This is a genomic window from Parageobacillus caldoxylosilyticus (genome assembly GCF_019272935.1).
GTDB classification, from domain to species: domain Bacteria; phylum Bacillota; class Bacilli; order Bacillales; family Anoxybacillaceae; genus Saccharococcus; species Saccharococcus caldoxylosilyticus.
Genome location: NZ_CP040553.1, coordinates 3,554,678 through 3,612,348 on the forward strand (window position 1 = coordinate 3,554,678; position 57,671 = coordinate 3,612,348).

The 57,671-nt window shown below is 46.9% G+C and carries 55 protein-coding genes, 1 tRNA gene, 1 pseudogene and 1 riboswitch (2 of these 58 running past the window's edge); of the genes and pseudogenes, 42 read left to right on the forward strand and 15 right to left on the reverse strand.

Annotated elements, in window-relative coordinates; all coding sequences use genetic code 11:
- Positions 1-268, forward strand: the 3' portion of a protein-coding gene (locus BV455_RS18100; RefSeq protein ID WP_017434212.1) for a secondary thiamine-phosphate synthase enzyme YjbQ. Its footprint begins 134 nt before the window's first position; 268 of the gene's 402 nt are visible here — the last part of the coding sequence; the start codon falls outside the window, past its left edge; the stop codon is at positions 266-268.
- 164 nt (positions 269-432) lie between these two features.
- Here BV455_RS18100 and map read toward each other — a convergent pair whose 3' ends face one another.
- On the reverse strand, positions 433-1,182 hold the full coding sequence (map, locus tag BV455_RS18105; protein WP_218687522.1) for a type I methionyl aminopeptidase: 750 nt from the start codon (positions 1,180-1,182) through the stop codon (positions 433-435).
- Between the two features lie 75 nt (positions 1,183-1,257).
- On the opposite strand from map, the gene BV455_RS18110 reads away from it, so the two are divergent.
- Both BV455_RS18110 and BV455_RS20715 read left to right on the forward strand, forming a co-directional pair.
- On the forward strand, positions 1,258-1,440 hold the full coding sequence (locus BV455_RS18110; protein ID WP_061579231.1) for a hypothetical protein: 183 nt from the start codon (positions 1,258-1,260) through the stop codon (positions 1,438-1,440).
- 132 nt (positions 1,441-1,572) lie between these two features.
- The gene (locus BV455_RS20715) at positions 1,573-1,707 is read left to right on the forward strand and encodes a hypothetical protein (RefSeq protein WP_268801760.1); all 135 of its coding nucleotides are present in this window, start codon (positions 1,573-1,575) and stop codon (positions 1,705-1,707) included.
- Positions 1,708-1,789: 82 nt separating this feature from the next.
- Here BV455_RS20715 and BV455_RS18115 read toward each other — a convergent pair whose 3' ends face one another.
- Positions 1,790-3,091, reverse strand: coding sequence for an ATP-binding protein (locus BV455_RS18115; protein WP_017434208.1), 1,302 nt, complete (start codon positions 3,089-3,091; stop codon positions 1,790-1,792).
- A 270-nt stretch (positions 3,092-3,361) separates the two neighbouring features.
- Here BV455_RS18115 and BV455_RS18120 point away from each other — a divergent pair, with 270 nt between their 5' ends.
- From BV455_RS18120 to BV455_RS18145, 6 genes are all read left to right on the forward strand, one after another.
- Positions 3,362-5,734, forward strand: coding sequence for an immune inhibitor A domain-containing protein (locus tag BV455_RS18120; protein ID WP_218688070.1), 2,373 nt, complete (start codon positions 3,362-3,364; stop codon positions 5,732-5,734).
- Between the two features lie 160 nt (positions 5,735-5,894).
- Positions 5,895-6,140: a hypothetical protein gene (locus BV455_RS18125; protein WP_017434207.1), complete on the forward strand. Its 246-nt coding sequence runs from the start codon at positions 5,895-5,897 to the stop codon at positions 6,138-6,140.
- Between the two features lie 112 nt (positions 6,141-6,252).
- The gene (locus BV455_RS18130) at positions 6,253-7,059 is read left to right on the forward strand and encodes a uroporphyrinogen-III synthase (RefSeq protein ID WP_017434206.1); all 807 of its coding nucleotides are present in this window, start codon (positions 6,253-6,255) and stop codon (positions 7,057-7,059) included.
- Between the two features lie 295 nt (positions 7,060-7,354).
- Positions 7,355-8,380: a 2-oxoacid:acceptor oxidoreductase family protein gene (locus BV455_RS18135; RefSeq protein ID WP_201028881.1), complete on the forward strand. Its 1,026-nt coding sequence runs from the start codon at positions 7,355-7,357 to the stop codon at positions 8,378-8,380.
- A complete protein-coding gene (locus BV455_RS18140) occupies positions 8,368-10,662 on the forward strand; it encodes a thiamine pyrophosphate-dependent enzyme (protein WP_017434204.1) in 2,295 nt (764 codons plus the stop codon). The genes BV455_RS18135 and BV455_RS18140 overlap by 13 nt, the downstream gene beginning before the upstream one ends.
- Before the next feature lie 131 nt (positions 10,663-10,793).
- Entirely contained in the window at positions 10,794-11,327 is a 534-nt protein-coding gene (locus BV455_RS18145; RefSeq protein WP_042407851.1) for a hemerythrin domain-containing protein, read from the forward strand.
- Positions 11,328-11,459: 132 nt separating this feature from the next.
- Here the strand turns inward: BV455_RS18145 and narI are convergent, their stop codons facing one another.
- From narI to BV455_RS18165, 4 genes are read right to left on the reverse strand one after another with little or no spacing between them, the layout of a single operon-like run.
- Positions 11,460-12,164, reverse strand: coding sequence for a respiratory nitrate reductase subunit gamma (gene narI / locus BV455_RS18150; protein WP_042407854.1), 705 nt, complete (start codon positions 12,162-12,164; stop codon positions 11,460-11,462).
- Positions 12,165-12,166: 2 nt separating this feature from the next.
- Positions 12,167-12,715 (reverse strand): nitrate reductase molybdenum cofactor assembly chaperone, encoded by a 549-nt coding sequence (gene narJ / locus BV455_RS18155; RefSeq protein WP_042407856.1) that lies wholly within the window; start codon positions 12,713-12,715, stop codon positions 12,167-12,169.
- 15 nt (positions 12,716-12,730) lie between these two features.
- Positions 12,731-14,203, reverse strand: a complete 1,473-nt coding sequence (gene narH, locus BV455_RS18160; protein WP_042407858.1) for a nitrate reductase subunit beta — start codon at positions 14,201-14,203, stop codon at positions 12,731-12,733.
- Positions 14,193-17,876 (reverse strand): nitrate reductase subunit alpha, encoded by a 3,684-nt coding sequence (locus BV455_RS18165; protein WP_042407861.1) that lies wholly within the window; start codon positions 17,874-17,876, stop codon positions 14,193-14,195. Before BV455_RS18165 ends, narH begins: the two co-directional genes overlap by 11 nt.
- 182 nt (positions 17,877-18,058) lie before the next feature.
- On the opposite strand from BV455_RS18165, the gene BV455_RS18170 reads away from it, so the two are divergent.
- From BV455_RS18170 to BV455_RS18200, 7 genes are all read left to right on the forward strand, one after another.
- Entirely contained in the window at positions 18,059-18,565 is a 507-nt protein-coding gene (locus BV455_RS18170) for a metal-dependent hydrolase (RefSeq protein ID WP_017434198.1), read from the forward strand.
- A 78-nt stretch (positions 18,566-18,643) separates the two neighbouring features.
- Complete coding sequence (locus tag BV455_RS18175) at positions 18,644-19,399, forward strand: alpha/beta hydrolase (protein WP_042407865.1); 756 nt, start codon at positions 18,644-18,646, stop codon at positions 19,397-19,399.
- Positions 19,400-19,614: 215 nt separating this feature from the next.
- Entirely contained in the window at positions 19,615-23,808 is a 4,194-nt protein-coding gene (locus BV455_RS18180; RefSeq protein WP_218687523.1) for a bacteriocin-processing peptidase family protein, read from the forward strand.
- 97 nt (positions 23,809-23,905) lie between these two features.
- Complete coding sequence (locus BV455_RS18185; protein WP_042407871.1) at positions 23,906-24,181, forward strand: hypothetical protein; 276 nt, start codon at positions 23,906-23,908, stop codon at positions 24,179-24,181.
- 29 nt (positions 24,182-24,210) lie between these two features.
- Positions 24,211-24,966, forward strand: coding sequence for a membrane protein insertase YidC (gene yidC, locus BV455_RS18190; RefSeq protein WP_042407874.1), 756 nt, complete (start codon positions 24,211-24,213; stop codon positions 24,964-24,966).
- Positions 24,967-25,275: 309 nt separating this feature from the next.
- Positions 25,276-26,745, forward strand: coding sequence for a nicotinate phosphoribosyltransferase (locus BV455_RS18195; RefSeq protein WP_042407877.1), 1,470 nt, complete (start codon positions 25,276-25,278; stop codon positions 26,743-26,745).
- 227 nt (positions 26,746-26,972) lie between these two features.
- Positions 26,973-27,419, forward strand: a complete 447-nt coding sequence (locus BV455_RS18200) for a hypothetical protein (RefSeq protein ID WP_218687524.1) — start codon at positions 26,973-26,975, stop codon at positions 27,417-27,419.
- A gap of 87 nt (positions 27,420-27,506) precedes the next feature.
- Here the strand turns inward: BV455_RS18200 and pepF are convergent, their stop codons facing one another.
- Entirely contained in the window at positions 27,507-29,363 is a 1,857-nt protein-coding gene (pepF, locus tag BV455_RS18205) for an oligoendopeptidase F (protein WP_042408038.1), read from the reverse strand.
- A gap of 134 nt (positions 29,364-29,497) precedes the next feature.
- Between pepF and BV455_RS18210 the strand changes: the two genes are divergently transcribed.
- Positions 29,498-30,388: an aldo/keto reductase gene (locus BV455_RS18210; RefSeq protein ID WP_042407883.1), complete on the forward strand. Its 891-nt coding sequence runs from the start codon at positions 29,498-29,500 to the stop codon at positions 30,386-30,388.
- 30 nt (positions 30,389-30,418) lie between these two features.
- Complete coding sequence (locus BV455_RS18215) at positions 30,419-32,569, forward strand: DNA topoisomerase III (RefSeq protein WP_081160253.1); 2,151 nt, start codon at positions 30,419-30,421, stop codon at positions 32,567-32,569.
- A gap of 198 nt (positions 32,570-32,767) precedes the next feature.
- On the opposite strand, the gene BV455_RS18220 is transcribed toward BV455_RS18215, so the two are convergent.
- Positions 32,768-33,205: a GNAT family N-acetyltransferase gene (locus BV455_RS18220; protein ID WP_017434186.1), complete on the reverse strand. Its 438-nt coding sequence runs from the start codon at positions 33,203-33,205 to the stop codon at positions 32,768-32,770.
- 160 nt (positions 33,206-33,365) lie between these two features.
- On the opposite strand from BV455_RS18220, the gene BV455_RS18225 reads away from it, so the two are divergent.
- On the forward strand, positions 33,366-33,827 hold the full coding sequence (locus tag BV455_RS18225; RefSeq protein ID WP_017434185.1) for a helix-turn-helix transcriptional regulator: 462 nt from the start codon (positions 33,366-33,368) through the stop codon (positions 33,825-33,827).
- A 45-nt stretch (positions 33,828-33,872) separates the two neighbouring features.
- Positions 33,873-34,436 carry a hypothetical protein gene (locus tag BV455_RS18230; protein ID WP_061579224.1) on the forward strand — a complete coding sequence of 188 codons (564 nt, stop codon included), beginning with the start codon at positions 33,873-33,875 and terminating at the stop codon, positions 34,434-34,436.
- Here the strand turns inward: BV455_RS18230 and BV455_RS18235 are convergent.
- Positions 34,425-34,925, reverse strand: a complete 501-nt coding sequence (locus BV455_RS18235) for a GNAT family N-acetyltransferase (protein ID WP_061579223.1) — start codon at positions 34,923-34,925, stop codon at positions 34,425-34,427. The genes BV455_RS18230 and BV455_RS18235 overlap by 12 nt on opposite strands.
- 222 nt (positions 34,926-35,147) lie before the next feature.
- Between BV455_RS18235 and BV455_RS18240 the strand changes: the two genes are divergently transcribed.
- Both BV455_RS18240 and BV455_RS18245 read left to right on the forward strand, forming a co-directional pair.
- Positions 35,148-35,444 carry a transposase gene (locus tag BV455_RS18240; RefSeq protein WP_042409082.1) on the forward strand — a complete coding sequence of 99 codons (297 nt, stop codon included), beginning with the start codon at positions 35,148-35,150 and terminating at the stop codon, positions 35,442-35,444.
- An 8-nt stretch (positions 35,445-35,452) separates the two neighbouring features.
- Positions 35,453-36,334, forward strand: a complete 882-nt coding sequence (locus BV455_RS18245; protein WP_061580003.1) for an IS3 family transposase — start codon at positions 35,453-35,455, stop codon at positions 36,332-36,334.
- Between the two features lie 84 nt (positions 36,335-36,418).
- On the opposite strand, the gene BV455_RS18250 is transcribed toward BV455_RS18245, so the two are convergent.
- A complete protein-coding gene (locus BV455_RS18250; protein WP_081160248.1) occupies positions 36,419-37,378 on the reverse strand; it encodes a glycerophosphodiester phosphodiesterase in 960 nt (319 codons plus the stop codon).
- A 424-nt stretch (positions 37,379-37,802) separates the two neighbouring features.
- On the opposite strand from BV455_RS18250, the gene BV455_RS18255 reads away from it, so the two are divergent.
- The 17 genes from BV455_RS18255 (at position 37,803) to cobO (ending at position 53,515) form a co-directional block, all read left to right on the forward strand.
- Positions 37,803-37,874, forward strand: a tRNA-Gln gene (locus tag BV455_RS18255).
- Positions 37,875-37,975: 101 nt separating this feature from the next.
- Entirely contained in the window at positions 37,976-38,461 is a 486-nt protein-coding gene (gene rraA, locus BV455_RS18260) for a ribonuclease E activity regulator RraA (protein ID WP_026078367.1), read from the forward strand.
- Between the two features lie 59 nt (positions 38,462-38,520).
- Positions 38,521-38,712, forward strand: a riboswitch (cobalamin riboswitch).
- 153 nt (positions 38,713-38,865) lie between these two features.
- The gene (locus tag BV455_RS18265) at positions 38,866-39,564 is read left to right on the forward strand and encodes a HoxN/HupN/NixA family nickel/cobalt transporter (RefSeq protein WP_245005362.1); all 699 of its coding nucleotides are present in this window, start codon (positions 38,866-38,868) and stop codon (positions 39,562-39,564) included.
- 1 nt (position 39,565) lies between these two features.
- Positions 39,566-41,128 (forward strand): precorrin-3B C(17)-methyltransferase, encoded by a 1,563-nt coding sequence (gene cobJ, locus BV455_RS18270; RefSeq protein WP_218687526.1) that lies wholly within the window; start codon positions 39,566-39,568, stop codon positions 41,126-41,128.
- Between the two features lie 15 nt (positions 41,129-41,143).
- Complete coding sequence (locus BV455_RS18275) at positions 41,144-41,971, forward strand: sirohydrochlorin chelatase (RefSeq protein ID WP_218687527.1); 828 nt, start codon at positions 41,144-41,146, stop codon at positions 41,969-41,971.
- A 12-nt stretch (positions 41,972-41,983) separates the two neighbouring features.
- Positions 41,984-42,763 carry a precorrin-6A reductase gene (cobK, locus tag BV455_RS18280; protein ID WP_218687528.1) on the forward strand — a complete coding sequence of 260 codons (780 nt, stop codon included), beginning with the start codon at positions 41,984-41,986 and terminating at the stop codon, positions 42,761-42,763.
- Positions 42,764-42,784: 21 nt separating this feature from the next.
- Positions 42,785-43,432 carry a precorrin-8X methylmutase gene (locus BV455_RS18285; RefSeq protein WP_061579217.1) on the forward strand — a complete coding sequence of 216 codons (648 nt, stop codon included), beginning with the start codon at positions 42,785-42,787 and terminating at the stop codon, positions 43,430-43,432.
- Positions 43,433-43,437: 5 nt separating this feature from the next.
- Positions 43,438-44,535 (forward strand): cobalt-precorrin-5B (C(1))-methyltransferase, encoded by a 1,098-nt coding sequence (locus tag BV455_RS18290; protein ID WP_017434174.1) that lies wholly within the window; start codon positions 43,438-43,440, stop codon positions 44,533-44,535.
- A complete protein-coding gene (locus BV455_RS18295; protein WP_042407908.1) occupies positions 44,522-45,727 on the forward strand; it encodes a bifunctional cobalt-precorrin-7 (C(5))-methyltransferase/cobalt-precorrin-6B (C(15))-methyltransferase in 1,206 nt (401 codons plus the stop codon). Before BV455_RS18290 ends, BV455_RS18295 begins: the two co-directional genes overlap by 14 nt.
- Positions 45,724-46,425, forward strand: coding sequence for a precorrin-2 C(20)-methyltransferase (gene cobI / locus BV455_RS18300; RefSeq protein WP_042407910.1), 702 nt, complete (start codon positions 45,724-45,726; stop codon positions 46,423-46,425). The genes BV455_RS18295 and cobI overlap by 4 nt, the downstream gene beginning before the upstream one ends.
- Positions 46,422-47,192: a precorrin-4 C(11)-methyltransferase gene (gene cobM, locus BV455_RS18305; RefSeq protein WP_061579215.1), complete on the forward strand. Its 771-nt coding sequence runs from the start codon at positions 46,422-46,424 to the stop codon at positions 47,190-47,192. The genes cobI and cobM overlap by 4 nt, the downstream gene beginning before the upstream one ends.
- A 4-nt stretch (positions 47,193-47,196) precedes the next feature.
- On the forward strand, positions 47,197-48,270 hold the full coding sequence (locus tag BV455_RS18310; protein WP_081160229.1) for a cobalt-precorrin 5A hydrolase: 1,074 nt from the start codon (positions 47,197-47,199) through the stop codon (positions 48,268-48,270).
- Positions 48,271-48,283: 13 nt separating this feature from the next.
- A complete protein-coding gene (locus BV455_RS18315; RefSeq protein WP_042407917.1) occupies positions 48,284-49,648 on the forward strand; it encodes a cobyrinic acid a,c-diamide synthase CobB in 1,365 nt (454 codons plus the stop codon).
- Positions 49,641-51,152: a cobyric acid synthase gene (locus tag BV455_RS18320; RefSeq protein WP_218687529.1), complete on the forward strand. Its 1,512-nt coding sequence runs from the start codon at positions 49,641-49,643 to the stop codon at positions 51,150-51,152. Before BV455_RS18315 ends, BV455_RS18320 begins: the two co-directional genes overlap by 8 nt.
- Entirely contained in the window at positions 51,152-52,207 is a 1,056-nt protein-coding gene (gene cobT, locus BV455_RS18325) for a nicotinate-nucleotide--dimethylbenzimidazole phosphoribosyltransferase (RefSeq protein WP_218687530.1), read from the forward strand. The genes BV455_RS18320 and cobT overlap by 1 nt, the downstream gene beginning before the upstream one ends.
- Positions 52,204-52,983, forward strand: a complete 780-nt coding sequence (gene cobA / locus BV455_RS18330) for a uroporphyrinogen-III C-methyltransferase (protein ID WP_081160224.1) — start codon at positions 52,204-52,206, stop codon at positions 52,981-52,983. The genes cobT and cobA overlap by 4 nt, the downstream gene beginning before the upstream one ends.
- A complete protein-coding gene (gene cobO, locus BV455_RS18335) occupies positions 52,970-53,515 on the forward strand; it encodes a cob(I)yrinic acid a,c-diamide adenosyltransferase (RefSeq protein ID WP_042407932.1) in 546 nt (181 codons plus the stop codon). Before cobA ends, cobO begins: the two co-directional genes overlap by 14 nt.
- An 11-nt stretch (positions 53,516-53,526) precedes the next feature.
- Here cobO and BV455_RS18340 read toward each other — a convergent pair whose 3' ends face one another.
- Positions 53,527-53,679: a hypothetical protein gene (locus tag BV455_RS18340; protein ID WP_155835552.1), complete on the reverse strand. Its 153-nt coding sequence runs from the start codon at positions 53,677-53,679 to the stop codon at positions 53,527-53,529.
- A gap of 4 nt (positions 53,680-53,683) precedes the next feature.
- The gene (locus BV455_RS21020) at positions 53,684-53,815 is read right to left on the reverse strand and encodes a DUF3892 domain-containing protein (RefSeq protein ID WP_081160221.1); all 132 of its coding nucleotides are present in this window, start codon (positions 53,813-53,815) and stop codon (positions 53,684-53,686) included.
- A gap of 176 nt (positions 53,816-53,991) precedes the next feature.
- On the opposite strand from BV455_RS21020, the gene BV455_RS18350 reads away from it, so the two are divergent.
- Positions 53,992-54,672 carry a class I SAM-dependent methyltransferase gene (locus BV455_RS18350; protein WP_042407935.1) on the forward strand — a complete coding sequence of 227 codons (681 nt, stop codon included), beginning with the start codon at positions 53,992-53,994 and terminating at the stop codon, positions 54,670-54,672.
- A 103-nt stretch (positions 54,673-54,775) separates the two neighbouring features.
- On the opposite strand, the gene BV455_RS18355 is transcribed toward BV455_RS18350, so the two are convergent.
- Both BV455_RS18355 and BV455_RS20720 read right to left on the reverse strand, forming a co-directional pair.
- Complete coding sequence (locus BV455_RS18355; protein ID WP_071997936.1) at positions 54,776-54,841, reverse strand: YjcZ family sporulation protein; 66 nt, start codon at positions 54,839-54,841, stop codon at positions 54,776-54,778.
- A 174-nt stretch (positions 54,842-55,015) separates the two neighbouring features.
- The gene (locus BV455_RS20720) at positions 55,016-55,144 is read right to left on the reverse strand and encodes a hypothetical protein (RefSeq protein WP_017434161.1); all 129 of its coding nucleotides are present in this window, start codon (positions 55,142-55,144) and stop codon (positions 55,016-55,018) included.
- Between the two features lie 652 nt (positions 55,145-55,796).
- Here BV455_RS20720 and BV455_RS18360 point away from each other — a divergent pair.
- Positions 55,797-56,102 (forward strand): annotated as a pseudogene (locus BV455_RS18360) (hypothetical protein); the annotation flags it as partial.
- Between the two features lie 68 nt (positions 56,103-56,170).
- On the forward strand, positions 56,171-56,503 hold the full coding sequence (locus BV455_RS18365; protein ID WP_042407938.1) for a hypothetical protein: 333 nt from the start codon (positions 56,171-56,173) through the stop codon (positions 56,501-56,503).
- Between the two features lie 281 nt (positions 56,504-56,784).
- Here the strand turns inward: BV455_RS18365 and metA are convergent, their stop codons facing one another.
- On the reverse strand, positions 56,785-57,671 hold the 3' portion of the coding sequence (gene metA, locus BV455_RS18370; RefSeq protein WP_081160219.1) for a homoserine O-acetyltransferase MetA. The gene runs 22 nt beyond the window's last position; only the last 887 of its 909 coding nucleotides appear in the window; its start codon lies beyond the right edge, outside the window — the gene reads right to left on this strand; its stop codon occupies positions 56,785-56,787.

Below are 57,671 nucleotides of genomic sequence, written 5' to 3' on the forward strand. Positions count from 1 at the left end.
GGGAATCACGATTAACGAAAACGCCGATCCTGACGTGAAGCGGGATATGATGCGCCGCTTTGACGAAACGTATCCATGGGAGCACCCGCTTGACCGCCATCTGGAAGGAAATACGGCTGCGCATATGAAAGCGAGTACAGTCGGTGCGTCGCAGCATGTCATTATTACGGATGGCCGGCTTCTTTTAGGAACGTGGCAGGGAGTTTATTTTTGCGAGTACGACGGTCCGCGCCAACGCACATTTTATGTGAAAGTTGTGCAAGGGTAAAAAAGACCAGCCAATGGTGCAAGCGGACACATAAGTTATTTATATAACCGTAATATTATTATGTAAACTTTAAAAGGGCAAAGAACTAGCCAAAAGCGGCTAGTTTTTTGCTTTACCTTCCAACGTTTCTTTCCTAAAATGGCAGAGTGCAGGGGGCTGTTTAGTTAAGAAAGAGTCGTTAAAATGAGCGGACCGTTTTTGGTGATCGCGATCGTATGTTCATATTGTGCGGAATAGGAGCCATCGATTGTCCGCGCGGTCCAGCCGTTTTGGTCCATTTTGCTTTGCCACGCGCCGATGTTGACCATCGGCTCAATGGTGATCACCATTCCTTCTTTTAAGCGCATGCCCTTTCCCTTTTCCCCAAAGTGCGGAATATATGGTTCTTCGTGAATCGTCGGCCCGATTCCATGTCCGGTGAAATCGCGGACGACGGAGAAACCGTTTGCTTCCACATAGGTTTGAATGGCATGGCCGATGTCACCGATCCGGTTGCCGATGACCGCCTGCTCAATCCCTTTGTAGAGCGATTGCTCTGTCACATGAAGCAATTTTTGCACCTCTTCGCTCACTTTGCCGACGGCATAGGTCCATGCCGAATCGGCAAGGGCGCCATGCAGGTTGACGACAAAATCGATCGTGACAATGTCGCCTTCTTTTAACGGCTCGTTGCGCGGAAAGCCGTGGCAAATTTCGTCGTTAATCGAGGCGCATGTCGCATAGGGATATCCACGATATCCTTTTTGTTCCGGCGTTGCACCGTGCTTTGCCAAAAATATTTCCACAAAATGGTCGATTTCCATGGTGGTGATCCCAGGCTCAATGAGCTTGGCGATTTCTTGATGACAAGCCGCTAATAATTTTCCTGCTTCGTGCATTAGTTTTATTTCTCTTTCCGTTTTCACATGAATCATGCCAAATCCCCTTTTCATTCATATTTGCTGACTGTGATGTCGCAAGTCTATTGTGTATTGTAGCAGAAAAACGACATGGAAATAAATAAAAGGAATTGTCAATACGCAATTATTGACGGCATAGAGATCGACACCAAATCGTTATATGAAGCGGCAAGCCCAGCGCAGGAAAAAATGTTTGCCGCAGCTCGGCAAATGGTTCAACTGCTGAAAACGCTAATTGCCGAGAAGGATGAACAATTGAATGCTGTAAAATAGGGAACGATCGTTGTGATGATTATGGCATCGCTGGCGGTGCTATATTTGTTTGCGGCGTTTTATCGTTCCGTCCATCAACATATTACGCTGATTGAAGAAAGAACGTTATAAGCAGCAAAAGGCGACTTAACGGTGCAGTTACACATTCATACGAAAGATGAGTTTGCCAGCATCGCCATTTGCTCATTCATTCGTTTCGGACGATCATTCGGCCGGTTGAACAGTTTCAATGGTCATGAAAACGGCTATCCATTTTGCGATGGATAGCCGTATTTTTGTTGCTATGCATTTCAGCCGCTGTTCCATTCGCACGCTTCTTTTCTGGTAGACATATGTGCGACTTCCAAGTTTATAAAACGGCAAAAATCTTTTTTGCTTTCCGAACCTCTTGTGGCAAGTGAGAGGAAGAAAGCGGAAGATAGATGGATACTTCGGTTCCTTTATGTATCTCACTTTGAATATGAATTGTTCCATTCATTGATTCAATAATGCGGTATACGACCATCATTCCTAACCCGGTGCCTTTAATCTCTTTCGTCGTAAAATACGGTTCCCCGAGCCGCTCCATTTGTTCTTTTGTCATGCCGACGCCGGTATCGGAAATGCGGATTAGCACGCGCCGCTTTTCAATCGAAACGTAAATTTGCAGCACACCGCCGTTCGGCATCGCCTCAATTGCGTTTTTCATAATGTTGAGCAAACATTGACGGAATTTCTCGCGCTCTCCTATGATCGAAAACGGCGCTAATGTCGCTCGCACTTCCACGCTGTTCATATTGGCGAGCGGGCGTATAAAATCAATCACGCGTTCGATTTCCGTTTTGACATTCAACTTTTCCACTGTTTCAGGAGCCGGTTTGGCGAATGTCAAGTAATCGGTAATAATCGCTTCGGCGCGATCTAACTCTTCGATCGCGATTCGCGCATATTGCCTCCGTTTTTCCGGCGAAAGATGGTGTTGCTCCAGCAATTGCATAAACCCGCGCGCGGCTGTGAGCGGATTCCGGATTTCGTGGGAAATGGAGGCCGCCAGATGGCTTACCGCTTCCATTTTTTCCGCGCGGATCATCCGTTTTCGCAAGGCGATATTGTGGTAAACCATCTCTTTTAAAGAACAGGCGATGAACATACATATTGGCTGAACGAGCAAATAGGTCAAGGAAAGGAGAACAGACGGTGACGGAATGCCATGAAATAATTCGGCCAGTCCGATCGTTATAATCCCGGAAAATGCAGATAGCGCAGTTGCCAGCGATATACGGTGTTTGGACGGAAGCTGCAAAAACTTTTTTGACAATACGATACTGGTTCCCATAACGAGGACGGAAGTAACAGCGGTGACAAAAAATCCCGCCCCCTCAAATAAAGAACGATAACCAACCGTTACTAGACAGAGAAAGGCGCTTGTTGCTATTCCTCTATATAAACTTCCTAGCCAAAGCGGGATTTGACGCAAGTCGAAGATAGACACTTTATCAGCGCCGACAGGAATAGTAATACATAGGATAATGACAAAGGCATAAAAGATGGTAAGCAAATGTTGTTTAATATGTTTTGGCACTTTTCGTTGTTCGATCCAAATTGGAATAGTAAAAATAGGAAGAAGGATAAAAAACAAATTTAACAAAAAATCTTTTACAATATTAAGCATTACTTGCACCTTCTTTCGCGTAAATACGGTACTTTCAGGGCAAATTCAACAATTACTGCTAATATACAACATTGTAAACAGAAAAAGTGTCGGATGTTAAGGGCGAATTCATAGTGTTTTTTTGACATAAATCTTCGTTTTTCAACAAAAAATGGATAGGCCTTCCATACCGATTTTCATAGTATGAAAGACTCTGTTTATTTTTTAGACTATTATATATTATTTTAATAATATAAATTATCTTAAAATATGACTTTAGGAGGGATCATTCTGAAAAAGAAGTCTATTTTTTCAGCTGCACTGGCGTTGTCGCTGGGGATAGGGTTATGGAATGTGCCGAATGTGACGGCGCCGAACGTGCAGGCAAAAGAGCCAGCTGCACATACATTAAAGCAAGGTGGACCTGTTGATTTAGCGATTGCCAATGAAGAAAAGTTAATAGAAATGCTTAAAAAAGACGGAAAAATTTCCGCCAATGCGACACCGGCTGAAGCGGAAGAAGCGGTTCGAACTTATTTGAAAGAAAAAGCGTCAGACACTGTAAAAGAAAAGGGAGAATTGTATAAACAAGAAGCAAAACGTGAAAAAATGCTGCAAGAAAACTATCAGAAAAATAGAGTTTTAAATGGAAAAGGAAAAAAACTGGGACAATCAAAAAATACAACCGTTCCTTCTGTGCAAGAGGAAGCGTGGAACGGAGGAAAACGGGTCGACCGGGTACTGGTGCTGTTAATCGAATACCCAGATTTTCCACATAATTCGATTCGGCCGGGCGAAACGGACATGTATTACAAAGATTATTCGAAAGAACATTATTACGATATGATTTTTGGCGATAAAGACGGCTATTATGAAGGACCGAACGGCGAAAAATTCATTTCAGTGAAAAAATATTACGAACAGCAGTCTGGAGGAAGCTATGCGATTGAAGGCGCAGTGGCTGGCTGGTATAAGGCAAAATACCCGGCCAAATATTACGGGGGCAACGTGCCAGATCCGGACGGAAGCGATGCCAATGCCCGCGCGCTCGTAAAAGAGGCGCTTGCGGCCGCTGCCAAAGATCCGAGCATCGATTTGCGGCAGTTTGACCAAGAAGATCGTTACGATTTAGATGGAGACGGCAATTACCGCGAGCCGGACGGGCTAATTGATCATTTAATGATCGTCCATTCCAGCGTCGGAGAAGAAGCGGGCGGCGGTCAACTTGGCGGCGATGCGATTTGGTCGCACCGCTGGAATTTAGGAGGAGTGTTCCGCATTCCGGATACATCGGCCGATGTCCCGTATTGGAGCGGACAGCTTGCTGCGTACGACTACACGATTGAACCGGCCGACGGCGCAGCAGGGGTGTTTGCCCATGAATACGGTCATGACCTAGGCTTGCCGGACGAGTACGACACACAATATTCAGGATTAGGAGAGCCGATTGCTTACTGGTCGATTATGTCAAGCGGCAGCTGGGCAGGAAAAATTCCTGGTACAGAACCGACCGGCTTCAGCGCATGGGCGAAGGAATTTTTGCAAGCCACGATGCCGGGAAGCAACTGGCTGACAGGAACGATGGTTGATTTCAACGAAATTACGAAAGACGGCGTCGAAGTCTTGTTGGATCAGGCGAGCACGAAAGGAACGAACAACGATGCTGTTCGCATCAACCTGCCGGATAAAGAAACAGTCGTCACGACTCCGGCGAGCGGAACGTACGCTTACTTCTCGGGAAGAGGAAATAATTTGGACCAATCGATGTCGGCAACGTTAGATTTAACGAAAGCAAAACAAGCCAAATTAACGTTTAAAACATGGTATCAAATTGAAAAAGATTGGGATTATGCATCTATCGAAGTGAAAGAAAACGGTTCTAACCAATGGGTAACCATTCCAGGCACCATTACAACTACGGACAATCCGAACGGACAAAATCCAGGAAACGGCATTACCGGTTCTTCCAACGGCTGGGTGGATGCGCAGTTTGATTTATCCGCTTATGCGGGGAAAACGATTGAGCTTCGGTTCCACTATGTGACCGATGTTTATGTTGCCGAAGCAGGCTGGTATGTCGACGATGTGCAAGTGATGGCGGACGATGTGGCAGTGTTGAAGGACGACGTCGAGACAGAGCCGCTCTTTACTTTAGATGGTTTTGCCAAAAGCAATGGAAAATGGTATTCGAAACATTATTATTTGCTGGAATGGCGCAACCATCAAGGGGTCGATGAAGGATTAGCGCATATTCTCCGCGGTGATCAATTGTTGTCGTACGATCCAGGGCTTGTTGTGTGGTATGTCGACGAATTGTACGACAACAACTGGACGGGCATTCATCCAGGCGACGGATTCCTCGGCGTTGTCGATGCGGATCAAAAAACGTTGAAATGGTCAGGCAACACGCCGGCTTCGACACGATACCAAGTCCATGATGCCGCGTTCAGTCTGCAAAAAGGGGAGAAATTCCGCCTCGAGCTTAGCGATTCGAAATTACTCGATAATCATACATCGCCATTGCCGCTATTCGATGACAGCAGCTCCTACGAAAATAAAGGGGCTGTTGATGCAGGGCGAAACGTTCCAAATTATGGGTTGAAAATCCGTGTCATTGGCGAAAGCGACGATCGTTCGGCAGCGCGTATCTTGTTGTATCGTTAAGTTAGAAAAATATGGACGCAGGACAGTCTCCTGCGTCTCTTTTTATCGACAATATTTTCGAAAACGAGAATAATAATTTGTTGATTTTTCTTCATTCCTTCTTCCGCCATTTGTTTTTATAATTGTAAGCAAATGATATATCAAGGGGGATTTTTTGATCATGCGGGAGTTGTATAAGCAATTAATAGTGTGGATTGAAGAAAAGCAGCCGGTCAAAATTAAAACAAGGCAAGGAGAGGCAACGTTTTTACCTGTCAAACTTTACAAAGATGCTCGGAAATTATTTGCCTATAACCGCAACATGAACTTGATCAACATCTCGTTAGATCATGTGGTTTCCATTGAGCCGACGCGCATTTACGGGTCGTTTGATCGAAGAGAAAAATATATGGTACATACCCGCTAGACAAGAAGGGAAAAGAGCGTGCTCCTAAAGGACCGCTTTTTTTTGTATTGCGTGGCAGAAAAGCAGTATTTTACAATAGAAGTATTCGTATCTAGGGAAGGAGAGGGGAAAGATGCGTGGAAAACGCATTGCGTTATGTGCGTCACGAAAGCTGGAAGAGATGTCGACGCTGATTGAAAAACAAGGCGGAATTGCGGTTGTGCGGCCGGCGCAAGGAACGGTATTTTTGAAAGAGAAAGAGCTAGAAGAGGAAATGCGCGCGGTAATGGCCGTGTGTCCAGACTGGTTTATTTTTACAACTGGTATCGGAGTAGAAAAGTTGCTGGAGACGGCAGAGAGAGGAAACATAGAAGAAGAATGGATGACCACCATACAAAAGGCGCACGTAGCGGCGCGCGGCTATAAAACGGTCGCGGCGCTGAAAAAAATCGGCATTTCTCCTATTGCTGTCAGCGATGATGGTACGACGAAAGGGCTGATCCGCTCATTGGCAGAATATACATTGGCGGGGAAACAGGTCGTAGTGCAACTGCATGGTGATACCGCTCCGACGCTTAAGCAATATCTAACCGAAAACGGCGCATCCTACAGCGAATTGCTTCCATACCGCCATGTGGCGCCAGATTCGAAAACATTGGAAACGCTGTATGAGGAAATCGTGCGCCGCGAAGTCGATGCCGTTTGTTTTACAGCGGCGATGCAAGTCCGCTTTTTATTTTCTTTTGTAAAGGAGCAAAAAGATATCGAGCTGTTCCGCCGAACGCTGAATGAGCATGTCGTTGCCTGTGCAGTCGGAAAAGTCACGCAAGAAGCGCTTCAAGAAGAAGGAATTACTAGAGTGATCGCTCCTGAACTAGAGCGGATGGGGGCAATGATTGTCACGTTATCGCAATATTTTGAACGACAGCTGCAGAGATAAAACATTTTACTTCCGGTCTATGTATAAGATAACTGCTTTTATATAAACAACGCTTAAGGACACGGTTCCTTAAGCGTTTTTCTGTTTATTCTGTTATATTGCAAATAAATATCTGTTATATAATTGGTATGTTTGCTTAAACCGTGATAAATAAAAGTTTTTTAACAGATATTTTATATGTGTATCATTAATAAAAACTGAAATATTTGATTTTTGTCACACTTTTTTTATGATTTTTTAAGTAAAATGAAATTGGGGATGTAAGTTGCTTTTTATTCATATTGGGAGGGATTGTATGACTATTTTGCCAAAAACAAATGACTTAGGTTTTTTTGAAATACGCCTCGAGTCGATTGGGGGACTCGGCGCTAATCTGGCAGGGAAAATGCTTGCCGAGGCGGGAGTGCTAGGGCTTGGTTTAAATGGCTCCAACTTTTCCACATATGGTTCCGAAAAAAAAGGAACTCCGGTAAAAAGCTTTATTCGCTTCTGTGAGCCGGATGTAGAAATTCGGGCGCATAGTCCGATTGAACAACCGCATGTTATCGGGGTATTTCATGAAGCGCTTTATAAGACGGTGGATGTTGTAAGCGGTTTAGTTCCTGATGGAATCGTTGTGGTGAACTCCACAAGGGATTTTGCCGATATTCGCCGTGATTTGCGTTTGAAATACGGAACGCTTGCTGTTGTAGATGCTCTTGGGATTGCTGTGGAAGAAAAAACAAAGGTAAATACTGCAATGCTCGGAGCGTTATTCCGGGTTTGCGATTTTCTTGATCCGGAGGCGATGAAAGAGGTTATCCGAAAAACGTTTTCCAAGAAATATCCGCATTTAGTAGAATCGAATATTCGTACGTTTGAACGCGGATACCGTGAAGTCCGTTTTCAAACCTATGTGGCGCCGGAAGATGCCCGCGGAAAAACGTTCACCCGCCCTGAACCGCTTTTAGGATATGAAACGCAAGAAATAGGCGGGGTTATTGTTGCCAATGGGAATAGTGTTTTCAAAAATTTAAGCGGATCACGCCAAGGATTTTTGCCGAGATGGGAAGCAGAAAAATGCATTCATTGCGTTGCCTGTGATAATGTTTGTCCAGATTTTTGCTTTGTCTGGGAGGAAGGTGTAGATAAAAAAGGAAGAAAACAGATGTTTTTAACAGGGATCGACTATCAATATTGCAAAGGCTGTTTAAAATGTGTGGAAGCATGTCCGACGGATGCGCTCATTGCGGAGCGGGAAGTGCTCGGCTTTGCCGAGCAAAACTCGGTAAAACATAAATTCCCGTTCACGGCAGGGGGGATGAACGAATGGCGATGTTAGAAGAAAAAACGGGAATGGCATCAAAGGCAGAACAAGAGACGGCATTTGCCTCAGGAAACGAAATGGCGGCGCTGGCAGCTGCGCAAATTAACTATCATATTATGGGCTATTTTCCCATTACTCCGTCGACGGAAATTGCCCAGTTGTTAGATCAAATGAAATTGCGGGGGGAACATAGCATTCAACTCATTCCAGCCGATGGAGAGCACGGTTCCGCCGGTATTTGCTACGGCGCGTCCATTATGGGGGCACGCGTGCTAAATGCTACAAGTGCAAATGGATTGATGTATATGCTCGAACAGCTGCCGGTACAGTCCGGAACGCGTTTTCCGATGGTGCTCAATTTAGTTACCCGCTCGATCAGCGGCCCACTGGACATTCATGGTGATCATTCTGATCTTTATTTTGCTTTAAATACCGGATGGGTGATTTTGCTCGCCCGTACTCCGCAAGCAGTGTACGATATGAATATTATGGCGCTGAAAATCGCCGAACATGCGGATGTGCGTTTGCCTGTCATTGTCGCGTATGATGGCTTCTTCACATCGCATCAAAAACGCAAAGTGCGCCATTTTAAAGATCGAAGCGTTGTACAATCCTTTATTGGCGAGCGACCGACCAATTTTCCGAACGCTGCTGATCCGAAAAAGCCGATTACGATCGGCGCCCATATGAACGGAGACGATTTAATCAATAATAATTATCAGCAATCCGAAGCATTATACCGCGCCCAAGAGGTGTTTAAACAAGTAGCTCGTGAATACGCGGCGCTATCCGGCCGCGAATATCCGGTGCTCGATTTATATAGAATGGAAGATGCGGAAGTAGCATTATTTTTACTGAACTCAGCGGCGGAAACAGCAAAAGATGTGGTCGACAAACTGCGGGCAAAAGGAATTAAAGCCGGAGTGATCAGTCCAAATATGATTCGTCCATTCCCGGCGGAGGAAATCCGCAGCGCATTAAAACAAGTGAAAGCATTGCTGATTGGGGAACGGGCGGATTCATACGGAGCGCATGGGCCGAATATGACACATGAAGTGAAATCAGCGTTACAAGAGGATAAAGAGAATAAAACCATTGTATTAAGCCGCGTGTTTGGCGTCGGCGGCAAGGACTTTTATGCAGAGGACGCAGAAGCGTTTTTCCAAATGGCCATAGAGGCAATGGAAAAAGGATATGCAAAAAAACCGTTTGATTATTTTGGACATGTGCCGGGACGTCCGGAAAAGCGGCAGACTCCGGTAATGGAGCCAATGCATGGCGATGCGTTTAAAACGGGATTAATTCAAGTCACTCCAGATGGAAAGACGAAGCGGCTAAAAGTGAAAATTCCGCCGCTAAGGGCGCTCACTGCGAAGCCGAAGCGGCTTGCTCCAGGTCATGGAGCCTGCCCAGGGTGCGGAATTTTCCCGGGGTTAGAGCTGTTTTTTAAAGGAATTGAAGGCGATATTGCCGTCTTGTTCCAAACAGGATGCGCTTATGTTGTATCGGCTGCTTACCCGTATAGCTCGCATAAACAGACGATGGTCCATAATTTATTCCAAAATGGAGCAGCGACGTTGTCTGGAATGGTAGAAGCATTTTTCGAAATGAAACGCCGCGGGGAACTTCATGTTTCTGACGATGTGACATTTGTGATGGTTACAGGCGACGGCGGCATGGACATCGGAATGGGTTCCGCCATCGGAACCGCCCTGCGCAACCATAAATTAATTATTATCGAGTATGACAATGAAGGATATATGAACACCGGCTCGCAAATGTCCTATTCCACTCCGATGGGGCATATGACAAGCACGACGGGAGTCGGAAAAACGCAGCGCGGAAAGGCGTTCCATCATAAAGATACGCCGCAAATTATGGCGGCAACGAACATCCCTTACGTATTTACGGGAACAGAAGCGTTTCCGCAAGATTTAGTGAAAAAAGCGGCGAAAGCGCAATGGTATGCCCGGCATGAAGGAACGGTATACGGCAAGCTGCTGATTACATGTCCGCTGAACTGGAAATCAGAAGAACGATACGGCGAACAAATTTTGAAAGCAGCGGTAGAGTCTTGTTTCTTCCCGCTATATGAAGTAGAACGCGGAAAAACGACCATTACGTACGATCCGGAAGAGAAAAATCGCCGCATTCCGTTAAGCGAATGGTTGAAATACATGGGAAAAACGAAGCATTTACTAAAAGAAGAAAACCGCGATCTTTTACTAGAATTAGAGCAAGAGGTAGAGCGCAGATGGCGCATGCTGAAAGCAAAGCATGAACATCCTTATTTATAAAAATGCGGAACAATCACGCAGGAGGTTTTTCTTGCGTGATTGTTCTTTATCTTTGGGTGTGATATCGCTCACAACGTATTGTCGAAAAACAAGGTACAATCAGGACAAAGAAACAATAGGAGGGATGGATGATGCATTCATTTTGCCATATGAACGGACAAGGAGAAGTGAAGCTATGCGCAGGTCTAGAGCGTTTAAAAAAGGAACATGGGCCGTTGCGTGAACAAAAGCAGCGCCTGTTTGAACAGGCACAAGCAATCGTCGGTGACAAAGAAGGGCAAAACTGGAAGGAACGGTTGCTTGCGTTGCGGGAAAATGTACAGGCATTTGTGAATGAACTCGATCCGCACTCCCAGCGGGAAGAAGGCGTGCTGTTTCCGATGCTGGCGCAGTATATTGGAAGAACATCCGGCCCGATTGCCGTCATGGAGTATGAACATGATCAGGCGAATCAGCGGCTCGCTTCCTTTTTAACAAAAACCGCGGAGCTTCCGGAAACGGTCGATTGCGAAAGTGCGGTGGCGCTCGCCAATGAGGTGATCGACGCTTATCATATTTTAGCGGAACACTTTATGAAAGAAGAAAACGTGCTGTTTCCGATGGCCGAACGCCTGCTGTCCGACGAAGAAAAAGAAGAATTGTCGGAAAAAATAAGCCAAATATAAGAAAAAACGGGATGTCTCCTTCTCAACAGGTGCATCCCATTTTTTACATACGCACAAAGAAATCTCCCACCCCTGAAAGAAAGAGGTGGGAGAGATTATTATATGTGAAAGGGGGATTCGGATACGTTTCGATCAATGAATATTATATGGCTGTTCTGCCTGTTTTGGCATGCGTTTGCGGTAAACGACATAGCTTCGGCGTAAGTAGCGGAGCGGAAGGCTAAACACATGCACGAGCCGCGTAAATGGCCAGACAGCGAAAATGCTGAGAGCAGCCAAAATATGAATTTTAAACCAAACTGGCACGGTTTCCATGTAAGATGGATCGGGATGGAATAGAAGGACGCTCCGGAACCAAGGGCCGATCGTTGTTCGATAATCGAAACCACGCGAGTCGACGTTCAGCAGCGTCGACGACAGCCCCGATGCGATGACTATCGCCAGGAACAAGAGGGCGATCCAGTCACCGCGGCTGCTTGTAACCCGCACCCGTTTGACGGTCGCGCGCCGGCGGATCAGAATGAGAAGCCCAATAAGAGCGGCCAATCCTGCCGGAATACCGCCGGCAAGGGCGATGAGATGGTATGTTTCTTCTGTTATGCCGAGCGTTGCGTACACCGATTCCGGAATCAAAATGCCCATGACGTGGCCGACGAATACAAACAAAATTCCCCAATGGAACATCAGGCTGCCAAGCCGCAATTGCTTCTTTTCCAATACTTCGCTCGATTTCGATGTCCAGCCGAATTGGTCGTATTGATAACGCCAAATATGGCCGCCAATAAAAATCGTTAACACAATATAAGGGAAAATCACCCAAAGAAATTGCTCCAACACGGTTACACACTTCCTTTCGGAGTCGGCGTCACGCCGAGTTCTGCAAATGCGAGAAAAATTGCGTCAAACACAGCGGCATAAGGGCTGCCGCCCGCAGCAAGCTGTTTCCGTATTTCATCGATATTATCGGCGTATGCGGCAAAGAGCGGCACGATGTGCTCCTGTTCGGCGTAAGCGGCGAACTCAAGCATGAGCGGCAAATAATCCGGGAGTTCCTGCTCGGCCGTATCAAATCCAGCCGCTTTATAGCGCTGTTTCAACTGCAATAGCTCGAGTCCGCGTTCGCGCTGTTCGCCTGTATTCATGTAGGTCACATATAAATTTGTTTTTTTGCCGAAATCGAATGTTTCGACATATTGCTCCATCCGTTTGCGGGCAGGTATGGATTGGATGTCATGAATAAAAGCGCTCATTTTTTCGACGATGGCGTCGTTTGGGACGGCGCTGATTGCCTCGAGGCAATCAGCGAGAGAGTCCGCCCATTCTTCATCAGGATAGGACAATAAATGGGACGCGCATAAAAACACCGTTTGCATTTGTTCTTTATTCATGTTTCCTTACCTCCATTAAGAAAGCGTGCCGCAGGCGCCAGGACCGCCGGCAAACGCCAATCCGCAGCTTCCTTGTTCGGCGTATAGTTCCGCGACTTCTTCGCGGTGGGAGGCAGGAATGACAAAGCGGTCATTGTATTTTGCGATGGCGAGCAAACGATACATGTCTTCGATATCTTGCTCGCTTAGCCCAAGTTCTTCAATGATGCGGACATCCGGCTGTTTGTTCGTTTGTTTTGCGCGCATATAGGAGCGCATTGCCGCCATTTTTTTCAACGTAATACGGATGTGTGTTTCGTCGCCGGCTGTCAGTAAGTTCGCCAAATATTCGATCGGGATGCGCATTTCGTCAATCGCCGGGAAAATGTCTTCTGCATTCGCTTTGCTTCCTTTTCCTTCAAACATGTTCATAATCGGGCTTAATGGCGGAATGTACCATACCATTGGCAATGTCCGGTATTCCGGATGAAGCGGAAGCGCGATTTTCCAGTCGACAATCATTTTATAAATCGGCGAACGCTGCGCCGCTTCGATCCATTCATCCGGAATGCCTTCTTCTCTGGCTTTTGCGATTACTTCCGGATGGTGCGGGTCGAGGAAAATGCCAAGCTGGGCATGGTACAGCTCTTTTTCGTCTTCTACGCTCGCCGCTTCCTTCACTTTGTCGGCATCGTAAAGCATGACGCCGATGTAACGAATGCGGCCGACACACGTTTCCGCACAGATCGTCGGCATGCCTGCTTCAATGCGCGGGAAGCAGAGCGTGCATTTTTCCGCTTTATTTGTTTGCCAGTTGAAATATACTTTTTTATATGGACAGCTTGTTACGCAATAACGCCAGGCGCGGCAGGCGTTTTGGTCGACGAGGACGATGCCGTCCTCGTCGCGTTTATACATCGCTCCCGAAGGGCAGCTCGAGACGCACGATGGATTGATGCAATGCTCGCAAATGCGCGGCAAGTACATCATAAAGACGTTTTCGAACTCCGCTTGAATCGACTGCTCCATTTTGACAACGTTTGGATCTCTCAACCCGGTAATATGGGCGCCGGCAAGGTCGTCCTCCCAGTTTGGCCCCCATGACAGTTCCATGAATTCGCCGGTAATGGCCGATTTCGGGCGGGCGACCGGCTGATGGCGTTTTTCGGGGCTAGTGGTCAATGTTTCGTAATCGTAATTCCACGGTTCGTAATAATCATCAATCGTTGGCTGGTACGGGTTGTAAAACAAGTTAAGCAGACGGGTTGCTTTCGAGCCGGATTTGAGCTGGAGCTCGCCGTTTTTGAGCTCCCAGCCGCCTTTATATTTGTCTTGGTCTTCCCATTGTTTCGGATAACCGATTCCCGGTTTTGTCTCGACGTTATTGAAGTACATGTATTCCGCTCCGGGACGGTTTGTCCATGTGTTTTTACAAGTGACGCTGCACGTATGGCAGCCGATGCATTTATCCAAGTTCATCACCATGCCGACTTGCGCTTTAATCTTCAAGCCAATCGACCTCCTCTAATTTGCGGATAATGACGTACAAGTCGCGTTGATTTCCCGTTGGGCCGTAATAGTTAAAGCCGTAGCTTAACTGCGCATACCCGCCGATCATATGCGTCGGTTTCACATGAATGCGCGTCGGGCTGTTGTGTGTGCCGCCGCGGTTGTTCGTCAGCTTCGTGCCTGGCACGTTAATGTGGCGGTCTTGCGCGTGATGCATAAACGCCATTCCGCGCGGCAGACGGTAGGAAACAACGGCGCGGGCAACGACGACGCCGTTGCGGTTGAAGCATTCAATCCAATCGTTATCGCGAATGCCGGCTTCTTGGGCATCATCTTTGTTGATCCAGACGGTCGGGCCGCCGCGGAAAAGGGTGAGCATTGGCAACGAATCGAAATACATGCTGTGAATCGACCATTTGTTATGCGGCGTTAAATAATTCAAAATGATTTCTTTTCCTTTTGCTTCCGGACGCTTTTTCGAGAACGGGCGGTGCTGCAACATCGGCTTAAAGGTAGCCATCGTTTCGCCAAATTCGTGCATAAGCTCATGGTCGAGATAGAACGACTGCCGACCTGTCAAAGTGCGCCAAGGAATGAGCCGCTCGACGTTGGTTGTAAACGGCGAATAGCGACGGCCGCCTTTTTCCGAGCCGCTGAATGCCGGAGAGGTAATCACTGTTTTCGGCTGCGCCGTAATTTGTTCAAACGTAAAACATTCTTCCTCGCGTTCTTTCGCTAAATCGGCGAGCCGCAAATTCGTCTTTTTCTCGAGCGCTTCCCATGCTTTCACCGCCACTTTTCCGTTCGTTGTCGATGATAACGTGAGAATGGCTTCGGCCGCGTTTTTCGCACTGCTGATATCCGGGCAGCCGGCGGCGATCGACGCATGTTTGATCGTTCCTAGCGTCTTTTTCAATTTTTCGTATTCGTCTTTGGCTGACCAGGCGATGCCTTTTGTGCCCATTGGCTGCTTGGCCACGTTCGGTCCAAGGGAAATCATTTTGTCATAAATGAGCGTATAATCGCGCTCGACGACATGAATGTTCGGCATCGTTTTTCCTGGAATCGGTTCGCACTCGCCTTTGCTCCAGTCTTTCACTTTGCCAAACGGCTGCGTCAGTTCTTGTGCTGTATCGTGCAAGAGCGGGGTGGCGACGACTTCTTTGATCGGCTTCATGCCGATTTGTTTGGCGACATCGGAGACGGCTTTCGCTAACGATTTGAAAATATCCCAATCCGAGCGCGCTTCCCATGGCGCAGAAATCGCCGGATTGAACGGATGCACGAACGGATGCATATCCGTACTGCTTAAATCGTGTTTTTCGTACCATGTCGCCGCCGGAAGAACAACATCGGAGTAAAGCGCCGTTCCCGCCATGCGGAAATCAAGGTTCACTAACAAGTCGAGTTTGCCTTCCGGCGCCTCGTCGCGCCAAGTAATTTCTTGCGGCCGCAGGCTGTCCTCATCATCGTTTAACAAACCGTGCGTCGTACCGAGCAAGTGTTTTAAGAAATATTCATGGCCTTTACCGGAGCTTGAAATTAAGTTCGCGCGCCAGACGATTAAGTTTCGTGGAAAGTTTACTTCATTGTCCGGGTCTTCGATCGCAAATTGCAATTGCTTCGTTTTGAGCTGTTCGGCCACGTAATGTCCAATTTGTTCCGGAGTCGTTTTTCCATTGGCGATAGCTTCTTTGTAAAGGTCAATGCCGTTCTTGTTAAACGTCGGGTAAGACGGAAGCCAGCCAAGCCGGGCGGCGAGAACGTTATAATCCGCGTAATGGGAATAGCGCGCTTTTTTCACGAGCGGAGAAACAAGTTCATCGACTGGCATTTCTTCATATCGCCATTGATCGGTCGCAAAGTAGAAGAACGATGTGCCGTTTTGCAATTTCGGCGGCATCGTCCAATCGCGTGCCATCGCGATCGTTTGCCACCCTTCCACCGGCCGCAGTTTTTCTTGTCCGACGTAGTGCGCCCAGCCGCCACCGTTGACGCCTTGCGCGCCGACAAATAAGACGAGGTTTAATACGGCGCGGTAAATCGTATCAGAGTTAAACCAATGATTAATGCCAGCGCCGACAATAATCATCGAGCGTCCGTTTGTGTCGATCGCGTTTTGCGCAAACTCGCGCGCGATTTTAATGACAAGCTCCCGTTTCACACCCGTAATCGCTTCTTGCCATGCCGGCGTGAATGGAACGAGGTCGTCATATGTCCGGGCAACGTTTCCGCCAATGCCACGGTCAACACCGTAATTGGCAAGAACAAGGTCATAGACGGTTGTGACATATGTTTCGCCATCTTCGGTTTGCGCTTTTTTCGCTGGGACAACGCGTTCGATCGTTTTGCCCCCTTCATCAGAGAAGTAAGGAATATGAACCGTGACAAGCTCGTCTTCAATGCCTAAAAAAGATAGACGCGGTTCAATCGGCTGTTCTGTTTCCTCATCGACCATATGCAAATTCCATTTTCCTTGATCATCCCAGCGCGATCCGATCGTTCCATGCGGAATCGCAAATGTTTTTTTGTTTTCATCGTAAACGACCGGCTTCCATTCGGCGTTGATGACGTTGCGGCCGAGATCTTTTGCCTGCAAGAAGCGGCCGGCCACCCATTTGTCGCCATCTTTTTTCAAAGTGACGACGAACGGAAAATCGGTGTACATTTTCGCATATTGCTGGAAGTAAGGAACTTGCTGATCGACGTAATATTCTTTTAAAATGACATGTCCCATTGCCATCGCGAGTGCGCCGTCCGTTCCTTGTTTCACGCTGAGCCAGTCGTCGGCAAATTTCGTTGATTCGGCGTAATCCGGGCTGACGGAAACGACTTTTGTGCCGCGATAGCGGACTTCCGCTAAAAAGTGAGCGTCCGGCGTTCGGGTCAGCGGCACGTTCGAACCCCATGTAATGATGTAGCCGGAGTTATACCAATCGCTCGATTCGGGAACGTCGGTCTGGTCGCCCCAAATTTGCGGCGAGGCCGGCGGCAAATCAGCATACCAGTCGTAAAAGCTAAGCATCGGCCCGCCCATCAGCTGCATAAAGCGAGCCCCAGAGGCATAGCTGATCATCGACATCGCCGGAATCGGCGAAAAGCCGACATTGCGGTCCGGACCGTATTTGATGACGGTATATAATAAGGAAGCAGCGACAAGCGTTAATGCTTCATCCCAGCTGACGCGGACAAATCCGCCTTTTCCGCGCGCCTGTTTGTAGCGCTTTGCCTTTTCAGGATTTTCCACGATGCTTTTCCAAGCATCGAGCGGATTTTTGTGCGTTTGCAGCGCTTCTCTCCACATATCGATTAACACGCCGCGCACATATGGGTATTTAACACGCAGCGGGCTGTAAATGTACCAAGAGAAGCTCGCGCCGCGGGGACAGCCACGCGGTTCAAAATCCGGCATATCCGGCCCGGTCGATGGATAATCGAGCTGTTGTCCTTCCCAGGTAACGATGCCGTCTTTGACGTAGATGTTCCAGCTGCATGAACCTGTGCAGTTGACACCGTGGGTCGAACGAACGACTTTATCGTGCTGCCAGCGACGGCGGTACGCGTTTTCCCAAGCGCGGTCGCCGTAGGTTGCTTCACTATGCTCATTTGCATATCGCTCGATCGGTTTCATATATTTGAAACGGTTCCATAACGGTGATCGTTTTTGTTTCATTTTTTTCACTCCTTATCAATGTGTGTAATTTTACTATAGTCATAATGGAAATAAAGGGATGTTAACTTCGTCACAGTTGACGCGATTGTCACAAATTTGTCAAACGGTGGCGAAAAACGAACAAACATTCCTTTCTTGTGTTATAATATAGAGAAAAAAGTTTTACATAATGAGGAGGTTACATGCGATACCATAGCCATATTGTTACGTCATTATGCCTGGGGGCGGCGGCCGCCGCGCACACATCGCTTTCGTTTACAGCAAGCTATACGGCGGGAGTCGTCATCGGCAGCTTGCTTCCCGACATTGATGAACCGAAGTCATACGTCGGGCGCCGCTCAATGGGGATGTCCAATAAAGTAAAAGAAGCGTTTGGCCATCGCGGCATGACCCATTCGCTTGTTGTATGGGGGATTATTGCCCTCGTTATTTCTTGGGAGTCGTCTTCGTTATTTGCGTCTGGCTTTGTGCTCGGCTATTTGTTTCATATTCTCGAAGACTTTTTCTCTGTTCAAGGCGTGCCTCTCTTTTGGCCGTTCACCGCAAAGCGGTTTAAAATCCCCATCTATCGCACAGGCAATCTCGTCGAAAAATCGCTTTTTTACGCGGCGTTTGCCTTGCTTGTCTATATCGGCGCAAAAGAACAGCTGTTTTTTGAATGGTGGCGTTCGCTTGCTTTATTTCGATGAGAAAAAAGGAAAAAGTCTGCCCTGCAGCGAATTATAAATGATAAAAGGAAGTGCATTTTCTAAAGCGGGGGAGAGGCGATGAAAGAGAAGTATCCTGTACTGCCAGAGGCGGAGCCGTTTTATTTTGAAGGAAGCCGAGCGGGCATTTTGGTTTCTCACGGCTTCACTGGCACGACGCAAAGCATGCGTCCGCTAGGCGAAGCGTACGCCAAGGCGGGCTATACCGTCTGTGGCCCGCGCCTGAAAGGACATGGAACGCATTATGAAGATATGGAACAGACGACATACGAAGATTGGATTGATTCCGTTGAAGAGGGGTACCAATGGCTGAAAGAGCGGTGTGACATTATTTTTGTGACGGGATTATCGATGGGTGGGACGCTCACCTTGTATATGGCCGAGACCTATCCTGACATTCAAGGCATCGTTCCGATTAATGCCGCCATCGACATACCGGTTATGGCCGACGGCGCCGCTCGTCGTGCTGAGCTGCCGCGCTACTTGGATGCGATCGGCTCGGATATCAAAAACCCGGAAGTGAAAGAACTGGCGTATGAAAAAACACCGGTCGCTTCGCTTCTACAAATTGTTAAGTTGATGGAAAAGGTAAGAGCCGACCTTCATAAAATTACTTGTCCTGCATTAATTCTCGTTTCCGAAGAAGACCATGTTGTTCCGCCCGATAACTCACGGCTTATTTTGGAGAAAATCAGTTCGGCGGAAAAAGAGCTTGTATCCTTGAAAAACAGCTACCATGTCGCGACGCTGGACTATGACCAGCCAACGATTATCGATTTATCGCTGCGCTTTTTTGCCGCGCATGCGAACAAATAGTTTTTTCGCAAAAAAGATTTGCCGCAGATGATGGCGGGCAAATCTTTTTTGTTAGAAAGAAAAGATAGGATTTATTTCCCATCCGTTTTTTCTAAAAACTTATAGCACTTCTTTGCGATTCATTTTACACTAGGAATAAAAAGTTGGCATCATCTGTTGGGGCGGCTTGTACAGTTATAGTATAGGAAATGGGAGAAAGAAAAGGAGCTTCGTACATGAATATAGAGCGAATCGCGACCTATATAAAAGAAAAACGCATTATCGAAGCATTAGAGGAAATAAAGCCGATGCTTCAGCAAGCAAACGGGCGTCCGTTTTGCTGGAGAGTGCCGTTGCGGGCTTGGCAAACAGCGGACTCGTTTCATCATCTGATCCGCTTGTTTGATTATGCGTTAATGTACCGCCATAGCGCGCTGTTGGCGCGCTACGCCCACCGTCGTTTTTCGACGCTGCAGACGCTGACGTGGGTATGTGATGAGTGGCTCGAAGAACGACGGCCGCTGGATGTCGAGGAAGCGCTGCGGCCGCGCTTGGAAGAAGCGATCGCGAACGGAAAGGAAAAGCCGGAACATATCGCGCGCGCCGCATTCACACTCGTGCGCACTCTTTTGGAAATGCGCCGGATCGAAGAAGCACAGCAGTGGATGGGCATAGTGGAACGATATGAAACTATTCCGATGTACGATAAATGGGGATACTTTTATATGGAAGCGGGCGACCGCGACAAAGCCGAAGAAATATTGCGGAAAGGATTGGATGAGCCGGAGCGCGGCGATATGTGCCATTTGCTTTTGGCCGACTTATACGCGCTAAATGGCTGCCAGCGGAAAGCACTGGAAATCATTGAATGCGGCATCAAACGGTTTTCGCAAGTGCCGGCGTTATATGTGGAAAAAGCGCGCCGGTTGCGCGACTTGCATGAGTACGAAGCGGCGCTCGAAGCGATGGAGGAGGTCGACCGCCTCACTCCGTTTCATACCCACCGCCGCTATTTTGCCCATATGCGTGCGCAAATCTATTACAAGCTTGGCAAGTTCGATGAACTAGCGGCGCTTGTTCAAACAGAGAAATCATTGGCATCTACGCCATACGCGCGCGCAAGCGAACGCGCTTCCCTGCCGCAAGTGATCTTGCCGCTTGTGCCTGTCGTGCAAAAACATAATTATTGTGTGCCTGCGAGTTTGGAAATGATGCTGCGGCTGTTAGGCAAGGAGCGTACACAAGATGAAGTGGCCGAGCATATTTTCGATGTTCGCGGTTCAAAATTGTCGACGACTGTACATTATTTGGAAACGCTCGGCTTTTTATGCCGCTTTTTCATCGGTTCCGTGGAGCGGTGGAAACGGTTGATCGATGCCGGAATTCCCGTGCTCTTAAGCGTCGATTACGAACAATCTTCGCATGTGCAAGTATTGTTCGGTTACGATGAGTGCCTCAGGGCGTTTTACGTACAAGACCCAAACATGCTCGAGCCGTTTGTGGTTGCTTATGACGAAGTCGAAAAATGGTATGCAGGGACACATTATTTGTCGATTGCTGCGATTCCCCGGGAAAAAGAAGCGATTGCCGTGTTGCTGCCGGAATCGGAAGATCAATATTTCCGTCAGCTTCATGCCTTCGCCGAAAAAATGGATGAAGATGATCAAGCGTATATGGCGCCGTTTCTCGCGTTTTTGCGCAAGCATGAACACATCCCGTACACATGGCTGTATGTTGTGAAGCATTTTGGCACAGAAGAAGCGAAAGAGCTGCTTCTCGACTATACAGAGCGGGTGCTTGCTAAATACGGCGATATTAATGATTTGCTGCTTGCGGCGGCGAAAGCGTACGTGTACGGAAAAGAAATCGAACGGGCCGAAGCGGTGCTGGCGCGGGTGAAAGGAAAAGCCCATAGTCCGCTTTATCACTATTTGCGGGGACGGATCGCGTTTTACGAAAGCCGGTACGAAGATGCAAGCCGTCATTTTCGTGCTTCGCTCCAGCTCGATCCCGACCAGCCCGACGTCTGGAGCTATATGGCCCTTAGTACTGCATACGGAGGAAAAGAAAAGAAAGGCTTGGAACTGTCACAAATCGCTTTAACGTTACACCCTGACGATCCGTTTATTGGCACGAATCATGGCATCATGTTATTCCAGGCCAAACAAATTCAGGAGGCCCGCGCCTTTTTTGACCAATTGCTGCGCCGCCATAAAAGCGATGCCCATTTGTGGTATGAACGGGCGCGCTGTGATGAAAGGCTGGGAAAGATACGCAAAGCGGAACGCGGCTTTCTTGTTGCTAAAGTGCTCGATGAAGCAGAGCCGTATCCATATTTGGCGTTAGCGGATTTATATGAAAACGAGTTAGGGGATTGGCAAAAAGCCAAAGCTATTTTGTTGGAAGGAGCGGCAAAGGCCGGAAGCGCCCCTGCGTTGCACGTTCGCCTTGGCGACTGGTATATGGAACGAGACGAAGCAGAAAAGGCGGAAGTGCATTACCAAAAAGCACTGCAACAAGAGGAAAAAGAAGTCTTTGCTCATCTCGGTCTTGCATACGTGATGATGCAACGGGGGCATCGCGATGAAGCAAAACAGTATCTGTTGGACAAGAAGCTATTATTTGCCCAAAACAGCGAATATCTATTAAATGCTGGAAAAATGCTCCTGGCCAATGAGCTAGCCATAGAAACGGAAGAAAAAGGGACCGCGCTTGCCTTTCTTGAAGAAGGATTGCGCCTTGCGCAATTTGATGTGGCGGAAGCGTACGAGTTTTATATCGAACAACTGACCGACCATTCTCTTGTCGGTCGCGGAATGGCTTTTCTCGAGCAACTTATCAACGAACGTCCGAACGATATAATCGCGCTTTGTTATCTCGGCGTGCTTTATGAGCAAAGCGGCATGTTTTCGAAAGCGATCAATTTATACGAACGGGCGATCAAGGTGCAAAAAAGCACGTTTCCGCTCTATCGTTTGGCCGAAACGTATCGGGCGCTTGAAAGATTCGACGAGGCGAAATGGTACTATGAAGCGTGTCTCGAGGTCGATGATACGTTTGCGGTGGCTCACCTTCGCTTAGCGGTTCTTTATGAAATAGAAGAAAACATTGATAAGCAGCGTTTCCATCTGCAAAAAGCGTTCGAGTGCGATCCGCTTCAAGTTCATGTCGAAAATGTAGTGTGGCTGTTTGACGATCCCGCCACATTAGTAGACACGATCGAAGCGGTTCGGAAGCAAGCAGGCGATATTTGGTATTATAACAGTCTCGGCTACGTATATGGAGCAATGGGGGACGGTGCCAAAGAAAAAGAGGTAGTCGAACACGCGCTTCACCTCCATCCTGATCATCCGGAAGTACTCCACCATTATGCGAAAGTGCTTGTCAAGGAAGGTAAGTTACGCGAAGCGATCGCCATCCTTGAGCGGCTGATTGAGCAGGATGTCCGTAACGAAGCCTTGTATGAAACTTATATTCAAATATTTTCGTATACAATAAGAGGAATAGGAAAACTGCGCGAGCGGCTCGGCAAATGGAAGCTTGACCATCAAAAGAAAAGCATCGTATACATGCACGCCGCTTCCGCTCTTTCCCCATATATGATGGACATAACGTGGGCTGGGACAGATGACTCCTTTGCCAAACGGCTATGGACAAAAGCGAAAGCATGGACGAAAGAAATGGCTGTTGTTTCCGCTGTTTTAGATTTATACGAAACGGCGATTCGTTTGGACCGCAGCAATATAGAAGCGTATGAGCGACTTGCTGAGTTTTACAAAGCGGCGGAATTGATGGATGATGCGATCAAAACGCTGCGCAAGGCGCTAACATATGAGTGGAATGCCAGTGTCGCCCGTGAGCTTGCCATGTTGTTGGCCCACTCGGAGAGTAGTAAACTGCAAAAAGAAGCAGGCGAGTGGATCGATCGTCTCCTCGCCGAACAGCCAAATGACCTGACTATGCTGGAGTTAAAGGCGTTCCTGCTCCTTGACAATGGACGGGAAGAGGAAGCAGAAAATCTGCTTCGTTTTTTAATCGAAATAGAGCCACTCTTACTTCGCAGTATTTTGACGTTAGGAACGATGTATATGGCAAAACAGCGCTATGATGAAGCAATTGCCGTACTTGCAAACGGGCTTTCCCATCATCCGCATGATGCAGAGGTGAGCCTAGAATTGGCGCGTGCGTATGACGAAGCGGGGCAGACGGAAAAGGCGCTTTCCGTTGTCGATGAATGGATTCAATTTGCCAAAGAGGACTTATCCGCTCGTTATCAACGGGCGTGCTATTTAGCCAAGCTCGGGCGAATCGAGGAAGCCAAGTGCGAACTGGCGCATGTTCTTGATGAAGATGAAACAGGAGACTTTGCCGAACTGGCTAACGAAGAACCAGCGTTGGCGCCGCTGTTTCGGCTGTTGGCGGAGAAATAACGGCGCTGGTTTCGTGAATCTTTTTCTTTTCTTTTTTCGCTAAGTTTGCTATGTTATGTAAGGAAATGTTTTTCTTGAATAGAAAAGAGGTGGGAGAATGGAAGCCCCCTTTGATTTGCTGGCATATGTGTCGCTTGTTGGCGCACTGCTTGTTGTCATGAAATGCTATATCGGCGAATACCGCAAAACGAAAGCTTTTTTATATGACGTTACGCTTGCACATGTAGCGGAAAGAAAAGATGAAAGATGCGTTGCTGGCGCTATTGTCCCGCTCTGCCGCGTTTTTATAAGGAAAAGACGGAAAGTTCCTGTGCGCGAACGTTCACATCAAACCGATGAAGAAGGAAGGAGACCTCGCTTATTTCTGGCCTGATTGACTATAGAACAACAAGGAGGTCTCTTATGAGAAAGTGGATTTTTGCATTATTCGGAACGGTTGTTTTATTAAGCGGCTGCAACCGCAACGCGCCGATTAATGAACATAGCCAAGGAATTTGGGATCATTATTTTGTCTATCCAATGTCGAAATTGCTTTTGACGATTGGGCAGCTGTTTGGAAATAACTATGGGATCGCCATCATTGTACTGACGTTAATCGTTCGTTTTTGCCTGCTGCCGCTCATCTTAAAGCAGTTTAAAACGACGATTGCCATGCAAAAGCTTCGCCCGGAACTGAAAAAGCTCCAAGAGAAATATAAAGGTACCGACATCGAAACACAGCGCAAGCTCCAGCAGGAAATGATGCAATTGTATCAAAAGCACGGCGTCCATCCTGCGAGCGGCTGCCTGCCGGTGCTGATTCAAATGCCGATTTTTATGTCGCTTTATTACGCGATTTCGCGCACCCAAGAAATTAAGCTCCATTCGTTTTTATGGGTGCAGCTTGGCCATCGCGATCCGTACTTTATTTTGCCTGTCTTGTCGGCGCTGACGACGTTCATCTCGCTCCGTCTGTCACCGTCGATGACGGAAGAACAAATGCCGCAACTGGCGATGATGTCATATATCATGCCGGTCATGATTTTTATCGGGGCAAGCTCTGTTCCGTCCGCCCTGTCGCTTTACTGGGTTGTCGGCGGCTGCTTCTCGATCATTCAATCATTGATTTTGCGCACGCAACTCAAAGCGGTCAAAGCCGCAGAAAACGGACAGGCATGACAATTCCCCGCTTTCCAGCAACGGAAAGCGGGGTTATTTTTTGATAAGACACCGCGAGGCTCGTTATTAATTTTTTATTTTTTTTGTAATTTACAATAATATATAATCAATGTTAAATTCGAATATTGGGGGAGTGACCGATGAAAAAAGCGCTAATCATTGATTATTCGGGCCGGGCATGAATGAGCGCTTGGCCATTTTAAACATACATTAGGTGCGGAAGTGGTGGAATAATAGAATAAAAATGATAGAATAGACGATGGACGTTCTTTTTTGTGTCAAACCGATTCGTATTTTGGAGGTAGCACAATGAACGAAAAATATGCAGATGACAGTTTTACCCTTCATACGGACTTATATCAAATCAATATGGTGGAAACGTATTGGGAAGACGGCATTCATAACCGCAAGGCAGTGTTTGAAGTGTTTTTCCGCAAGCTGCCGTTTGGAAACGGATACGCGGTATTTGCCGGCTTGGAACGGGTCATTCAATTTCTGCAGCAATTCCGGTTTTCCGAAAGCGATATTGACTATTTGCGGTCGGAACTGGGATATCGGGATGATTTTTTAGATTATTTGCAAACGGTTCGTTTTACCGGCACACTGCGCTCGATGAGGGAAGGGGAAATCGTTTTCGGCAATGAGCCGATTTTGCGCATTGAAGCGCCGCTTGCCGAAGCGCAGCTCGTGGAAACGGCGATTTTAAACATTATTAACTTTCAAACGTTAATCGCGACAAAAGCGTCCCGTATTAAACACATTCTCGGCGATGAGCCGGCGATGGAGTTCGGCAGCCGCCGGGCGCACGAGATGGATGCCGCGTTGTGGGGGGCGCGCGCCGCTTACATTGGGGGGTTTGAAGCGACATCGAACGTACGGGCAGGAAAACTTTTCGGCATCCCGGTTGTCGGCACGCACGCGCACGCAATGGTACAGGCTTATCAGGATGAATATACCGCGTTCCATAAATATGCGCGCCGCCATAAAGATTGTGTCTTTCTTGTTGACACGTACGATACATTGAAGTCAGGGGTGCCAAATGCGATTCGCGTCGCCAAAGAGCTGGGCGATCAAATCAACTTTATTGGCATACGGATCGACAGCGGCGATCTCGCCTATTTGTCAAAAGAAGCGAGAAAAATGCTCGATGAAGCTGGATTTACGAATGCGAAAATTTTCGCTTCCAACGACTTAGATGAAGAAACGATCCTCAATTTAAAATCACAAGGCGCAAAAATTGACGTCTGGGGAATCGGCACGAAATTAATTACCGCGTACGACCAGCCGGCGTTGGGCGCTGTTTATAAATTAGTCGCCATTGAAGATGAACACGGAAATATGGTCGATACGATCAAAATCAGCGGCAACCCGGAAAAAGTCACTACTCCTGGACTGAAACGGGTCTACCGCATTGTGAATAAAATCAATAAAAAAGCGGAAGGCGACTATATTGCGCTAGAAAGTGAAAATCCGCAACAAGAAGAGCGGCTCAAAATGTTTCATCCTGTTTATACGTTTATCAGCAAATTTGTCACCAATTTTGAGGCAAGGGATTTACATGAAACGATTTTTGACAATGGCAAGCTCGTGTACACGTCTCCGCCATTAAAGGAGATTCAAGATTTCGTGAAAGAAAATTTGCGGTTGTTTTGGGATGAGTATAAACGGACGATGAATCCCGAGCAATATCCCGTCGATTTAAGCCAGGCCTGTTGGGATAACAAAATGGAAAACATTCGGAAAGTGAAAGAGAAGATTGAAAAGCTGGGAGAATATTGAGAGATTGTCGGTTTTAGCGCTAAAAAAGGTCATCGCAGATCCACATGCGGTGATCTTTTTTTGTTTTTCCGGATATTTCCAAAGTATTTGTTACAGGTAGACCAAAATAGTGTGATGAAGGGAGGCGGCGATGGATCAGATAAAGATTAGTCGGAAGGGATGGATTTACCATAGTAACATTTATTTTTGTATGTCGTCTAATAAATAAAAGGAATAAAGAGGGAACGGTGGCCATGAAAAAATTTTTTGCCATATGGATGATCGCCGGTTTATGCAGTTTAGGGGCATACTTTTTTGTGACTGCCAGCTCCAAGCCTCCTGCATTAGACATATCGGCGGCAGGCAAAAAAATTCCGGTTACCCGAGGTTCTTACTGCTGGAAAACATTTTTCTCGGCAAAATGTGTCGATTGGGCTTATGCGCCGCCATGGAAAATAGGAGACGTACACGAACCGGTTGAGGTCGAGCCTCATTCAGAAATAGAAATAGATTTTGAAAAAGAACCAGTTTCTCTAGCTGTAGAACAGTGGATTAATGAAGGAAAGGCAAAAAATATAAAGGTAAAGAACAAAAAAATTACCGCGCCAAGTGAAAGTGGGGTATATGTTTATCATCTTATGGTGAATTGGAAGCAAGGAGACGGGAACTATGTTTTCCATATTAAAGTAAAATAAATATTGTTTGTCGATTGTCGTTTAAACATCATGAATCAAAAAGCGCTGGCTCGCAAAGCTACCTTTTGGAGCCAGCGCCATTTCTAGTTACAGTCTTCCTTGCTTTTTTAACAGCTGTTCCATTTCGCGAACGAGCGAATCGAAATAAGAAAGCAGGTTCTCAAGCGGCTTCGGCGATGTCATATCCACTCCTGCTTTTTGCAACAGGCGGATCGGGTCGTCGGATGTGCCGGCGCTTAAAAACTGCAAATAGCGTTTCGTCGCCTCTCCGGTTTTATCCGCTTTCATTTGCTTGACAAGCTCAAAGGAGGCGGCGAGGGAAGTGGCGTATTTATAGACGTAAAATGCGTCATAAAAATGGGGGATGCGCAGCCAGCCCCGCGCGGCTTCCGGATCGGCGGCGTAAGCAGGGCCGTAATATTTTTTTAATAAACGAAGCCAAAGCTCGTTCAGCTCGGCTGCGGTTAAGCTCCCGCCTTGCCGTACTTTGTCGTGAATCGCTTGTTCGAATTCAGAGTACATCACTTGCGTGTATAAGGTGCCGCGAATTTGCTCGATTTGCTGGTTGAGTAAATACAGCTTCTCTTCATCCGTTTTTGCTTGCTTTAGGAAATAATCCATCATCAGCCATTCGTTGGCGGTTGAGGCGACTTCGGCGGTAAAAATCGATTGCCCGGAATAATGGTAAGGCTGCGTTTTGTTTGTATAGACGGAATTCATCGCATGACCGATTTCGTGGGCGATCGTCAGCACGCCATCCAGCGACTCGTCGTAGTTGAGCAAAATAAACGGATGAGTGTCATACGCGCCCGTATTATAGCCGCCCGTATATTTTTTCGGGCGCGGATATGCGTCAAGCCAGCGTTGTTCGAAAGCTTGCCGCACCTTTTTGATGTAGTCGTCCCCAAGCGGTTTCAGACCTTCAAGGAGGAGCGTCTGCGCCGTTTCGATCGGGAACTTCATGTTTTTCGCGACGGTTTCATCGACGAGCGGCACATACATATCGTAACTGTGGACGCGGTCGACGCCGAGCGCTTTTTTGCGCAGTTCGACATAGCGGTGGAGTAACGGCAAATGATTATTGACCGTAGAAATGAGATTCGTAAACACTTGTTTTGGCACATCATCGGCCGACAGTGCTGCATCGAGGCCGGATTTATATTTTCGCGCTTTCGCGGACAGTTCGTCCGCTTTCACAGAAGCGTATAAGGTGGCGGCGGATGTGTTTTCGATCGATTCGTAGCTTTGAAAACGGGTTTGAAACGCCCGCTTGCGGTAGTCGCGATCCGGGTGTTCAAGCGCTTTTGTATAGTTTTCATCCGTCAGCGAAACCGTTTTGCCGTCCGGCGTGCGGACGGAAGGCGGTTCATAATCGCCGCGCGCGGCATTGTTATAAATGTTTTCCGGATCGCTCATGATTGGAGAGAGCTTGGCGAGCAGCTGTTCTTCTCGTTTGGAAAGAGTATGCTTTTTCCGTTCGCGCAATTCTTCAAAATAATAGCGGTATGGCTTAAGCGGCTTGCTTTTTTGCAGCTTGGCAAGCGTCTGCTCGGAAAGCGACAGCAGTTCCGGCTCGATAAACGCCGTTTTAGCCGCATAGTCGGAAGTAAGTGTCTCCACTTTTGCTTTTAGCCGTGCCGCGGTCTCGTCTTCAATATTTAAATCTTGTTTTAAATGAGCGTAAAGCGACAATTTTTCCAGTTTTCGTGCTATCCTTTCATTAAGGGCAAATAGTTTGGCGACATTGGTCGCGCTCTGAAGCTTTCCTTCATAGGCGGACAGTTTCGGCAGCGCATCGACGACTGCTTGATAGTCGCGTTCGAAATCAGCTTCCGACGTGTAAATGTCGGCAAGATTCCATTGATATTTTGTTTGTGCGGCGTAGGCGCGCCATGGCACAAGCAGCAGTACGATCATTAGCCATACATATAGCTGTTTTTTCATCATCTTCCCATTCCTTTCCTGTTTTTCCGCTGTTACGTAGTATGCGCAAAAAGAAACAGATTACTCGAATGAAAAGGAATAGGGAAATCGATGTGGAATGTATAGGAGTGCGAAAAAGAAGAGGAGGACGAGTAGTGGAACGAATTCGTTTAGCAGAAGATTTAACATTTTCCCGCATCATTCACGGATTATGGAGATTAGCGGATTGGAACTATTCGAGAGAGGAGATATTAAGTTTCATTGAATTTTGTCTCGAACAAGGGATTACGACGTTTGATCATGCGGATATTTACGGGAATTATACGTGTGAAGCGTTGTTTGGCGAAGCGCTGGCGTTAAAGCCAAGCTTGCGCGGTCAAATCGAGATTGTTACAAAATGTGGGATTAAGCTCGCATCGAAATACGGTTTGAAGCATTATGATACGAGTAAGGAGCATATTATCGCGTCCGTCCACCAATCGTTAAAAAATTTCCGCACCGATTACATCGATGTGCTGCTTATTCACCGTCCGGATCCATTTATGAATCCGGAAGAAGTGGCGGAGGCGTTCACCCAGCTGAAAAAAGAAGGAAAAGTGTGCCATTTTGGCGTGTCCAACTTTAAACGTTCACAGTTTAACATGCTGCAGTCGTATTTAGATTTTCCGCTTGTAACCAACCAGATTGAAGTGTCCGCCTATCGCTTAGAAAATATCGAAGACGGTACGGTCGATTTATGTTTGGAAAAGCGGATCCCGCCGATGGTGTGGTCTCCGCTTGCGGGCGGAAAAATATTTACCGCAACGGACGACAAAGCGGTACGCCTGCGCGCGACGCTCGAACAAATTAGAGATGAACTTGGCGCCGAAACGATCGACGAAGTACTATACGCATGGCTGCTTGTGCATCCGGCGCGAATGATGCCGATTGTCGGTTCCGGCAAAAAAGAGCGCATTATTCGTGCGGTGCGTGCGCTTGCGCTGCCGCTTCGCCGCGAGCAATGGTTTGAAATTTTGCAAAGCTCGGTCGGTCATGAAGTGCCATAATCCGCAACGAACAACAAGGAGAAGTCTACAATGAAAGTGATTATTGCCGAAAAACCAGACCAAGGCGCGACGCTCGCGTCCATTTTTAAAAACAAAAAACAACAAGGCTATATCGAAATTTATCCGAATGAATTGTTTCCAAAAGGAGCGTATATGACGTGGGCGGTCGGGCATCTTTTCCAGCTCGTGCCGCCTGAACGGTATCGTCCGGAATGGAAACAATGGAAGCTCGAGACGCTGCCGATCATTCCGGAGCGTTTTCAATATGAGGTAGAAAAAGCGAAAGCAAAACAGTTTGCGATTGTAAAAGAACTGCTTCGCAAACCGGAAGTGACGGAAATTATCCATGCTGGTGACGCCGGTAGAGAAGGGGAGCTGATTGTCCGCAACATTATTCATATGAGCGGCGTGAAAAAGCCGATGAAGCGGCTTTGGCTTTCGTCATTGACGCCAAAAGCGATTTATGAAGGATTCCGCCAGCTGTTAGATGAAGCAGAAACAAGAAATTTATATGAAGAAGCGTACGCTCGCGCGTGTGCCGATTGGCTTGTCGGGATGAACGCCTCGCGCGTTTACAGCATTTTGCTAAAGCAAAAAGGGATGAATGATGTTTTTTCGGTTGGAAGAGTCCAAACGCCAACACTCGCATTCATCGTGAAACGGGAAAAAGAAATTGAACAGTTTCGTCCTGAGCCGTTTTGGGAAGTGGTGGCGACGTTTTCCGTTGATGGCAGGCAGTACGAAGGGAAATGGACAAACGAAGAAGGAGAAACGCGGATCAAGGAGGAGCAGCTGGCGCAAAAAATCGCCCAGTTTTGCCGAAACAAGCCGGCAGAAGTGAATGAAGTAAAAACGGAGCGAAAAACGTTTCTTCCGCCGCTATTATTCAATTTGTCCTCCTTGCAGGCAACGGCGAACAAGGTGTACCAATTTTCCCCGAAAAAGACGCTCGATATTTTGCAAAATTTGTATCAAAAAGGTATCGTGTCGTATCCGCGTTCCGATTCGAACTATGTGACCAGGGGAGAGGCGGAAACGTTCCCGGACATTTTGCAAAAGTTACGGGCGTTTCCGGAGTATCAGCCGTTTTTTCCGCTGCCAAACGCGTCAATTTTACATAATAAACGTTATGTCAATGAAAAAAAGGTAACTGACCACTATGCAATCATCCCGACGGAGCAAGTGGTCGATCCGGCGAAGTTATCGGCGGATGAGCGGAAAATTTACGACTTGGTCGTGCGCCGTCTCATTGCCGCGCATTATGAAGCGGCTGTGTTTGACTATACGACCGTCACGACGCTTGTCGATGGACGCGCCCGCTTTATTTCAAAAGGCAAGCAGCAAATTCAGGAAGGATGGCGAAAGGTCATCGGTCAGCGCGAAGAGGATGATGTGACGATTCTTCCTTCGCTCCGTGAAGGCGAACAAGGCGATGTGCTGAACGTTCGTATAAAAGAAGGAAAGACCCAGCCGCCGAAACGGTATACGGAAGGTCAGCTGATTACCCTGATGAAAACAGCGGGGAAATTTTTAGATAACGAGGAGCTGGAAAAAGTGCTTGCCAAAACGGAAGGTCTCGGCACGGAAGCGACGCGCGCGGCCATCATTACGACGCTGAAAGAGCGAAATTATATTGAAGTAAAGAAAAACCAAGTGTATGCGACCGACAAAGCGAAAGTGCTTATCGAAGCGATTGGAGATAAAATTTTGGCTTCTCCGGAAATGACGGCGAAATGGGAACAGCGCTTAAGCGAGATTGGCGAAGGAAAGGCGTCAGCGGCGCATTTTATGGAGCAAGTAAAAAGGCTGTCTGCAAAAATTATTCAAGACGCCGTTGAAATGTCGGAAGCATGGAACTTTGCTGGACTTGATATCGAATCCATTCAACGGACAAAATCGAAAGCGACGCTTGGAAAGCCTGTTGGCACCTGCAAGCTATGCGGCGGCACGGTCATTGACAAAGGGACCTTTTACGGCTGCGCCAATTATGCCAAGACGAAGTGCCCGTTTACGATTTCGAAAAAAATTCTCGGCAAAACGATTTCGCAAGCGAATGTGAAAAAGCTTTTGCAGCATGGGAAAACGAACGTCATTAAAGGATTTAAAAAAGGAGAGAAAACGTTCGACGCCGTTTTGGTGTGGGACGACAAGGAGAAAAAGATTTCGTTTGTAAAAAAATAACCTTTCCCCTTATCATGCACCTCCTTCTTTATAAAGAAGGTGCGATCATATGACCAGCTTCTCGTTTGCTTATATTGGAAACGTGAGTCCGGTTTCCAATGCTTAGCATTTTCTTTCAATAAGCAACCGCACTATCAAAAATGAAAAGATTACGGCATGAGCCAGTGGCGCTCATGCCGTAGAATTTATACGATCGCTTCATGCCTGCGGGTTGATTTTTTCCATTAGCCGCTCGGGCTGCATTGGCGGCTGAAATCCAAACTGCCGATACAAGCCATGCGCATCTTTCGTCACTAATAAAATGCGTCTTACCGCAGCGATATCAGGATGCTGCAACACACATTCCACGAGCCATTTCCCAAGCCCTTGCCCTCGAAATTCCTCATCAATAAAGACATCGCACAAATAGGCAAAGGTTGCTCCGTCGGTAATGACCCGCGCTAATCCGATTTGCATCTGTTCGTGGAACAAGGAAAAGCATAAGGAATGTTCGAGCGACTTTATAATCGTCGCGCGGTCTCTCGTATTCGCCCAATAGGAGCGGGCGAGAAATTCACAGACGCGGTCGATTTGCACAAGCGCTGGATCGGTGGAAAGCAAGAACGGTCCGTTTTTGTATTGTACGATTTGCAGCAAGTTCGTTTCCCCCTTCGTATTTTTTGCCATTATAATTGATAAAACGAGAAAATGGCAATTAGGATATTTACGAATAAAGCCAAAAATTGTACGATTACTTTTGCAAAGGAAATATTAAAGTAACAGTAATTATATTATGTAAACAAAAGAAGGGAGAATAATGGATAAACAAGAAGTAATCGATCTTCTCTCCAGCAAAATGAAGTTAATTCGCGACGAAAAAGGGTATACACAAGATAAGATGGCGGAAGTGCTGGGGATTTCAAAAAAAACGCTCGTGCAAATTGAAAAAGGGCGGATACAGGCAAGCTGGACGCAAGTCGTCGCGTTATGCGCGCTATTCCGTGATAGCGAAATTATCGAATCGGTGCTTGGCGATAGCCCGCTTGAAGTGATTGAAACGATCGCCCATGAAGAAATCGATGTACCGAAAGGAAAGACGCTCGGCGGAAAAGTATGGTGGAGAGAAATTAAGCGGATGGGGCCGTTTCGCCTCCAGCAAAACCTCATTAGCAAGCATTACCGTATTTTAGATGTGCACAATGATCGCTGGTACAGTTCTTTCGATAAGGAGGAAGCGTTAAAGCGGCTGGAGGAACTCGCTAAAGGTGCCGAATTGTAACCAACTGCCCTTTGGCTGCGACTAATGAAGAAAAAGGGTGGTTTAATGAAACGATGCTGGTGGTGGCTGCTTGGTATTGCTGTCCTTTTTTGCCTGTATGGGGGAGCGCGGACATATGCGTGTTCGTGCGTTCCACCTCGTTCTCCGTCGGAAGAGTTTACGAAAAGTGATGCGGTGTTTTCCGGGAAGGTCGTTCGTATTTATGAAACAACGCGGAAAGAACCGGAAATCGGAGAGCGGGTTTCGCAACATGCGGTTATTTTTTCGGTCGATCGCACGTGGAAAGGGGTAAACGAAACACATGTTGTCGTGTACACTGGCTTCAGCGAGGCAGCTTGCGGGTATCCGTTTGAAGCCGGAAAAGAGTATCTCGTTTATGCGTATGACGATACGGATTGGGTCACAGGAATTTGCTCGCTGACAAAACCGTTGTCGCTCGCCAAGCTTGACATCGAAGCGTTTGGAAAAGGAACACCGCCGACGCAGCACGTGGCGGCGGAAGAGTTGAAGGAAGATAGATTAAATCCTTTCTTACCTTATATGATCGTCATTTGCGTGATTGGTTTTGTCGTAATTCTCTATGTTGTCCAAACACGCCTACAGAAATAAGGACATGATGATATCGTCCACATAGGTGCCGTCTTCCAATTTTAGTTGGCGGCGGAGATAGCCTTCTTGTTGAAATCCAAATTTTTTATATACATGAATGGCTCGCTCGTTCGAGGCCATGACGTTCAAGGTGATTTTTTCAATCCCTTCCTTTTTGGCCCACTCGATCATATGCTGAATAAGCTGAGAACCAATGCCTTGATTGCAGTACGCTTCTTGAAGGCTGATGCCGAATGAGACGATGTGACGAAGCCGTTGTTTCTTTCCCCTCTGCGTGTTCAGTAAACCGATAATTTTCCTGTTTTCTTCCGCTACTAAAATCAAGTTTCCTGATTGTTGCTGATCAATAATCCATTGCCGCTGGCGTTCGACTGTCATCATAAATTCATCTGGAGTCGTCAGCATAAATGGACTTGTTTCTAATATCGTTTTTGTATGGAATAAAATCCCTTCCGCATCGTTTGGCGTGGCCGGACGAATGTTCCACATGATGATCCTCCCTATCAACCTTGGATTGTAGAGGAAGATAATTTTACTAATAATACGAAAAAAAAGATATTTTGTCAATGAACAAAAAACGGGTATGCAGAGGTGTAGGACAGCAGCTTTTTGCATACAAAAAAGCAAGCCGCCTATCATTGATATGATCCCCTTATAGTAGACAGAAAAAAGAAAGCCAATTAATCTGTCTACTATGGAGGGGATTTTTCTATGGGGAAAATACGAAAAACATATGATGCAAAGTTTAAAAAGAAAGCGGTGGATTTATATTGGAAAGAGGGCATGGGATATAAAACGGTGGCGAAAGAATTAGGGATTGATGAGTCCATGGTACGCCGATGGGTGAAACGCTATGAACAGGAAGGAATGAAAGGGCTAGAGGAAAAACGAGGAAAGGCAAAAGGACCAGGCAAAGGAAGACCGAGAACTCGTCCGGAAGATCCTGAAATGAAAATCAAGCGTCTTGAGGCGGAAGTAGAGATGCTAAAAAAGCTCTTAAAGAGGTGAAAGGGGGAATGGAAGCAGTACCAGCTCACAAGAAGTTCGCGATCATTCAAGAAATGGCCGGGTGTTATGGTTCGATTCAACGATTATGTGAAATAGCAGGCGTGTCTCGAAGCGGATATTACAAGTGGGTAAAACGACAGGAACGCCCTTCTCCGAAGCACTTGGAAGACGAGCAGCTAAAGGAAAAAATCCAAGAGTGCCATGAAGAAGTGAAAGGAATCTATGGGTATCGGAGAGTAAAAGTTTGGCTGAAACGGAAATACAAACTGGATATCAACCATAAACGAGTACAAAGGCTGATGAGGGAGATGGGAATTCGGGCAGTGATTCGGAAGAAACGGCCTTATTACGGAAAGAAAGAGCCTTATGTGATTTCGGACAACCATCTAAACCGAGATTTCCACGCGTCCAAGCCAAACGAGAAATGGGTGACAGATATTACCTATTTAATTTTTAATGGGCAAAAGCTCTATTTGTCCGCCATTAAAGATCTATACAACAATGAAATCGTGGCCTACCATATCAGTCAAAGAAATGACATCAAACTGGTCATCGACACGCTAAAAAAGGCCATAAAAAAACGGAATGTAAATGGACTCCTCCTTCATAGTGATCAGGGGTTCCAGTATACATCCCGCCAATACAACAATCTACTAAAAAGATACAATATAAAGGCCAGTATGTCCAGGAAAGGAAACTGTTTGGACAATGCCTGCATGGAAAACTTCTTCAGCCATTTCAAGGCAGAGTGTTTTAATCTGTACTCTTTCCGCACGGCCGAAGAGGTGAAGGATGCCGTACACAAATATATTCGTTTTTATAACCATCAACGTTTCCAAAAGAAATTAAATAACCTGAGTCCTTATGAATATAGGACTCAGGCTGCTTAAATGTGCTTTTTTATTCCTGTCTACTTGACAGGGGTCACTTCACATCGGCGGCTTGCTTCAATGAACATGGAAAACCGCATCATTTTAGAAGATCGGCACCAGCGATTTTGCGGTGAACTTTTTCTTGTTCAGTTCTACTAATTGATCAGGGTAATCCGTAAACATTCCATCCACTCCTAACGATAATTGTTTTAGCATCTCCTCTTTCGTATTGACGGTGTATGGATAAACAACGAGATGGCGTTTATGTGCCTTTTGCACAAATTCTAAAGTAACGAGCGATTGATCTGGTGCAACTCCTTCAGCGTATTCGGCGGCTCGATCCAGCACGTCATCAAGGTTTTGGCCCTTGAGCATGGCAGGGCTATATAGCTGAATGAGCGGAATATCGTGAGGGACTATTTTCTGTAATTTGCGTAAGCTTGCTTCGCTGAACAATTGGAAAATGACTTTACTTTTTTGCAAGTACAAGTATCTGTTCTTTTTTAAAATGCCGACTAGTTTTTCTTCCATGCCAGGATAAATGTTTGGATCTTTTGTTTCAATGTACAGAGCTGTTTTCGACCTGCTTCGCGCAAGCCAATCGATTACTTCTTGGAGAGTAGGAATTTTTTCCTTTCTATACTGCTTGTTAGCATATTGCGGGAACATTTTATTGAACCATGTGCCAGCATCAAGTCGCTTTATTTCCGCCAGCGTAAAATCCCTTACTCTCCAAGGAGCACGATTCGGATAAACTTGTTCTACATTGGTCGTTCTGGCCAGTGTGGCATCGTGAATGGCGACTAACTCTCCGTCTTTCGTCATATGCAAGTCCAGTTCAATGTAGTCGGCTTTCATTTCCAGCGCTTTTTTGTATGCGGATAGCGTATGCTCTGGGGCGTAGCCTGATGCGCCGCGATGGGCGACGACAGTAATATGCTGACTGGCCGGATGACGAGTAGAGGGCTTTTGCTTGACATCATCCGCTGCCCAAAGATTAGAAGCGTATGATGCAAGAAGCACAAGTAAAAGCGGTATCGCCACGATTGTCGCTTTGTTCACGGCTACTTCCCTCCTTTTTACATGGTATTGCATTAGTCAAAAAGATAGAGCGATGGTGAATGAAAATGTTGCCATTCTTTGTAGTGCAAAAGTCGTGGATTTTCTGCGCGAATTTTCGTGAATGATACCATGCCGGGAAGCATGTATGGTGGTTGCGGCGAATCAACCAGGCGGGCAGAGGTTCTTGAAATAGTGACATTATTGTTTGCAAAACATCGAGGGACATACATCGATGATAAGCAAAGTGCAAAACGGCTTTATCTCAAGAAAAGGGACAACAAGCAGCAGATTTTATTGTATGAACTACGTTCGTGATGTGTGGCATATTTTGCATATCGCTGTCCGGCATGTATAAAGAGAAAAAAATGCGGGAAATAATAGGAATGGAAAATCTCTTGCGAAGAAAACGTTAAACAGTGATCGTTGGGCTATAGCCAAGCGGTAAGGCAACGGACTTTGACTCCGTGATGCGCTGGTTCGAATCCAGCTAGCCCAGTCTCTAACAGACAAGCAATGTCGCTTGTCTGTTTTTTTGTGGAAAAAGAAGGAGTTTCGACAAATATGTCAAATATAAGACGTAGCGAGGAGGGAATGATGGTGAAAACAGCAGATTTATGCGATGAATTTTTAGGTGAATTGCAAGTTTGCCAGCTGCCAATGCAATCATATGGCGGCAAAATGGAATTTTCCGGACCGATTGCGACAGTCGATGTATTGGAGGATAATGTGCTCGTCCGCGAGGCGTTAGAAACGGTTCCTGCGGGAACAGTGTTAGTTGTGGACGGAAAAGGCTCACGCAATTGCGCGCTGCTTGGAGATCGTTTGGCGCAAATCGCCTGCGATCGTGGACTTGCGGGCGTGATTATCCATGGCTGCATTCGCGATTCTGCAGAGATCGCCAATATGCCGCTTGGGGTGATGGCGATCGGTACATGCCCCGTGAAAAGCAAAAAAGAAGGAAAAGGAAAGCGGGATGTCGCGCTTGAATTTGGCGGTGTTCTTTGGGAGCCAGGCGCCTATGTATATGCGGATCGCGACGGGATTGTATTGGCAAAAACGGACTTGCTGAAAAAAAGTGATTGACGCCGTTTGAAAATTTGTACTACTATGAATAACAGAAATGTTCTATGAAAAATTGATATCATATGCCAAGCAAATAAGGTGCCTTTCTCATCAGAGAACAGGCTTAAAAGGGAAGTACGGTGAAAATCCGTCACGGTACCCGCCACTGTGATGGGGAGCTTTGTTGCATGATGTCACTGAAGGAAACTTCGGGAAGGCGCAGCAAAGCGATGATCCTAAGTCAGGAGACCTGCCTTATTTGTTCGGACGGATACCTACGGGATTATAGGTAGACGTGCGGGAGAATGGCATACTTTTTGGCTATATTTGTATGCATTTTTCTGCACCTCTGCGTATAGAGGTGCTTTTTATTTTGCAAAAAAGAAGCACAAATTGGCAAAGCGAGGGGTGTAACATTGGAATTTGTGACATATGCCATGCTGGCAGTTTTTCTCGGAATTCGTCATGGGATGGATAGTGATCATGTTGCTGCTATTGCTGATATGGTTGGGAGCGAGACGCACCGTAAAAGGCAAGTATCGCTAGGGATTATGTATGCGTTTGGTCACGGGTCTATAGTGTTTTTTATGGGACTGATCGCTATTTTTCTTGGATTTCATCTTCCTTCTTCGACCATCCGTATTTTAGAGGCGACGGTTGGGTGTACGCTTATTATTCTCGGAGGAATGATGTTATTTTCGCTTTTCTATAAAAATGAGGTTAAAAGCCGAATAAAGGTGTTATACGAATTGATAGATAAAATGACTCGATATTTTCAGAAAAACAAAAAGAAAGAAAGTACTGTTTCGTTTTTGCGCTTCGGCTGGATCAGCGCGTTTATTATTGGCATTCTTCATGGGATTGGGGTGGAAAGCCCAACGCAGCTGGCTATTTTAGCACATGCAGCCGGGAAAGAAAATATGAGCATAGCGGCGCTACAGCTTAGCTTATTTGTCGTAGGCCTATTGATCGCAACGATTGGAATGACTTTTTGTCTTTCCTGGGGATTTATGAAAGCAAGAATGAGAGAAAAAGTGTTTTTGATTATTGGAGCTGCCACTAGTTTTTACAGTTTATGGTTAGGGATATCCATCATTGTCGAAACGTGGAAAGGGGGAGCGTAGTATGAAAGGAAAATTATTAATCGTCGGATTTGGTCCAGGCAGCAAAGAACATATGACAAAGCGGGCGCGGGAAGCAATTGAAGAAAGCGATATTATTATCGGTTATAAAACGTACATTGACCTAGTTGCGGATTTTATTGGCAATAAACAAGTGATTCGCACTGGAATGACGGAAGAAGTAAGCCGTGCGCAAGAGGCGGTGAAATGGGCGGAACGCGGAAAAACGGTTGCCGTCATTTCCAGCGGGGACGCGGGCGTGTATGGAATGGCAGGGCTTGTGTATGAGGTGCTCATCGAAAAAGGCTGGACGCGAGAAAGCGATATCGAAGTGGAAGTCATCCCAGGCATTTCGGCCATTCACTCATGTGCCGCTCTTTTAGGTGCCCCAATTATGCATGATGCGTGCACCATTAGTTTAAGCGATCACCTAACGCCTTGGTCGCTTATTGAAAAACGGATCGAAGCGGCAGCCGCTGCCGATTTTGTCATCGCTCTATATAATCCGAAAAGCGGACGACGCACGCGGCAAATTGTCGAAGCGCAGCGTATTCTTTTGCGTTATCGATCGCCAAATACTCCGGTCGGATTAGTGAAAAGCGCTTATCGTGCGCGGCAACATATCGTATTGACGGATTTAGAGCATATGCTCGATTACGATATCGGAATGTTAACGACCGTTATTATCGGCAATTCTTCAACGTTTGTATACGACGGACTGATGATCACACCGCGCGGATACCAGCGAAAATATACGTTAAGCGCCGCTGAACAGCCGCTGAAACCACACGAACGGCTTCGCCAAGAAGCGGAGCCGTGGGCGCTTGATCAAACGAAACCAAAACCGGTAAGAGAAATCGCGGAAGAAGCGTTGCAAAAATTGGCGATTGGCCATGATGACACCGCGTCGTTTGCACCGGCGATTTTCGAAATTGCGGTTAGCCCGGGAGTAGCGAACAAACATTTTACGCCAAAACAGATGATGGTACTAGCTGACATCGTCGGTGAAGACGGAACAATGATGTATACCCCGGATCATTATTTGAAGCTGGAAGTGCCTACTTCTGATCCAGACCGTATCATCGCTAGACTGAAAGAAGCGGGACTGACCGTTGCCCCTGTCGGGGATGTACTGACGTTGAAAGCTTGCGATTTTTGCGACGGTGAGAAAAAAGACGCGATTCCATACACAGAAGAGTTATACGATCAGCTTGCGGGAATGGCGCTTCCGAAAGAATTGAAGCTCGGTGTAAACGGCTGCGGCATGGCGTGTTACGGAGCGGTGCGGGAAGATATCGGAATCGTCTATCGGAAAGGAGCATTCGACTTATTTTTAGGAGGAAAAACGGTTGGAAGAAACGCACATCCTGGACAACTTGTCGCTGAAGGAATTCCGCCTAGTGAAATTGTGTCCGTTATCACCCGCATTATTCAAGAATATAAGGAACGCGCGCACACGAACGAACGATTTCATAAGTTTTTCCAACGGGTGAAACAAGTTGGCGGATTTGTGTATCAAGAAGCGAAGCAGGCGGCAAAAATCGAAGTGCCTGCCTGCGGAGAATAAGGGGGAAGAAAATGAATGAAAGCAGTATTATTTGTCGGGCACGGCAGCCGCGACCCAGAAGGGAACAACCAAGTTCGGCAGTTTGTCGAACAATTAAAGCCAAGCATCAAAACATCCATACATGTCGAAACGAGTTTTTTAGAATTTGGACTGCCGACAATTCGCGGAGGGATCGATCGTTGCGTTGCCGCCGGGGCTCGCGAAATTATCGTAATTCCGATGATTTTACTGTCAGCGGGACATTCGAAGCTGCATATTCCGGCAGAGATCGATGAAGCGAAGAAGCATTATCCGTATGTGTCGTTCATCTATGGCCGGCCAATTGGCATTCACAAGCAAACATTTTCGATCTTAAAAACGAGATTGCAAGAAATCGGTGAAAATATAGAAAATCCCGACCCGGAAACAGCGGTGGTGCTGCTTGGGCGCGGGGGAAGCGATCCTGATGCGAACAGCGATTTATATAAAATTTCCCGTTTATTTTGGGAACAAACGAACTATTTCCTCGTAGAACCAGCATTTATGGGAGTAACGACACCGTCGTTAGAAGATGGAGTGGAACGTTGCGTGAAGCTAGGGGCGCGGAAAGTGGTGGTTTTGCCGTACTTTTTGTTTACCGGCGTGCTCATCAAGCGTCTTGAAGAAAAAGTAAAACAATTTCGTTTCCAGTATCCCAAAGTCGATTTTGTGTTAGCCGGCTACTTTGGGTTTCATCCAAAATTAAAAACGATTGTGCTTGACAGATTAGAAGAGGCGCTTGGCAAGAAGGTTATGATGAACTGCGATATGTGCCAATATCGGCTTCATGCAGCGGAGCATCATCACCACCACCATCATCATTAAGGAGGAACTGGCATGATTATCGTATTAGCGGGAACGAGCGATGCCCGAGAACTGGCGCTTTGCATCCAACAGGCGGGCTATGATGTATTGGCGACCGTCGTTACAGAACATGCGGCGGAGCAGCTGCGCGCTTCCGGCTTAGCGGTGCATCTCGGACGGCTGGCGGCGGATCAATTGGCGGAGTTGATCCGCGCAAAGAAAGCGAAAGCGGTGGTGGACGCGAGCCATCCGTTTGCCGAAGAAGCGTCGAAAAACGCGATACAAGCTGCCGCAGACGCGGGGGTTCCATATATCCGTTACGAACGGCAAGCGGCTCCTGTTGCTTATGAGCGCGTCACGTTTGTTGACAGTTATGAAGAAGCAGCCGAGCTCGCTGCGAAAAAACAAGGCGTCATTATGCTAACGACCGGAAGCAAAACGCTGCATATTTTTGCTGTCAAGCTGCTTGGCCTTCCAAATACACGCGTGATTGCACGCATGCTGCCGCGCAAAGACAATATGGAGAAATGCGAACAACTAAAATTTCCGCAAGAAAATATCGTTGCGATGCAAGGCCCGTTTACGAAAGAACTCGATAAGGCGCTTTTCCGCCATTTTGGCGTTACGTTGCTCATTACGAAAGAAAGCGGAAAAGTTGGATTTGTCGACGAAAAAATCGCCGCCGCACAAGAGCTGGGGATTGAGACGATTGTCATTCGTCGTCCGTCGATTGAATATGGCACGGTGTTTTCCCAGTTTTCCGATGTCGTTAGGGCGTTACAACAAATGGTACCGTTATCCATTCATTCATGAAAGAAAGAGGGGTTTTTTACAATGGATTTTCGCACGGAATTTCGTCCGGTTACGGTCCAGCCGCAACAAATTGAAGCAAGAAGCTTTCAAATCATTGATGAAGAAATTGGTGAACACCATTTTACGGAGGAACAATATCCGATTGTACAGCGCATCATTCATGCTTCTGCCGATTTTGAGCTTGGAAAAAGCATGTTATTTCATCCTGATGCCATCCGCGCGGGAATCGAAGCAATACGCAGCGGCAAAACGGTCGTCGCTGATGTGCAAATGGTACAAGTCGGTGTGAATAAAACGCGTATTGAAAAGTTTGGCGGAAAAGTGAAAGTGTATATTTCCGACGAAGATGTCATTGCGGAGGCGAAAAGGCTCAACACGACAAGAGCGATCATCGCGATGCGAAAAGCGGCGAAGGAGGCGGAAGGCGGGATTTTTGCGATCGGCAACGCACCAACGGCGCTGCTGGAGTTGATTCGTTTGATTAAAGAAGGAGAAGCGCGTCCAGGATTAGTGATCGGCCTGCCGGTCGGATTTGTGTCGGCGGCAGAATCGAAAGCGGAGTTGGCGAAATTAGATATTCCATTTATTACGAATATCGGCCGAAAAGGAGGAAGCACCGTTACAGTAGCGGCGCTAAACGCGCTGTCACTGTTGGCAGAGAGAGGGTAAACAAAATGGAAGCGAAAAAAACGCTACGAGAAGGATATACGACAGGGGCGTGTGCCACAGCAGCAACGAAAGCAGCATTAACGGCCCTTATTACCGGCATTCGGCAAACGGAAGCAACCATTTATTTGCCAGTCGGACGCAAGGTGACGTTTGCGATTGAAGCGTGCGAGATTCACGGTGAGTCGGCGAAAGCAACGGTGATCAAAGACGGCGGGGATGACCCTGATGCGACGCATGGAGCGGCGATTGTATCAACCGTTTCATGGGCGGAGCAGCCCGGCATTCATTTAGATGGCGGAAAAGGGGTAGGGCGCGTCACAAAACCGGGCTTACCGGTGCCGGTTGGCGAAGCGGCAATTAATCCTGTCCCGCGGAAAATGATTCACGAAACCGCGCGCGAAGTATTGGAACAATACGGCATTTCCCGCGGAGTGAACGTCATTATTTCCGTTCCTAACGGAGAAGAAATCGCCAAAAAAACATTAAACGCGCGCCTCGGCATTATCGGCGGCATTTCGATTTTAGGGACGCGCGGCATTGTCGTTCCTTTTTCGACGTCTGCGTACCGCGCAAGCATCATTCAGGCGATTCAAGTGGCGAAAGCAAACGGATGCGACCATGTTGTGATTACGACGGGGGGACGGAGCGAAAAATTTGCGATGCGGCAATATCCTCATCTTCCTGAGGAAGCGTTTATTGAAATGGGGGATTTTGTCGGCTTTACGTTGAAACAGTGCAAAAGACTAGGAATCAAAACCGTTTCGATGGTTGGGATGATGGGGAAATTTTCGAAAGTGGCGCAAGGCGTCATGATGGTCCATTCGAAAGGGGCGCCTGTCGATTTCGCATTTTTAGCGGCGATTGCCGAGCAAGCAGGTGCTTCGCCGGAACTCGTTGCCGCTGTTCGCGAAGCCAATACGGCATCACAAGTTGGCGAGATGATGCAGAAAGCAGAAAATAGGGGTTTTTTTGAAATATTATGCGATCACTGTTGCTTAGCAGCGTTACAGGAAGTTGGAGGAGGGATTACAGTCGAAACATCGCTGTACACAATGGGTGGTCAATTATTAGGAAAGGCGGTACGAAACGATGCAGGCGATTAAACTAATTGGCATTGGCGCCGATGGGAAAGCGAGCCTCCCGCACCTTTATGAACGTTGGATTTATGAAAGTGAGTTATTGGTAGGAGGAGAGCGTCATTTAGCCTTTTTCCCTGATTATCAAGGCAAAACGCTCACGATTCGAGGAAGTCTATCACAGCTTGTTGAGCGGCTTCGCCATGAAACGAAACGCACCGTCATTGTCGCGTCTGGTGATCCGATGTTTTATGGAATTGGCAGCTATTTATCTAGCAAACTGCCGATCGAAGTGTATCCCGCGGTCAGTTCGATTCAGTGGGCATTTGCGAAAATGGGAGAAAAGTGGCAGGACGCCGAATTTATCAGCGTCCACGGCCGCAGCATGAAAGGGCTTGCCCAGCGCATCGACGGATGTGAAAAAGTAGCGATATTAACGGACGAAACGAATTCTCCTAATACTATTGCGAAATATCTGCTTTCGTACGGAATGACCGAATACCGCGCATTTGTCGGAGAAAATCTTGGCGGACAAGATGAACGGTGCCGCTTTTTCGAATTAGAAGAGATGGCAGATGCCGAGTTTTCCCCATTAAATGTGGTTATTTTACAAAAAACAAAAGCGGGACCGACGTGGTCATTAGGAATTGACGATGACGAATTTTTGCAGCGTAAACCAGAGAAAGGACTAATTACGAAAAAAGAAATTCGCGTGTTAAGCATTAGCGCGCTCCGCCTTCATGCTAAAAGCGTCGTTTGGGACATTGGCACATGCACCGGTTCCGTCGCGATTGAAGCGGCGAAAATCGCCCGCGAAGGCGCCGTGTTTGCGATTGAAAAAAATGCCCATGATATCGAAATTTGCAAGGAAAACTTAAAAAAATTCCGCGTTGACATTACGCTTGTACACGGCAAAGCTCCTGAGCATTTAGACGAATTTGCTGATCCGGATGCGATTTTTATCGGGGGAACGTCGGGAGAAATGGGACCGCTGCTTGATGTTTGTTGTCAACGCTTAAAACGAAACGGCCGCATCGTGATAAATGCGGTAACGATTGAAACGCTGGCGCAGGCGGTGGAAGGATTAAAGCAGCGCGGCTTTCAAGTAGACGTTACGCTCGCGCAAATCTCAAGAAGCAAGCCGATTTTAGAGCTGACGCGGTTTGATGCGCTTAATCCGATTTATATCATTACGGCAAAGAGGGAGGGAGACGAATGAGCGGAACATTGTATGGCATCGGCGTTGGTCCGGGCGACCCCGAGCTATTGACGGTGAAGGCGTTTCGCCGTCTGAAAGAAGCGCATGTCATTGCCTATCCAAAAAAACAGCGCGGCAGCAAAAGCTATGCTCAGCAAATTGTTGAAGCATATTTTTCTTCGGCGGAAAAAGAAATGCTTGGTCTCGTCTTTCCAATGACGAAAAATATGGATGTGTTGACAGAAAAATGGAACGAAACGGCGGAAGCGATATGGGAACAGCTCAGCGCGGGGAAAGATGTCGCGTTTGTGACGGAAGGAGATCCGCTTTTATATAGCACGTTCATCCATCTGATGAACATCATGAAAGAGCGGTATCCAAATGTTGCGATTGAAATTGTTCCGGGAGTTTCCTCCGTCAACGCGGCGGCGGCGAGACTGCAGATCCCGCTTGCCGACGGGGATGAACAGGTGGCGATTATTCCAGCGCGCGACGACTATGAGGCGATGAAAAGGGCGCTTAGAGACCATGATTGCGTCGTCTTTTTGAAAGTGGCGAAAGTGATGGAAATGATGATCCGTCTTCTTCGCGAACAAAATTTATTGCAAAAAGCCGCCGTGGTGACAAAAGTGACATCAAAGGAAGAAATCATTTGGAATATCGAACAGCTTGAAGGAGTAGAGTTGGAATATTTAACGTTATTGGTGGTGAGAAAGTGAAACTGCATATTATTGGCGCGGGCCCGGGGGCTCCGGATTTGATTACGGTGAAAGGTGCGCAGCTGCTCCAAGAAGCGGATGCAATTTTTTACACCGATTCGCTTGTCAATGACGAACTGATCGAGCGCTATCGAAAGCCAGAAGCGGAAGTATTTCATACGGCAGGAATGCATTTAGAGCAAATGGTTGAAGCGATGTTAGAACAGCTTAGGCAAGGAAAAAAAGTCGTGCGCATTCATACGGGAGATCCATCCGTTTACGGAGCGACGCTTGAACAAATCGCGCTATTCAAAAAGCAAGGGGTGGAAGTTGAAATCGTCCCGGGCGTCAGCTCGGTATTTGCGGCGGCAGCGGCTGTTCAAGCGGAGCTGACCGTTCCGGATTTAACGCAGACGGTCATTTTAACGCGAGCAGAAGGACGGACACCGGTTCCAAATCAGGAAAAACTGGAAGATTTGGCAAAACATCATTGCACATTAGCGTTATTTTTAAGCGCTACATTAACAAAAAAAGTAACAAAGGCACTAAGGGATGCGGGATGGAACGATGATACCCCCATCGTGATTGTGTATAAAGCGACATGGCCAGATCAAAAAATTGTTCGTTCGACGGTCGGCACGCTGGACGAGGATATGCGCGCAAACGGCATCCGTAAACACGCGCTCATTTTAGCGGGATGGGCGCTAGACCCGGAAATTATCGAGCGCGACTATCGTTCAAAGCTGTATGATAAAACGTTCACACACGGATATCGACAGGGGGTGTGAGGAGTTGTATGCAATTGTTGCGATTACGAAGCATGGTGTTGATATTGCCCGCCGCGTCGGCGAGGAGCTTCCGAACGCTCATGTGTATTATACGAATAAGTTTGCGAGAGGAGATGAAGACGAAAAAGGCATTCGCTTGTTTGAAGGGAACGTGCGGTTATTATTGCCGTCGCTTTTTCAAACATACCGCGGGCTTATTCTCATTATTTCGCTTGGCGCGGTCGTGCGGATGATTGCACCGCTGTTAAAAGATAAAAAAACTGATCCGGCGGTTGTCGTTATTGATGATAAAGGGGAACATGTCATTAGCGTTCTTTCCGGACATCTTGGCGGAGCGAACGAACTGACTCGGCAAGTCGCGGAGATTTTACATGCCCATCCCGTCATTACGACTGCGTCTGACGTACAAAAAACGATTGCCGTTGATTTATTTGGCCGTTCCTTCGGCTGGGAGTGGGAATCCGACGAAAAGCTGACGTCTGTCAGCGCCGCCGTCGTCAATGAACAGCGCGTTGCTATTGTGCAGGAATCAGGAGAGAAAAATTGGTGGAACTATGATACTCCGCTGCCAAACAATATCCTTGTTTATGATTCGATTGAGAAAGCGCTAGCGGCAAAACCGGATGCCGCGCTTGTTGTTACCCATCGTTTATTAACGAAAGAGGAAGAAGCGATTTTACAAAACGGTGTTTTGTACCGCCCAAAAGTGATCGTGCTCGGCATTGGTTGCAACCGCGGCACAGCGGCGGAAGAAATTGAATCCGTCATTCGCGATACATTAGACAAGCTGCTCTTTTCAATGAAAAGCGTGAAAGCTGTATGTACGATCGAATTAAAAAAAGACGAGCCAGGGTTGCTTGAAGTTGTGCGAAAATATGGATGGGAATTCGTCTATTATACCCCTGAACAACTGAATCAAGTAAACATCGAACAGCCTTCTAAAACCGTGTACCGCTATACAGGCGCTTACGGTGTGAGCGAGCCGGCAGCGAAGCTTTATAGCGGTGCAGAGAAATTAGAATTAGTGAAGAAAAAAGCAGGCAATGTCACGATTTCTGTGGCACTTTTACACCATTAAGGGGGAAAACAGCATGCGAAGAATCGTAATCGCCGGGACGGGAAGCGGCGTTGGCAAGACGACCATAACGATTGGATTGATGGCGGCGTTAAAACAAAAAGGCTACATTGTACAAGGGTTTAAATGCGGCCCAGATTATATTGACCCAACCTATCATACTGCTGTCACGGGCCGACCGTCGCGCAATTTGGACAGCTGGATGGTTGGGCACGAAGCGGTTCAAGCGATTTGCGCAAAAGGCTGTGAAGGGGCGGACATCGCCATTATTGAAGGAGTCATGGGGATGTTTGACGGGAAGCGGCCGACGACAAACGAAGGAACGACAGCGGAAATCAGCGTATTAACGAATAGTCCGGTGCTATTGGTCATCGACTGCGCCGGCATGGCACGGAGCGCGGCAGCGGTTGTCCGCGGTTTTCAAATGTTTGATGAACGCGTGCGCATTGCGGGAGTAATTGCCAACCGCGTCGGTAGCGAAGGGCATTTTCGTCTTGTGAAAACGGCAATTGAACAAGAATGCGGCATCCCCGTGGTCGGATTTTTAACCAAAGATGATGCGCTTCACATTCCTGAACGTCATTTAGGGCTCATTCCATCGATTGAGCGCGGGGAATTAGATCATTTTTTTGCGGAATTAGGCGAGCGCGTTGCCAAGACGGTGGATCTTAACGCGTTGCTCAAGCTGGCGGAAGCCCCAGCATTAAATGTTCCTCGATCGTATTTCGATGTAAACAAATCGTATGATGTACGGATTGCGGTCGCAAAAGACGCGGCGTTTCATTTCTACTACCCGGAAAATTTAGAGATGTTACAAGCGTATGGTGCCGAGTTAGTCTTTTTCTCCCCGCTTGCCGGCGAGCCGCTGCCAGATGGGGTACATGGGTTATATATCGGCGGCGGGTTTCCCGAAGAGTTCGCAAAACAGTTGTCCGAACAGCGAAGTGTCAAACAGTCGATCAAAACCGCGGTCGAAAGCGGGCTTCCGACATTGGCAGAATGCGGGGGATTTATGTTTTTAACCGAAGGCATTGAAACGACAGAAGGCCAGTATTATGACATGGTTGGCGTCATTCCGGGACGGATTGTCATGCATCCGAAGCTCGTCGCGCTTGGATATCGTGAGGTGAAAGGAGAACCAGGAAACTTTTTGCTTCCGGAAGGCCTGCGAGCGCGGGGGCATGAGTTTCATTATTCCACGTACGAAGCGCGCAGCGAGATTCCGTTTGCCTATGAAACAACGGGGCTGCGCGGTACGAAAAAAGATGGCTATCAGCATCGAAACTTAATTGCAGGCTATGTCCATTTTCATTTTGCGTCTTGTCCGTCAATGGTTGAAAATTGGCTAACGAAATGCGAGAAGGTGAAAGAACATGGCTAAAGCGTTGCCGATCATGTTTCAAGGAACGCATTCCGATGCGGGAAAAAGCATTATTGCCACGGCGTTTTGCCGTATTTTCGCGCAAAGCGGCTGGAAAACGGCGCCATTTAAATCGCAAAACATGTCTCTGAACTCGTATGTGACGATCGATGGGAAAGAAATCGGCCGGGCGCAAGGAATACAGGCGGAAGCGGCTGGCATTGCCGCAACAACGGATATGAATCCGATTTTAATTAAACCGAGCCGCGAGCATGAATCGCAAATCGTCGTGCACGGAAAGCCGTATAAAAATATGCAGGCGTTCGCGTACCGCACCGAATTTTTTGAAAAAGGGTTAGCCATTATTCGAGAGTCGCTCGACGCATTAATGAATGAATATGACCGGCTCGTCATCGAAGGAGCGGGGAGTCCGGCAGAAATTAATTTAAACGACCGCGAACTTGTCAATATGCGTGTTGCCCGCATGGCCAACGCTCCGGTCGTGCTGATTGGCGATATTGAACGGGGCGGAGTGTTTGCCAGTTTAGTAGGAACGTTGCAGCTGCTTGACAAAGAAGATCGCAAACGGATTATCGGCGTGATCATTAATAAGTTTCGCGGTGACTTGGCACTATTGAAGCCGGGTCTTGATTGGTTTGAACAATATACTGGCGTTCCCGTGTTAGGCGTCGTTCCATATTTAGAAGATTTGCATATTGACGCGGAAGACTCTGTTCGTTTAGAACAAATGTCCACAAACGTCAATCCGGATAAAGACATTGATATTGCCGTTATTCGATATCCGAAAATAGCTAATTTCACAGATGTGGACCCATTTTTGGCTGAGCCGGACTGCCACGTTCGCTTTGTAACGACGGCATCTCAACTTGGGAAGCCAGATTTGCTTATTTTGCCGGGCAGTAAAAACACCATTGAAGACTTGCTATATATGAAGAAAAACGGTATGGCGGAACAAATTGCACAGCTCTACAAACATCACCATGTGACGATCGTCGGAATATGCGGCGGTTATCAAATGTTAGGTGCTTGTATCCGTGATCCATTTGGAGTGGAAACACCATTGCGGGAAATTTCCGGATTGAATCTCCTTCCAATGGAAACGACGCTGGAGCGTGAAAAAACGACCGTTCTTTCGGAAGGAATATTGACATTTGCTGGTGAGCGCCTTTTTGTGAAAGGATACGAGATTCATATGGGGCGTTCGCAGCCGCTTGACGGAACTATTCCGTTTATTCATGTGCAAGGGCGTGCGGAAGGCGCTAAAAGCAAAGATGAACGGGTGATGGGCACGTATTTTCACGATCTTTTTCATAACGATGCGTTCCGTGAGGCGTTATTGAACAAAATTCGCTGCGAGAAAGGATTATCGCCTATTTACGGACGTCAGTCGTTCCGGACTATAAAAGAACAAGCTTTTGACCGCCTTGCCGATCATGTAAAGCGGCATGTCCGTATCGAAGAAATCGAAGAAAAAATGCATGCGTTTCAAAAGGGGAATGTGTAATGTTATTTTCGATTCCAAAGCTTGATAAAGAAATAGGAAAAGAGGTACGCGCTTACGTCGACCAATTGACAAAACCGGTTGGCAGCCTTGGCCGTTTAGAGAAATTAGCGATTGAATTGGCAGAAATGACAGGGAGCAAATTCCCCGATGTTTCCCCGCCTGGCGTGCTTGTGTTTGCTGCTGATCACGGTGTTGCGAAAGAAGGAGTGTCAGCGTTTCCGCCGGAAGTAACGGCACAAATGGTATGGAATTTTGTTCAAGGCGGCGCGGCGATTAACGTATTCAGCCGGCAAATCGGCGCCATATTTGCCATTGTTGATGTCGGGGTCGCTGCACCAATTGAACATAAAGCTGCAATTTCGAAAAAAGTGCGGTACGGAACAAACAATTTTTGCGAAATGGAAGCGATGAGCGATGCGGAAGCGGAACAAGCGCTAATGGTTGGTTACGAACAAGCAAAGGAAATCATCGGCAAGGGGGCTCGTACTCTCATTGTCGGCGAAATGGGCATCGGCAATACGACGACCGCGAGTGCCATTTTAACGGCGGTGAGCGGCAAGCCAATGGAACAACTCGTCGGGAGAGGAACAGGCATTTCGGAAGAGAAGATGGTGCATAAAGTCCATGTCATTCGCCGTGCGTTGTCATTTCATAAGCCTGATCCGTCTAAACCGATTGAATTATTAGCCAAAATCGGTGGCTTGGAAATCGCTGCGATGGCAGGAGCGATGTTAGCGGCAGCGGAGCGGCGCGTTCCGATTTTATTGGACGGATTTATCTGTACGGTTGCTGCACTTGTAGCTAAGCTTTTCGCTCCGGATGTTGCCGATTATATGATTGCTGGTCATCGTTCTCAAGAAATTGGTCATCAAATTGCTCTTGAATTATTAGGGAAAGAGCCGCTCATCGATTTAAGCATGCGCCTTGGCGAAGGCAGCGGCGCGGCTGTGGCATTTCCGCTGTTGACATTTGCGACAGCGATGATAAAAGAAATGGCGACATTTGCTTCTGCCCATATTTCAAATTCTGTAGAAGGAGCAGGAAAACAATCATGACAAATGGAAAAGTATATATCGTCGGTGCCGGTCCCGGCGATGAAAAGCTGATTACCGTCTATGGATTGGAATGTATTCAACAAGCTGATGTCATTATTTACGACCGGTTGATTAATAAAAATTTACTAAAATATGCCAAAAAAGATGCGGAACTCATTTACTGCGGAAAAGAGCCGGGAAAGCACGCGCTCATTCAAGAATGGATTCATGAGCTGTTAGTCGAAAAAGCACAACAAGGAAAAATTGTCACTCGTCTAAAAGGGGGCGATCCTTGCGTTTTTGGACGGGCCGGGGAAGAAGCAGAGGTACTTGCGCATCATGGCATTCCATTTGTAATCGTTCCTGGCGTGACGGCGGGAATTGCAGCTGCCGCTTATGCCGGCATACCGGTTACACATCGGGAATATGCTGCTTCGTTTACCATTGTTACTGGCCACGGCCGTCAAGAAAAGGGAGATGACCGTCTTCATTGGGAAGGATTAGCGAAAGGAAGCGACACGATTGCCTTTTATATGGGTGTCGGCAATTTGCCGTATATTTGCCAAAAGCTGATCGAACATGGAAAACCGTCGAATACTCCTGTGGCGGTGATCGAATGGGGAACGACGGAACGACAACGCACGGCTGTCGGTACGTTGCAGACGATTGCCGATGTCGTCAAGAAAGCTGGTCTTTCCCATCCAGCGATTATTCTTGTCGGAGAGGTCGTTCGGCTCCGTGAAACGATTCAATGGTTTGCTGAGATGAACCGAGGTGAGACGGTTGCCACCACATAAAAAGAAAGGGCGCATTATCATTTATACGGGGGATGGAAAAGGAAAAACGACCGCCGCTCTCGGATTGGCGATACGAGCGGCAGGAAGGGGGAAAAAAGTCGCCGTCATTCAGTTTATTAAGTCACCGGAACGCATGTATGGCGAATATCTTATATTTCAAAAACTTGGAATCGAAATGTATCAAATGGGTGCCGGGTTTACGTGGACGAAAACGCCGGAAGTACACCGGCAGGCATTGAAAGCGGCATGGGGATTTACGGAAGAAAAAGTATTATCAGGTATGTACGACTTAATTATTTTAGATGAACTGAATAATGCGCTTGCGATTGACCGGTTTCCGGTTGATGATATCGTTTCCGTTCAAGACGTACTTCGATTAATAGAAAAGCGTCCGCCTGATCTTCATTTAGTTATTACCGGCCGTTCGGCGAGGCGGGAATTAATCGAGATCGCCGACATTGTTACTGAGATGAAACTGATCAAACACGATTATGAGCAAGGCGTTACGGCGATGAAAGGGATTGAGCTGTAGCTCATCCCTTTTTACTCATATAGGTCGGTTTTGTCGTTTTGCGATTTGTTTTGTTTTCTGCCTTTGCTGTTGTCCCCGGAAACAGGGCCATTAAGCAAGGACATAGCATCTTGCGTCGGAGCGTTTTGATTTTTGCTTCCTTTGTTCGGCTGTTTTGTCATCATTGCTTCATCCTTTCTTTTTTAGGAAATTTAGAAGATGACCGAGATTGTTGAACGCATCTCCATCCGGATTTGATCGTTCGCCATCCCGTTCGTTTGCGATATGGAAGCCACTAATCACGCCGCTTTCCGCTTTCATCAGTGCTTTTTGGTACGAAAGCTCCCATCCTGTCGATATTTCAAGCTAATAAGTCACTTTGGTGATTTTTGCCCGTCGACAGACGTTTCTTGCTCGTTCATTGTCATTTACTCTTTCTTTTCCTGTTGTTATTTTTAGTGAAAAGAGAACATTTTATGTAAAAAGAGGTGATATTCGTGGCAACATTTGATTGGCATAAAGAAGCAGAAAGACAGTGGGATGAAAGAGCCGAGTTTTGGCACCAAAGCAGCGAGGAGATGTGGGAGAGGGGCAGCCGAAAAACGATCATCCCTTTTATTGCTTCTTACATTCCGAAAGGAAGCAACATCGTCGATTTAGGCTGCGGCGACGGCTACGGCGCATGGAAGCTGGCTAAAGCAGGATATGAGGTAACCGGCGTCGATTTATCAGCGGAAATGATCGAAAAAGCAAAAGAACGAGGCGAAAGCGAACGGATTCGCTTTGTGCAGGGCGATTTAACGAGGCTGCCGTTTGCCGATGAAACGTTTGCCGCGGCGATGGCCGTTAATTCCCTCGAATGGACGGAGCGGCCGCTTGTGGCTCTCCAAGAAGCAAAACGGGTGGTAAAGCGAGGCGGCTATTTTTGCGCCGGCATTCTCGGACCAACCGCTGCGCCGCGCGTCAACAGCTATCCGCGTTTATACGGGAAACCAGTCATCTGCAATACGATGATGCCGTGGGAATTCGAGCAGTTAGCCAAAGAGAATGGATGGGAGATCATCGACGGACAAGGGGTGTATAAACGGGAGGTGTCCGAAAGCCTCATCGGCCCGTTGCCGACCGAGCTGAAGCAAGCGTTGACGTTTATGTGGGTTTTTATGCTGCGGAAGAAATAAAGATGTGCGCAATCGCTGTCTTTGCGTATAAGATAAAAACAATAAAGAGAGCTGCTTGTTTGCCAAACAGCTCCCTCGCTTTTCTTTTGTCCCTCTATGTTGTTTAGTAACCGTAGCCGCCAAATGCAGTGCCGACAATAATCAACAAAAAAAACAATACAACAATCAACGCAAAGACGTTTCTGTTTCCCGGTGTAGCTTATTCTTCTGCACCTCCTCTATCAAGCTACCGTATCGTATGAAAAATGGCGAAAGGGAACTAGACCATCGTAAGAAGCGCAAAAAATAAGAAAAATACCTTGCAGACGGAAAAGCAAAAACCTTGGCGTTTCGCCAAGGTTTTTTAGCTTGCGGTATATTTTTCTTCCCATTTTTGCCGCCATTTATTGCGGCGTTCCGTGCGAGCCCCTTTATACAAATGTTTGTATTTGCGCCAGTGTATTTTCCATTGCTTTCTCCGTTCTGCTCTCACGTGCCACTCATCCCTTTCTAGCTGCATCTTTCTATATTGTTTAACTTCGTTTTAGAGGTTGTCGAATCCTTTGACTAGTTTTGTCGAGGGGGAGGAAGTTTCCGTGAACAATCGCGAATAAGGATAATCGTTTTCCGCCATTTTGTCAAGAAGCGTGCAATTATTCTTTGTTTTTAGTATGGAAAATAACAAACAAATATAACGGTTTTTACTGAAATAAAGGGAATGGGGAAGAAAAATGTTAATGAGTGTTTAGAATTGTTACCCATCGAATATTGCGTGTAACTGAACATGGAAAAGGGGAGCGGGACGCTCCCTTTTTTTGCGTTGCTGGCAACGTTTTACAAAGCACCGGATGTTGTGGAATGGGTGTTTTGATAGGCAAGATGGTGTATTGCGAAGTGTTGAAATTCAAACATGCGCATATTTGAAGGCATTAGAATCGTGAACGGGTGACATGGTAGAATAAAACGCAGTAATTTTGCAGTAAATCAGCAGTAAAATCGCATGAGTGGACAAAACATAGTTGATATTCTCATTTTACTTTGCGTTAGTTGTCAAGCGGAGGAATACAAAGGAGAACATGCTTATTATATAATGTCGAAGGGTGATTGGAAATGGCGGTAGCAATGAAGCTTAAAAAGCTGCGTTCCAACATATCGAAGCAGAATTGTATTGCTATCACGATACGTTGAAAGAGATACAAATGATTCGAAATAGTATCATGTTTTGTCGAGAGGGAGTCGATGAAAACATAGGTGGCGGCCGCGATTCTCTTCTAGGGAAGCCGACAGAATCCATCGCTGTACGATTGGCGGCACATAAGCGGTTAGCACCGTTAGAGGAAAGGGCCAACGCCATCGAACGAACGGGTATATACACAATTGCCGGAAAGGTATCAAAGGCTGATTCGATTATGGGATTGGACAAGACGGTATACATGGGATGGACTAGCTGACAAATTAAGTAAACGCCAAGCCATGCGGGGCGGGATGAAATTATTTATGCGATTGCGGGGGGATTGGGATGCAGATGAGTTCAGTATTTATAAAAGAGTTAGCTGATATACTCTTCAAATACAATTTAGCTTGCATCAAGTCGGATAACGGTATTATAGGTTATAAAGATGGCGAATTCAAAATGTTGAATAATACGTTTGTTAGCGCGAAACCAAAAGGAATTGAGATGAGTGGTTACAGTTTGGATGTATATGGAGTCAAGAATAAAAGAGAACTTTTAATGAAAATAGTAGAAGATATAAAAGATTGTTTTGATAGAAACTGGATAGGTGCCATTGAGGGGAATTATTTTATTGGTTTTGATGATGGCAACAAATTCAAAATAAGTATTATTAAATAATTGTAATTTAATGTAAATTAATCCTTGAATTGCAATGTGGGATATTTATTTGAAGCAGATCTTTGAAATCGTAAGCTGAAATGAGGCTGGCTCAAAAGGCCGCTGAATCGACCTTTTGAAGCCAGCCTCTTTTGTTTGGAGGTGATGAGGGCGGGCACGACCGTATGTTGACCACGTATTTATCACAACCACACCCGACAAACCAATATGGCCATGACACAAAAGTGTTGATTTGATGTGATTTTTCCGGCCACCAACGACTACGAAATCCCTAAAAATACTTATTCCCATTCATACGGTGTTTCCTGATAGACATAATAGTTCAGCCAGTTGACAAACAATAAATTGGCATGCGAGCGCCAAGTGTTGAGGGGCTGTTTCGTCGGATCGTCGTCTGGAAAATACGATTCCGGAATGTGAATCGGCAAGCCTTTGGCCAAATCGCGTTCATATTCCTCTTTTAATGTCGTGGCGTCGTATTCTGGGTGGCCGGTTAAAAAGATTTGCTTTCCGTTATTGGATGCGACTAAACATACGCCGGCTTTTTCGGCAACGGATAAAATCGTCAGCTCCGGCACTTTTTCAATATCTTCGCGTTTAACGTCGGTATGGCGCGAATGCGGCATGCGGAAGACATCGTCAAACCCGCGCAATAGTTTGACATTTTTCTTTTCCAGCGAATGTTTGAAAACGCCAAAACATTTTTGCGGCAGCCGGTATTTTGGAATGCCGTAATGATAATAAAGGCCGGCCTGCGCTCCCCAGCAAATATGTAAAGTGGAAGTAACGTTTGTTTTCGTCCATTCCATAATTTCCGTCAGCTCTTTCCAATATGTGACTTCTTCAAACGGCATTTGTTCGACCGGAGCGCCGGTAATGATCATTCCGTCAAACTTGCGGTGGCGGATATGCGGAAAGATCGTATAAAACTGCTCCAAGTGATGTTTGCTTGTCGTTTTCGGTTCATGGGTAGCTGGGCGCAAAAAAGTGACGTTCACTTGCAGCGGCGAATTGCCAAGAAGGCGCAATAACTGTGTTTCCGCTTTTTCTTTTTCCGGCATTAAATTTAAAATCACTATATTTAACGGACGAATGTCTTGCGAATAGGCCCGCTCCTCATCCATGACGAAAATGTTTTCTTGTTCGAGTATTTCTTTGGCTGGCAAAT

Coding starts and splice junctions, on each gene's coding strand:
- pepF (WP_042408038.1), bottom strand. CDS start 29,363: ATGAAAAAACAGCTATATGTATGGCTAATGATCGTACTGCTGCTTGTG.
- BV455_RS18185 (WP_042407871.1), top strand. CDS start 23,906: ATGGAAGCCCCCTTTGATTTGCTGGCATATGTGTCGCTTGTTGGCGCA.
- BV455_RS18195 (WP_042407877.1), top strand. CDS start 25,276: ATGAACGAAAAATATGCAGATGACAGTTTTACCCTTCATACGGACTTA.
- cobI (WP_042407910.1), top strand. CDS start 45,724: ATGAGCGGAACATTGTATGGCATCGGCGTTGGTCCGGGCGACCCCGAG.
- BV455_RS18110 (WP_061579231.1), top strand. CDS start 1,258: ATGGAAATAAATAAAAGGAATTGTCAATACGCAATTATTGACGGCATA.
- cobJ (WP_218687526.1), top strand. CDS start 39,566: ATGAAAGGAAAATTATTAATCGTCGGATTTGGTCCAGGCAGCAAAGAA.
- BV455_RS18320 (WP_218687529.1), top strand. CDS start 49,641: ATGGCTAAAGCGTTGCCGATCATGTTTCAAGGAACGCATTCCGATGCG.
- BV455_RS18295 (WP_042407908.1), top strand. CDS start 44,522: ATGCAGGCGATTAAACTAATTGGCATTGGCGCCGATGGGAAAGCGAGC.
- yidC (WP_042407874.1), top strand. CDS start 24,211: ATGAGAAAGTGGATTTTTGCATTATTCGGAACGGTTGTTTTATTAAGC.
- BV455_RS18225 (WP_017434185.1), top strand. CDS start 33,366: ATGGATAAACAAGAAGTAATCGATCTTCTCTCCAGCAAAATGAAGTTA.
- BV455_RS18125 (WP_017434207.1), top strand. CDS start 5,895: ATGCGGGAGTTGTATAAGCAATTAATAGTGTGGATTGAAGAAAAGCAG.
- BV455_RS18315 (WP_042407917.1), top strand. CDS start 48,284: ATGCGAAGAATCGTAATCGCCGGGACGGGAAGCGGCGTTGGCAAGACG.
- BV455_RS18275 (WP_218687527.1), top strand. CDS start 41,144: ATGAAAGCAGTATTATTTGTCGGGCACGGCAGCCGCGACCCAGAAGGG.
- BV455_RS18215 (WP_081160253.1), top strand. CDS start 30,419: ATGAAAGTGATTATTGCCGAAAAACCAGACCAAGGCGCGACGCTCGCG.
- BV455_RS18165 (WP_042407861.1), bottom strand. CDS start 17,876: ATGAAACAAAAACGATCACCGTTATGGAACCGTTTCAAATATATGAAA.
- BV455_RS18130 (WP_017434206.1), top strand. CDS start 6,253: ATGCGTGGAAAACGCATTGCGTTATGTGCGTCACGAAAGCTGGAAGAG.
- BV455_RS18230 (WP_061579224.1), top strand. CDS start 33,873: ATGAAACGATGCTGGTGGTGGCTGCTTGGTATTGCTGTCCTTTTTTGC.
- BV455_RS21020 (WP_081160221.1), bottom strand. CDS start 53,815: ATGAAAGCGGAAAGCGGCGTGATTAGTGGCTTCCATATCGCAAACGAA.
- BV455_RS18175 (WP_042407865.1), top strand. CDS start 18,644: ATGAAAGAGAAGTATCCTGTACTGCCAGAGGCGGAGCCGTTTTATTTT.
- narJ (WP_042407856.1), bottom strand. CDS start 12,715: ATGAATAAAGAACAAATGCAAACGGTGTTTTTATGCGCGTCCCATTTA.
- BV455_RS18145 (WP_042407851.1), top strand. CDS start 10,794: ATGCATTCATTTTGCCATATGAACGGACAAGGAGAAGTGAAGCTATGC.
- BV455_RS18140 (WP_017434204.1), top strand. CDS start 8,368: ATGGCGATGTTAGAAGAAAAAACGGGAATGGCATCAAAGGCAGAACAA.
- BV455_RS18180 (WP_218687523.1), top strand. CDS start 19,615: ATGAATATAGAGCGAATCGCGACCTATATAAAAGAAAAACGCATTATC.
- BV455_RS18340 (WP_155835552.1), bottom strand. CDS start 53,679: ATGATGACAAAACAGCCGAACAAAGGAAGCAAAAATCAAAACGCTCCG.
- BV455_RS18285 (WP_061579217.1), top strand. CDS start 42,785: ATGGATTTTCGCACGGAATTTCGTCCGGTTACGGTCCAGCCGCAACAA.
- BV455_RS18290 (WP_017434174.1), top strand. CDS start 43,438: ATGGAAGCGAAAAAAACGCTACGAGAAGGATATACGACAGGGGCGTGT.
- cobA (WP_081160224.1), top strand. CDS start 52,204: ATGACAAATGGAAAAGTATATATCGTCGGTGCCGGTCCCGGCGATGAA.
- BV455_RS18135 (WP_201028881.1), top strand. CDS start 7,355: ATGACTATTTTGCCAAAAACAAATGACTTAGGTTTTTTTGAAATACGC.
- BV455_RS18235 (WP_061579223.1), bottom strand. CDS start 34,925: ATGTGGAACATTCGTCCGGCCACGCCAAACGATGCGGAAGGGATTTTA.
- BV455_RS18170 (WP_017434198.1), top strand. CDS start 18,059: ATGCGATACCATAGCCATATTGTTACGTCATTATGCCTGGGGGCGGCG.
- cobK (WP_218687528.1), top strand. CDS start 41,984: ATGATTATCGTATTAGCGGGAACGAGCGATGCCCGAGAACTGGCGCTT.
- BV455_RS18245 (WP_061580003.1), top strand. CDS start 35,453: ATGGAAGCAGTACCAGCTCACAAGAAGTTCGCGATCATTCAAGAAATG.
- cobT (WP_218687530.1), top strand. CDS start 51,152: ATGTTATTTTCGATTCCAAAGCTTGATAAAGAAATAGGAAAAGAGGTA.
- BV455_RS18240 (WP_042409082.1), top strand. CDS start 35,148: ATGGGGAAAATACGAAAAACATATGATGCAAAGTTTAAAAAGAAAGCG.
- map (WP_218687522.1), bottom strand. CDS start 1,182: ATGATTCATGTGAAAACGGAAAGAGAAATAAAACTAATGCACGAAGCA.
- BV455_RS18115 (WP_017434208.1), bottom strand. CDS start 3,091: ATGCTTAATATTGTAAAAGATTTTTTGTTAAATTTGTTTTTTATCCTT.
- BV455_RS18365 (WP_042407938.1), top strand. CDS start 56,171: ATGCAGATGAGTTCAGTATTTATAAAAGAGTTAGCTGATATACTCTTC.